This is a genomic window from Maribacter spongiicola (assembly GCF_052119685.1).
GTDB lineage: Bacteria > Bacteroidota > Bacteroidia > Flavobacteriales > Flavobacteriaceae > Maribacter > Maribacter spongiicola_A.
In genome coordinates this window covers 57,672-115,342 of the sequence record NZ_JBGQOO010000011.1, presented here as the reverse complement: position 1 = coordinate 115,342, position 57,671 = coordinate 57,672, and the positions used below count along the sequence as shown (strand labels likewise).

Genomic DNA, 57,671 nt, shown 5'->3' with positions numbered 1-57,671 from the left:
ATTTTTATCACGCTTGAAATCTTATTTTCTCTTTTTGTTTTATTAGCCTACGTTCCAGCGAACTACAGGCAGAGTCTACAGCCTCTTCAAATGATTTACATTGTTTTTTTACGACAAATTTATCTTTGGGAATCGTAATTTTAATCTCCACTATTTTATTCTCTTTAGAACTTGTATTCTCCACTTTCATATAAACATCAGAGCTAATTACCTTAGAATAAAAGGTTTCCACCTTATCCAGTCTGTTTTGCAGAAAATTAATCAACTTACTGTCTGCATTAAAATTTACCGATTGCGTATTTACTTTCATAGTCAGAAAATTTATGGCCTACTAAAAATCAGCCTGATTATACAAAATTTATTTACCACCTCTCGGATGTGCCTTTGCATGAACTTTCTTTAACTCAGCTATACTATTATGCGTGTACACCTGGGTAGAAGCCAAACTAGAATGACCTAATAACTCTTTCACAGCATTCAAATCTGCACCCTTATTCAAAAGATGCGTTGCAAAGGTGTGCCTTAGAATATGCGGACTCATCTTTACCTTCGAGGAAACCTCTCTAAAATACTTTTTTATTAATCTATAAACAAGTGTTTCATACATTTTATTGCCCGATTTCGTCAAGAACATTATTCTTTCGTCAACTAACTCATTTAACTCATCTCGCCTAACAAGATACCCTTTAAATTTATCTTTTGTTTCTGCTAGCATCGGTAATATTCGCTCTTTATTACGTTTACCTAAAACCTTAATGGTCATTATTTCAAAATCAACATCGGCTACTTTCAATGCTATAATCTCTGCCCTGCGCATACCTGTTACATACAATACATGTATTAACAACTCATCTCTAACACCCTCAAAGTCATCGGCATATTCTATTTGCGTTAATACATTTTCCATTTCGGACTCTGAAAAAGGAATTTCAACTTTCTTAGCCGTTTTTAATGCTTTATGCTTGTTTAGGGGATTAATATCTGTTTGTCCTATTTTTTGGAGAAATTTATAATATGCCTTTAATGATGCAATTTTTCTATTGATAGATCGATTATTGATTTTTCTTTCAGATAATTCTACAATCCAAAAACGAACGATATTATACGCTATGGTGTCTATGTTCTCTATTTCATAATTAGACCTACAAAACACGCTAAATTCAGAAATATCCTTTTCATAAGCATTGGTTGTATGCGCTGAATATTTTTTTTCTAAGGCGAGATATGATATAAATTCTGCTAAATACATAATTTAAAGGTATTAAAGTTTTAAGTCTGTTGAAATTTGAGCAAAAAAAATCCCGCAAATTGCGGGATTTTCTATTTTCTAGTACAAAGCCTAAATTTCTTCTTGATCTCTTAGACCTTGAATATATTCTGCTTTTTGTATTTGTGCTCTACGAACAACTGATGGCTTATTGAACTGTTGACGCTTACGTAACTGTCTCATTGTACCTGTCTTATCGAACTTACGTTTGAAACGCTTTAAAGCTCTATCGATGTTTTCTCCTTCTTTTACTGGTATTATTAACATGGGCTAAACCTCCTCTCTTTTGTGATTAAGGCTGCAAATATAACAACTATATTGAAACAGACAACCTTTAAACTGATTTTTAAAATTTTAATTTAGACAACTATACTGTAGCGGGCTTATATTCTTTCTTATCGATAATTATTTTAGAAATAATCTCTCTTAATATTTCTGATGTTCCACCACCTATAGGTCCTAATCTACTATCTCTAAAATTACGTGCCATTGGGTAATCTTCAATATAACCATAACCACCTAAAAACTGCAAACATTCGTAAGCGACCTCATCAGCCACTTTGGTAGATTTTAATTTAGATATTGTCGCTTCTTTGACTACATATTGCCCCTTATCAAGTCTATAGGCAACAGAATAATTATATTCTTTACACATATCTATATCGGCATGTAGATCTACTACCCTATGTCGTAAAGCTTGAAATTGGTTAATAGATTTACCGAAAGCTTCTCTTTCTGACATGTAATTTAAAGCATAGTCTAAAGCATGTTCTGAACGCGCATGAGCGTTAACACCCATTATTAATCTCTCTAAAGCAAAATGCTCCATTATATATGAAAAGCCCATATTTTCAACACCCATAAGGTTCTCTACAGGTATTTTGACATTATCGAAGGCTAATTCTGCAGTATCTGAAGCTCGCCAACCTAATTTATTCAATTTGTTAGCCGTTACCCCTACACTGTGGCGATCTACAGCAAAAATACTGATGCCCTTATGCCCTAATTCAGGATTTGTTTTTGCCGCTACGATCATATAATCGGCATACACCCCATTGGTAATAAAAGTTTTAGATCCGTTCAATATATAATGATCACCTTGCCTTATTGCAGTTGTTCTCATTGCAGCTACATCACTACCCCCAAAAGGTTCAGATATACAAAGACACCCGATTTTGTCACCATCTACACTAGGGCGTAAATATTTTTCCTTTAAAAAAGAATCTGCTTCTTTATTTAAGTGAGTCATCGCCAAATATGCGTGAGCCCACATTGCAGCAGCAAATCCGCTAGAATTTACTTTTTGTAATTCTTCTAAAAAGATAATTGTATAAAAAAGATCAAGCCCAAGACCACCATCTTCTTCAGGAGTTGCCAGACCAAAATAGCCCATATCACCAAATTTCTTCCAAATGAACCTTTCTATGGTTCCAGTTTCTTCCCATTTATCGATATGAGGAACAACTTCTTTCTGTAAAAAATCTTTTAGGCTGGCCCTAAATAATTGATGTTCTTCGGTGAAGTACATACTTTGCATAGCGTTTTTTTTATAACGACAAATATAAAATAATTCTATCAATTCGTTCTGAAGGAAATTCTTCTATTTTTAATAATTCGTTCAAAGATTTAATACTTCCGTTGAGATTACGATAATTTACTATGCCCTGAGCTACCGGTTTTTGAAGATATATCAATTTAGCCAGTTCTTCCACTGTTGCCGTATTTACATTTATTTTGGTAATATTTGGCTTGCTTATTACCTTAAATTCCTTCAATGCTTTATTTACAACTTCTTTCTCTAGACCATAAACATCAAATAACTGATTGTCAATTAAAAAGCCGCCTAAGCGGTCTCTAAATTTTATAATTCTTGCCGACAATTTGACCCCTATACCATTAATTCGCTGTAACTCTTCTGCAGTAGCTGTATTTAAATCTTTATAAACGACTTTTTTATCGAGAGGTTTACTTGTGTACGTATTCTTATATTCAGGTCTCTTACGGTTCGTATTTTGAGTCCATTCTGGAAATTTAAAGTACTTAGAAATACCGCTCAATAAAGAATCTGAGACTTTTGTCACATTTTGAAATTCTTCTGCTGAATTTACAAACGCATCTTTTTTTCTAAAATCATGTAACCGATCAATTTCATCAACCGACATACCTAGTGTATACCCTTTAAAATCGTTAATGTAATTCGGATTGAAGGGATATACCTTTACCGAATCTTTCTTAGAAGCTATTGTTTTTAATGAATCAATTTTAGACTGTATAGCTTTTTCTAAAACCAAAGGATATGATTGATGAACAGAATTGGACTGATATAAATAATACCCCAATTGAATAATAATCAAGAAAAATAACAAAAAGAAAATCCCACTTCGTTCTTGTTTGTTGAACTTGAAGTGGGATTTAAATAAATTCATGCTAAAAACTTAATCTTCTATAGCATCATACTTTAGCTTAATGGCATCTAAGTATCTGTTCAATTGCTTTTTCACTACAGGGAATAAAAAGAATAGACCTACCATATTTGGGAATACCATTGCGAATATCATTGCATCAGAGAAATCCCAAATAGATTTCATACTTGCCGCAGCACCGATAACGATGAATGTACAGAACAATAATTTATAAACAATATCAGCCGTTCTACCACGCCCGAATAAATATTTCCAAGATTGTAATCCGTAATAAGACCATGATATCATTGTTGACACAGCAAATAATACCACTGCGATAGTTAAAAATACATTTGAATAAGGAATATATTCAGCAAATGCTACAGCAGTAATACCTGCACCTTCATAAGCAACACCGTCAATTAAAACTGAACCGGTACCATCGCCACCATAAGTAAAAGCACCACCAAAGTTAAAGATGATAATAACGATTGCAGTCATTGAACATATAACTACCGTATCTATAAATGGTTCTAACAATGCCACTAAACCTTCTGAAGCGGAATATTTAGTTCTAACAGCTGAATGCGCAATGGATGCGGAACCTGCACCTGCTTCATTTGAAAATGCAGCTCTTTTAAATCCTACCAATAACACACCTATAAGACTACCTACACCTATTGCAGTTGGCTTAAATGCCTCATCTACGATTAAAGCTATGGCATCATCTACTAATGCATAATTACTTATTATGATGTACAAGCAAGCAACAACATACATAACAGCCATAAATGGAACCACTTTTTCTGTTACTTGAGCAATACGTTTAATACCGCCAATTATAATTACACCGACTAGAATTGCCAAAACAAGACCAACTATTGCACCTGCCGCGGTACTCTGCCAATTAAAAAGCTCTTTTATAACTATGGTAGCTTGATTAGACTGTGCAGCGTTACCACCACCAAAAGAACCTCCGATACAGAAAATTGCAAAAATTACAGCAGCAACTTTACCTAAATTCTTGAAACCTCGTTCTTTTAATCCTTTACTTATGTAATACATAGGCCCACCATAAACAGTACCATCTTCGCCTACATCTCTATACTGAACACCAAGTGTACATTCAACAAATTTTGTTGACATACCTAAAAGTCCACAAATAATCATCCAAAACGTTGCACCAGGACCACCTAGCGCTATTGCCAATGCAACACCCGCTATGTTACCATTACCTACTGTACCAGAAACTGCAGTTGCCAAGGCTTGAAAATGACTTACCTCACCATCAGTACTCTCATCTCTAATCGTGTCAATTATATCACCATCGACAGCAAGATCATTTTCTAAACTTACAAGATGATCCTCAATATCTACATTGGTTAAATCTTGACCTTGAGCAATACCATCCTCTCCATATAATTCTTTTGCACCATGCTTTTCAATATCCTCGTATTTTCCACGTACTGTATTTATTGCCTTACCGAAAAATCGAATATTCGGAAAGCCAAAATATAACGTAAAAAACAGCGCACTACCCACCAATAAAACTAATACGAAAGGAATATCTGGATCATGCCAGATATTAAAAAATATCACCGCCGAGAAGAAATCTGAAATTGGCTTAAAGGCTTGATCAATTTGTTGATCCAATCCTTGTTCTTGAGAAAAAATTAAAATAGGAATTAAAAAAGTAAACAGAGTTAGAAGTTTAGACTTCATAAGTTAAAATTTATTTTGAATTAGTCAGTTAGTCTAGCAATATCCTAAAAATAATGGATGCAATCAAATATAAACGGTAGAAAGATTATTATTCTATATTGAACATTTCATTCAATTTCTTTATTTGCTCTGGTCTACCTAAAACAATGACCTTACTTTTAGGCTGAAGTTTCATGTCTGCTTCCGGATTTATTATATAATCACCATCTGGAGAAATGTATCCTATTATTGTACATCCTGTTTTTCTACGTAAATCTAAATCCCTCAACGAATTACAATCTATCTGATTAGCAAAATCTTCAATGGCCACTTCTTCTAAATTAGTCGTATGTTCACCCTCCATAGAAAGCTTATCCATAAAAGTTATAAGATCTGGCATAACTACCAATGAAGCCATATGATCGCCACCAATTTTATCTGGCATAATTACCTTATCGGCACCAGCCAAGAATAGTTTCTTTTGTGAATTGACCAAAGATGCACGACTGATAATAAAAAGACCCTTTTTTAATTGTCGCGCCGAAAGCACCACAAATAAGTTGGCAGCATCATCTGGCAATGTAGCTATTAAATATTGTGCCCGCTCAATACCAGCTTCTAACAAAACATCGTCATCATTGGCATCGCCTTCAATAAAAAGAATATCTTCTTCATATCTTTCTATCACCTCTTTATCTTTCTCAATAACGACAAAAGGTCGCTTATAAGCTTTTAGCCGCTCTGCCGCTTGCATACCGTTTCGACCAAAGCCGCAAACGATTACATGCTGATTTAAATTTGCGATGGCATTCTTCATTTTCTTCTTTTTTAGCAGTTCTACTGAATTTCTGGAGAGTAGGTATTCGGTAACTATCGATATAGCGAAACCAACAATAAATACACTTGTAATAATAAGAATTATGGTAAATATCTTACCTTCTGGCCCCATTGGCCTTACTTCTGAGAAGCCTACAGTGGTGACCGTTATTATAGTCATATATAGTGCATCGACCCAGGAGTAGTCGGCAACAAATCTGTATCCTAGTACACCAAAAGCCAAAACCATTAGCATTAAGGTTAATGCCAAATAAATTTTAGACCGAAATAATTGCATCATATTTTATAAGTCAAAAACAGAATTTCGTTTTGTATAAATCAAATCTTTAATTCTTAACCAAAAGGCTAAAAATAAATACAAAGCAAACCCAAAACCAACAGTTACAAATGTGAGATAAATGAAAGAGGTTCTAACTACCCTTGCCCTTATACCCAAACGCTCGGCAATTCTGCCACACACCTCAAATCCTCTTTTCTGAAAATAATGTAGTGTTGTATAGAATATGTTCATGGGTGATAAAATTAGACTTTTAAATTCATTAAAGATGCCCCTACAGCACAATCTAAACATTTGTCTTTTTTACAGTAATTATTATATAACTGCAAATAGGTTTGAGAATCTTTGGCATTATCTATAGGCGCCCCTAGTTTTTCAAAGTTAGCTATTATACTGTTTTCTTCCTTTTTTACTACAGACATCATTTTAAATAATGTTTCATAATCAACATTGCCCTTATAACGTTGATATGAAAATTTCAAAGGAAGGATTGTATTAATCAGTAGTAAGTTCAAAAACGAATCGGTCAATCTCTTTTTGCTCTTTTTTGAAATCTTCCCAAAATTAAAATGTGTATCCCAATAAACTGCCGTTTCTACATTTAATATTTCAGAAAAGTTGGGTGTTTCATTTTCGATTAACTCATGAAACAAATTATTATTTTGGGCATATATAGCGCTTAATTGCGCTAGACGTATCGTTGGAAAATTTGGAGGTCTAAGTCTGAAAAATTCTGGAGATTTAAAAACGGAAAACAAAGTAAACTTGTGCTTTAAAAAAGAATACTCTCTTATAAGGTCTTTATAATACCCATCTTCGTCATAAACATTGTTTAATAAATTTGCCTGCCCAAATAGCAAACTTGCCAGTTCTAAAGGCTTTTGGTGTAGTTTTCTAATTATAGAAAAGTCAATAGATTTTCCAATTTCAACGAAGACCTCACCATTGATTTTAGAACCAAAAGTCTTTAATAACATTAAAAACAAAACCTGTTCCCAATTATTATTAGTCTGTTCTAGCAACTGGCTTACAAAAATAGATTTCTGCTCTAAACGCTCAATAAATAAGCGATCTAACCAATTATTTTTAGTAAATGGATCTACACCATTAAATTCTCTTTCACAATTTATGAACTTGTAATTTTTACTATCAAAAAGTTGTTGATAGGTTTCTAGCATGTTCAAGGGTATGTAATTTTGAAGTGACAGCGTTGAAATTTCACTACCATCTTTTCTAAAGACAGATACATCATCTTCCCAAACAACATGTAATATTACATTGTCATAATTAGAATCTTCTTGGTGATTATGAGCATACCAATCTGAAGATTTTATATGAATCTCTACATTACCTGCCCATAATTGACCATTGAGCTCTACTTGTGCATTAAAGAAATCTGGACCACTTAAATGATTATGGGCACCTGTAGCTAAAACACGTACCGACTCACCCATTGTAGAAATGAGTCCGTTAATGGGATACTTTTTAAACTTCCATATAAAATGAAGCAAATCTTCCTTCATTTTATAAAAATAAAAAACCCACCGTTAAGCGGGTCTATTTTCTGAAAGAAATAAAATTATTCGGTTTCTCCTTCCCAGTTCATAAATCCACCTTGAAGGTTAAAAGCTTTGTCAAAACCTAAACTATTCATTATTGCGCAAGCTTGTCCGCTTCTATTGCCAGACCTGCAGTACACATAATAATTTTTTGTTTTGTCCAATTTTTCAAGCTCGGCAACGAACTCTTGTCCTTTGTAAATATCAATATTTATAGAATTCGGAATTATACCTTCTTCTATTTCTTCTTCTGTTCTTACATCGAGAATTACTGCATTAGTATCTTTCTCTAATTGCGCCTCCCAATCTTGTTGTGATAAATCTGCCATAGTATAAATTATATACCGTAAAAATAATCGATTTTTCTTTATCTAAATCTCATACATAGTTTTAACAAAAATTTAATCTTCCAACTATGTAAAAAATAAATAATAAAATTACATTTGTATATACAATTATTGTATCGACATGAATGTAGAAGAAGTTATACAAACAAACCAGACGATGCCGTTAGAAAAACGGACACTTATTCATATGGCTTTGGTTGCAAACAAAATTGAAGAGGAGATAGCTACGGTGCTGAAACCTTTTGATGTCTCTATTCAACAATTTAATGTTTTAAGAATTTTAAGAGGGCAAAACGGCAAACCTGCTAATCTTTCTACTATTAATGAGCGAATGGTTACCAAAATGAGTAATACGACGCGTTTGGTCGATAAATTAATTTTAAAAGATTTTGTCAATAGAACTATATGTTTAAAAAACAGAAGAAAGGTTGAAATAGTTATCACCGAAGGTGGCTTGAATGCGCTGAATAAAATTGATGGAATACTTTTTGAAGCAGAGAAAAGAATACTTGAAAACTTTGCCGAAACCGAATTGCATAAACTCAATGAATTATTAAATAAATTTTAATTAAAAGTAATGGATAAAGTTTTAGATAAATTAAACTGGCGTTATGCCACAAAAAAATTCGACAGCTCTAAAAAAGTGAGCAAAGAGAATTTAGAGACATTATTAGACGCTGCTAACTTAACAGCTTCTTCATATGGTTTACAACCTTATGAAATTTATGTTATTGAAGATGCCGATACAAAATTAAAATTAAGAGCTGCTTCATATGACCAATCTCAAATTACAGATTCATCATATGTTATAGTTTTAGCCAATAAACCTACTTTCGATGATACCTTGATCGATGATTACATTGCCAACATCATGAAAATCAGAGAAATCTCTAAAGAAAATATTGAGGGTTTTTCGCAAACTATGAAGTCTAGTCTTTTAGGTCTGCCTGATGCTCACAAAAACACTTGGACATCTAACCAAGCTTACATCGTTTTAGGAAATTTAATGACTATTGCCGCTGAAATGGAAATTGACACCTGCCCTATGGAGGGTTTTGACAAAGCAAAGTACAATGAAATTTTGGGTCTTACCGACAAAGGTTTAAATGCTGCCGTAGTTTTAGCTGTGGGTTATAGATCTGCTGAAGATGATACCCAAAATTACCCTAAGGTTAGATATTCTAAAGAACAAATTATTACACATATATAAATTAAACACAATCATTTAAAATTAGAAACATGAAAAAATCATTATTAAGTTTAGCATTCGTAGCTGTTTTCGGATTTAGCGCTACAGCCTCTACACCAATTGATGGAGAGAAAAAAGAAATTAAGGTTAGCGAGAGCACTGTTACTTGGAAAGGTTACAAGGTTACCGGATCTCATGATGGTAGCATTAATCTTAAATCTGGGCATCTTGAAATGAACGGTAAAAAATTAACCGGTGGTGAATTTGTAATTGATATGACCTCAATTACTTGTACTGACTTAGAAGCAGGACAAGGAAAAGAAAAATTAGAAGGTCATTTGCAATCGGCTGATTTCTTTGGCGTAGAAAGTAACCCAACTTCTAAATTAGTGTTTACATCTGTTAAAGCAATGAATGACAAATCTTACACTGTAACTGGAGATTTAACTATAAAAGGTATTACCAAACCTGTAACTTTAGTAGTATCTATGTTTGAAAATAAAGCTACCGCTACTATGAAAGTTGATAGAACTAAATTTGATATTAAATATGGTTCAGGAAGCTTTTTTGATGATTTAGGAGACAAAGCTATCTATGATGATTTTGATTTAGTAGTAGACTTAGCATTATAAGCTTTTCTAAAAAAATCGAATTACAACAATTTAAAATCCCTTTGATAAATTTCAAAGGGATTTTTATTTTTGACTAGGTAAAGTTTGATAGTTTAAAATTCCTCTTTATATTTGATGCTCAATGAAAAATTTAATAGCAAATACTTGGTGGTGGAACAACTTACGAAAAACATCGTGAGCAAAGCATCATTGTAGTAAAACTATATAAAGGCTTGTCATCACGACAAGCCTTCTTTATTTTATAAATGTACCTATGACCTATCAATTTAAGACATATCATATAATAATTCTTGCCGACACCATGACGCCGGTAAGTGTTTATTTGAAAATAAGAGACCGGTTCCCTAATAGTATTTTATTAGAGAGTAGTGACTATCACGCCAATAATAATAGCTTTTCATACATCTGCTGCAACCCTATTGCATCTATTAAAGTAGAAAATGAAATTATTACAAAGCAGTTTCCTGATGGCACCATTGAAGAGACTCAAATTACTACAGATACTAACGTTGTTGCTGTTATTGATACGTTCAGTAAAACATTCAAGGCAGATACTAACGACTTTAAATTTATAAATAATGGCCTGTTCGGTTATATGGCTTATGATGCCGTTCGTTATTTCGAAGATGTAGCTATATCTATTAAAGATGACTCAGTTCATATTCCAGAAATTTACTATGCCGTATATCAAAATATTATTGCCATAAACCATTATAAGAACGAAGCTTATCTTTTTGCGCATTGTTATAACACTGAGAATAATATTCCTGAATTGGAACAACTGCTAAGTATTAGAAATTTTGCCACGTATAATTTTAAAATAGAAGGGGAAAGAGAATCTAATTTAGAAGATGAAGAATATAGAAAACAGGTTGATTTAGCTAAAAAGCATTGTCAACGTGGCGATGTTTTTCAATTGGTGTTAAGCCGTCGTTTTTCTCAAGGTTTCAAAGGGGATGAATTTAATGTGTATAGAGCTTTACGCTCAATTAATCCCTCTCCATATTTATTCTATTTCGATTACGGAGATTTTAAAATATTCGGTAGTTCGCCCGAAGCACAATTGATTGTTAGCGAAGGTAAAGCTGAAATTCACCCTATAGCAGGTACTTTTAAAAGAACTGGTAATGATGAACAAGATGCGCAACTTGCTAAAGAATTAAAGACCGACGATAAAGAAAATAGTGAGCACGTAATGCTAGTAGATCTTGCGCGTAACGACCTTAGTAGAAATGGTAGTGTGGTACAGGTCGAAAATTATAGAGAAGTACAGTTTTTCTCTCACGTTATTCATTTGGTTTCAAAGGTTACCGGAATGAAGAAAAACGATATTCCTACTATGAAGGTAGTAGCTGACACTTTTCCTGCTGGTACATTAAGTGGCGCGCCGAAACACATGGCCATGCAACTTATTGAGAAATATGAAAAAACAAGTCGTGGGTATTATGGTGGTGCTATCGGTTTTATGGATTTCTCAGGAAACTTCAACCATGCCATTATGATCAGAACTTTTTTAAGTAAAAATCATAAACTGCATTATCAGGCTGGCGCCGGCTTGGTCGCTGCATCAAACCCAGAAAACGAACTACAAGAAACATATAATAAACTAGGCGCTTTGACCAAGGCATTAGAAATAGCTGAAGACATTTAAGATGAAGAAAATATTAGTTATAGACAATTACGATAGTTTCACTTATAACCTAGTACATTATTTGGAGGAGTTAGGTTGCGAGGTTATTGTAAAACGTAATGACCAACTTACCCTAGAAGAGGTTGATGCTTTTGATAAAATTGTGCTTTCTCCTGGTCCTGGTATTCCTGATGAAGCCGGATTATTAAAACAAATCATCGAAAAATACGCACCTACCAAAAGTATATTCGGTGTTTGTTTGGGGCAACAAGCTATCGCTGAAGTTTTTGGTGGTTCGCTAATAAACTTAGATGAAGTGTATCACGGAATTGCAACTAAAATAAAAATAACTAAAGATGATGTTATTTTTGAAGGCATACCTAAAGAGATCGAAGTTGGCAGATACCATTCTTGGGTGGTGAATCCTGATTTGCCAGAAGTTTTAGAAGCTACTTCTTTAGATGAAAACGGACAAATTATGTCGCTTCGTCATAAAACTTATGATGTTCGCGCGGTACAATTTCACCCAGAATCCGTGCTTACTCCACAAGGAAAAAAGATGCTAGAGAATTGGTTAAATGCTAAGGCATAGTAATAAGTATCAAGTACAAAGTGATAATAACTTCTTTGCACTAAATACGAACTGCGTAATACTTTTAAAAAAATGAAAGAGACACTAAATAAACTTATAAATCACGAAATACTTTCCAAAGAAGATGCGAAACGCATTTTGGTAAATATTGCGAAAGGTGATTACAATACCAGTCAGATTGCGGCATTTTTAACCGTATACATGATGCGTAGCATAACTATTGAAGAGTTAGAGGGATTTAGAGATGCATTGTTAGATTTATGTTTGGCGGTAGATTTATCGGCTTATAACCCTATTGATCTTTGCGGTACTGGTGGTGATGGTAAAGACACGTTTAATATTTCCACTTTAGCATCTTTCGTTACCGCTGGTGCGGGAGTAAAAGTTACCAAACATGGTAATTACGGAGTTTCTTCGACATGTGGAAGTAGCAATGTCATGGAATTTCTAGGGATAAAATTTAGCAACGACTCTGGCTTTCTTGAAAAATGTATTGATGAAGCTGGTATTTGTGTTTTACACGCTCCCCTATTTCACCCTGCCATGAAAAATGTGGCTCCTATCCGTAAAGATTTAGGGGTGAAAACGTTTTTCAACATGCTTGGTCCCATGGTAAACCCTGCGTTTCCCAAAAACCAAATAGTAGGTGTTTTCAATTTAGAGCTTGCTCGTATGTACGGATATCTATATCAGAAAACTGACAAGAATTTTACCGTTTTACATGCTTTAGATGGTTATGATGAAATTTCTTTAACCGGAAATACTAAAACCATTTCTAACCATACAGAAAGCATGCTAAAACCATCTGATTTTGGAGTGAAGCAAATTAAGCAAAGTGATATTGTTGGTGGAGATTCTATTGATACCTCTTCCCAGATATTTTTAAATGTTTTACAAGGTAGAGGTACTGAAGCACAGAATAATGTGGTTTGTGCGAATGCTGGTATCGCTATAGCTACAGTTAATAACCTAACACCCTTAGAAGGCTTTGAAAAAGCAAAAGAATCATTATTAGGCGGACACGGATTAACTGCATTAAAGAAAATACAAGAGTTGAGTAGAAATTAAAAAAAAGCTTTATCCCTCGAATTGAAGAGGTTATAAAAGAAGATATATTTTATGAACATTCTAGATAAAATAGTAGCCGATAAACGCAAAGAGGTAGAATTGAAAAAATCGATTATTTCGATGTCTCAATATGAAGCTTCTGTGCTTTTTGAAAGAAAAACAAATTCATTGGCTCAAGCACTAAAAAATAGTGACACAGGTATTATTGCTGAATTTAAACGTCGATCTCCGTCCAAAGATAGTATTAATCAAAATGCAAATGTGGGACAAGTTGCTAAAGGTTATGAGAATGCCGGAGTTTGCGGTATGAGCGTGCTTACAGATATTAAATATTTTGGAGGCTCCATTGAAGATTTAATTTTAGCACGTGCATCGGTTAAACTTCCGTTGCTACGTAAAGAATTTATTATCAGTGAATATCAAATTATTGAAGCCAAGGCAAATGGTGCCGATGTTATTTTACTCATCGCTGCCATACTTACTAGGCAAGAAATTAAAACATATTCTGAATTGGCTAAAAGCTTAGGCTTAGATGTATTATTAGAGGTACATAACGAAGAAGAACTTCATAAATCTATTATGCCAAGTTTAGATATGCTAGGTGTAAACAATAGAAACTTAAAGACTTTTGAGGTTAGTTTAGAGACTAGTAAAGTACTTTCTAAACTGATACCCGACGATTTTGTAAAGGTATCTGAAAGCGGAATAAGCTCTATTGATGCCATCAAAAAATTAAGACCATTTGGATACCAAGGATTCTTAATAGGGGAGAATTTCATGAAGACAGATAACCCTGGAAAAAGTGCGATTGAATTCATTAAAAATTTAAAGAACTAATGAAGCTTAAAATTTGTGGAATGAAACTGAATACAACTGAAGTTGCACAATTGCGACCAGACTATTTAGGCTTTATATTTTGGGAACATTCTTCAAGATTTTTTGAAGGTGAAATGCCAAATCTTCCACATACAATTAGTAAAGTCGGAGTTTTTGTTGATGCTGAACTAGACTATATTATCGAAACAACAATAAAACATCGATTACAGGGGCTGCAATTGCACGGTCATGAAACCCCGGAGTACTGTTCTAAAATTGCATCTGAATTAAAAATTCAAAATCATAAAGTCGACATCATAAAAGTCTTCTCAATCAAAGAGGAATTTAACTTTGATATATTGAAACCATATGAAAATGTGTGCGACTATTTTCTTTTTGACACTAAAGGAAAATTACCCGGTGGCAATGGTTATACATTCGATTGGTCTGTCTTAAAAAATTACCCATCTAATAAACCATATTTTTTAAGTGGCGGTATTGGATTAAATAATATTGACAAAATCAACGAATTCAAAAAAACACCTGAGTCTAAATACTGCTTTGCCATTGATGTTAACAGTAGTTTTGAAATAGTACCAGGATTGAAAAAAATTGAAGAATTGAGCGAATTTAAAAAAGTAATTAATATACAGTAATACGTTTATCATATTTTATTTTACCTAAAAAAGAATTCATACGCAGATTATTAAGATTTAAAAGAGATGCAAAAAGAAGATAGAATCAATTCCCACATAGGCGGCTTCAATGCTGACGAAAAAGGATACTACGGTGAATTTGGTGGTGCCTTTATACCTGAAATGTTGTACCCAAATGTAGATGAGCTACGACAAAATTATTTAAAACTGATGTATGAAGATTCTTTTCAAAAAGAATTCAATCAGCTTTTAAAAGACTACGTTGGTAGACCCTCACCACTATATTTTGCAAAACGTCTTTCTGAAAAGCACGGTTGTAAAATATATTTAAAAAGAGAAGATCTTAATCATACAGGTGCCCACAAAATCAATAATACTATCGGTCAAATTCTTATGGCTCAAAAATTGGGTAAAACTAGAATTATTGCCGAAACGGGTGCCGGTCAACATGGTGTTGCCACTGCTACTGTATGTGCTTTAATGGGCTTGGAATGTATCGTTTACATGGGTGAAATCGATATTGCTCGTCAAGCCCCTAATGTTGCCCGTATGAAAATGCTTGGCGCTGAAGTTCGACCTGCAAAATCTGGTAGTAGAACATTAAAGGATGCCACGAACGAAGCTATTAGAGATTGGATCAACAACCCGGTAGATACTCATTATATTATTGGTTCTGCTATTGGTCCGCATCCCTACCCAGATATGGTTACGCGTTTTCAATCTGTAATATCTGAAGAGATAAAATGGCAATTGAAAGAGCAAGAAGGGCGTGAAAATCCTGATTATGTTGTGGCTTGTATAGGTGGTGGCAGTAATGCCGCTGGTACTTATTATCACTTCTTAGATGAACCTGAAGTTGGCATTATTGCCGTTGAAGCTGCTGGTAAAGGAATAAATTCTGGCGAAAGTGCAGCTACATCTGCTCTTGGTAAAGTAGGTATAATTCATGGTTGTAAAACTATGTTAATGCAAACTCTAGATGGTCAAATTACCGAACCCTACTCTATTTCTGCCGGATTAGATTACCCTGGCGTAGGCCCTATGCACTCCCATTTATTTAAATCTGGTCGTGCCGAATTTTATTCAGCTACCGATGATGAAGCTATGGCCGCAGGATTAGAATTATCGCAATTAGAAGGTATTATACCTGCTATTGAAACGGGACACGCATTTGCAATTTTTGAACATAAAAATTTCAAGAAAGATGACGTCGTTGTTATTGGTCTTTCTGGTCGTGGTGATAAAGATTTGAACACATATATTGATTATTTTAAGCTAGCATAACCTATTATGAGCAATAGAATTACAACAAAGTTACAAGAAGACAAAAAGCTTCTTTCTATATATTTTACAGCTGGTTACCCTGCATTGAACGATACTGTTCAAATCATTCAAGATTTGGAAAAGAACGGCGTAGATATGATTGAAATAGGATTACCATTTAGTGACCCTCTTGCAGACGGGCCAACAATTCAAGAGAGCTCTACCGCTGCTTTAAAAAATGGAATGACTACCGAACTACTTTTTAACCAATTAAAAGATATTCGTAAAACGGTTTCTATTCCTTTAATTATCATGGGGTATTTTAACCCGATGTTACAATACGGTGTTGAGGCATTCTGTAAAAAATGTCAAGAAATAGGTATTGACGGATTGATTATGCCAGATTTACCTTTAGATGTGTACCAAGAGGATTATGAGGCTACTTTTAAAAAATACGGACTCATAAATGTTTTTCTAATTACACCACAAACGAGCGATATTCGTATTCGCCAAATTGACGATGCTTCTAACGGATTCATCTATATGGTGAGTTCAGCTAGTGTTACAGGTTCAAAATCGGGCTTTGGTCAAGAACAAGAAAGCTATTTTGAGCGTATTGCGGCAATGAATTTAAAAATCCCACAAATAGTAGGTTTCGGTATTAAAGACGAAGAAACATTTCAACAAGCTACGAAAACTGCTAAAGGCGCCATAATAGGCTCTGCTTTTATAAAGCATTTAACCAGTAAAGGTGTTAATTCTATTTCAGAATTCGTAAAGTCGATTCGTTAAAGAATATCCCTTAGTAACCTGGGTTTTGTATTGCATTTGGATTCAAGTTTATTTCAGATTGTGGTATCGGCCATACATACTCGTGTGGTTGAAAATCTTTTTGGAAGTCATTGTAATTGTTAAAATCATCGATGACTTCCTGAAGCTTTTCTCTTCTAATTAAGTCATCTCTTCTGTGACCTTCAAAACAAAGCTCTAATTTTCGCTCTAAAAATATAGCCTCCAAAAATTCCTCTTGATTTAGGTTTGATGCTATATTATTTGCATTATTACCATATGCTCTTTCTCGAACTTGGTTAATTGCATCATATGCTATAGATGTTGGTCCGTTTATTTCATTCTCAGCTTCTGCCAACAATAAAAGGATATCGGCATATCTTAAAACAGGATAATCAAATGATGCTGAGCTAAAATCTGCATTTGGTAATTCTCCATTATACCATTTTAAAGGTCTCCAATTATCTGGATTCTCCTCATTAACGACATTACTACCAGATACAGAAAATGTTGCTATTGCATTTTTAAACCGCTTATCTTCAATTGCGATTGGAAAACTTACGGGGTTATTAAAGGTCATTGATATATTACTAAATGAATTAGCAAAACGAGGTACAAGCACCAAAGCATCTCGTTCTGTAACACCTACAGGACCCCAATAATCATTAAAAGAACTACTTGTATTTTCCTCTCCGTCGTACGCAATTCTAAATAATATTTCGCTGTTTGAAACTTCATTTTCCTCATTGAAAATTGCATTATAATCTGCAATTAATTCATATTGACCTTGAATAATTTTTAACTGTTCTAAAGCATTCGCATATTTACTGGTTTCGTTTAAAGGAAAACCAGCCATGGTCATATATACTTTTGCCAATAATGCCCTTGCAATTAATTGATTAGCCCGGTCATTAGATTCAGAAACCGGTAAGTTTTGAATAGCAAAAAGTAAATCTTCTTCAATTTGTGTATAAGTTGTATTTGGATTTTGCGGGTAATTTGGAGGACCACTCAAATCAATTTCAGCAGTAACACTTAGCAGAGGATTTCCATATATTTTTATCAGATTGAAATATAACAAGCCTCTTAAGAATTTAAACTGAGCTTCGTATTCCACTCTATTAATATTATCTGCCACTATTTTAGAGGAATCAATTAAGTAATCTATACCCAAATTTATATTCCTTATTTGAATGTAATGTTCTGCCCATACGTCATTAATAATATTGGTTTGCGAATTCAAATAATAAGCATCTAATTCTACTAAAGTCCCGTCGACCATCCGGTTAGCTTTTAAAATATCCGTTCCGGTATCTCCCCAATATGCTAAGTAGGCATCGGCATCAAAAATTTCTTGTAAATTTTTATATGATAGATTTAACCAAGACGCAACATCTAAATCTTGCTCGGTCAACTCTGGAATTTCAGGAATTTCGAAAATTATTTTTTTTGTTTCATCCTTAGCTAAAATAATCTCTTGAAAATATATAAAATCTGGCACTTCACTTAAAATAACTTTAACCGTGTAATCACCTGGTGGTATATCATTGAACACAACAACCCCAGTTTCATTTACAATCTTCGTCTTAGTTTCGGGGTCAGTAGTAACGCTTGCTCCAATAGCAGCATTATCACCCAACAAGACAGTTACTTCGATAGTGCCCGAGTCTAAATCTTCGACCTCGACTGGATCATTATCTGAACATGAACTTAACACAAAAAAGATCAAAATATATTGAATAATTTTTTTCATCCTGTTAACGTAATTTTTATCAAAGTAATGCAATTTTTGGTTTCAAAATTTAAAATTCCTACATATTTAAACCTATATTTTGGCTTAAATTGATGATGTATTTATTGCAACACCATTTTATTAGAAATTGAGAATTTCATTAACACATGTAACCCTCAAATGAGCGTATCAAATCCCTTCCTTTTGCTTACATTTAAAGAATATATTCACGAGAACGAACATGAAAAAATTATTTACGCTTCTACTATTTTTATCTCTTTACTCTGGCTACTCGCAAGACTCTGTTCTTATAAAATCTAAAGTTGCCAATGCTATTGCCGAATTAAGAGAATTTGTTGCCATACCAAATGATGCCTTAAACGCAGACGATATAGATACTAACCTTTTCTGGCTTAGAAAAAAATTTACCGAACGTGGCTTCAATAGTACTATTCTAGAGACAGAAGGTTTACCACTTTTCTTTGCAGCTCTACCGATGGATGATAATAAACCTACCATCTTATTTTACATGCATTTAGATGGTCAATCTGTTGATGCTACCAAATGGGATCAGCCAGATCCTTACACAGTGGTACTGAAATCTAAAACCGATGATGGTTGGAAAAAAGAATCTTTTTCAGATTTAGATGATGATATTAATTATGACTGGCGACTTTTCGGAAGGTCTACTTCTGATGATAAAGGACCCATTGTTATGTTTTTAAATGCCATTGATGCACTTAAAAAAGAGGGTATTGAAATACCTTATAATGTAAAAGTCATTTTAGATAGTGAAGAAGAAAAAAGTAGCGCTCCCTTACCTCAAGCGGTGCGCACATATAAAGATTTACTTAAAGCTGACTTCTTAGTTATCAATGATGGGCCAGTGCATGTTTCTGGCAAACCGACCGTTGTTTATGGTTGTAGAGGTATCACTACGTTGTCAATTACGACTCACGGACCAATAAAACCTCAGCACAGTGGACATTATGGAAATTACGCTCCAAACCCTGGTTTTCAATTAGCGCAACTATTAGCAACTATGAAAGATGCTGATGGTCGAGTTTTAATCAAAGGGTATTATGATGGAATTACCTTGGATGAGGCTACATTAGAAATATTAAAAAGTGTACCTGATAATATCGAAGAGATCAATAAAAACTTAGCAATTTCTACTCCTGAAAAAGTAGGAAGCTTTTACCAAGAAGCTTTGCAATACCCTTCGTTAAATATTCGTGGTTTAGGATCTGGATGGATCGGTGATCAAGCTAGAACAATTTTACCCGCTACTGCTACAGCAGAATTAGACTTAAGGCTAGTACCTGAATCTGATGGTAACAGACTTAAAAAATTGGTAAAGGAACATATTAAAAATCAAGGCTTTCATGTGATGAGTACCGAGCCTACTATGGAAGACCGTCTTAAATATGATAAGATTGTTACCATTAAAGAAGGTACGGTTACAGATGCATTTCGTACAGATTTGAATAATCCGTTTGGGAATAGCATTGTAAAAACCATGGAAACTAAATTCGGAGAAAAGCCTGTTCAAATAAGAATAATGGGTGGTACGGTTCCTATTTCTCCGTTTATCAATGAATTGAAGATTCCTGCATTTATTGTACCTATGGTCAACCCAGATAATAATCAACACAGCCCAAACGAGAATTTAAAAATAGGTCAGATTGCTTATGGTATCGAAACATTTTATGCTCTTTTGAGTACTAAAATGTAATATTCTGCCACAATAAAAATTATTTACAGTCTTTTATATAAATGTCGATTCTTCTGCCTTAAATCAGCAGAATTATCGGCATAATAATTGAATTAAGACTATTATGATATTTAAAACGCATCCTTGGTTATTTTTACTTTCCATATTAATATTAACTACAAGTTTTAAAGTAGACGATTCCATAGCAATTGCTACTAATACATATTCAGTAGAGCGATTGCCTACAATGATTGAATCACTGCAACATGGCGAATATTACACCATACAAATTACTTCTATTGGTTGTTTTCATGGCAAACGCCAAACGGTTACCGTTTTAAATAAAGAGGGTATCTTAACCGCTAATTTTAATAATGAAATAAAAATTCTTTCTCCATCCGATGTTAATGAACTTATACTCTTTGAAATTCAATTGAGAGAAATACCTTTAGGAGGTTGCACGACCGTAGACACCTATACTCTTAGCAATACCTACGAAAATTTTACAATTAGCGATGGCACTTGTAATTGGCAGGGGTATAAATCACTACTTGCCATTTTTTAAATACACAAAACATAAAAGCGACCATCTTACTAATGGTCAAATTAGTTTACATTCCATAAATATCACGAAAGTATCACAAGAGTTATCACAATAAGTTGATATTCTTGTGATTACCTTGTTATATGAATTTTATTCATTTGTCTGTAACCAAAAAAACAGAACATATGAAAAATTTCAACTTTTTATCAATTTTAATGCTTTTGCTAGTTATGGCAAGTTGTTCAGATGACGATAATGCCGTTACTGGTGTAATCGTACCAGCCTCGGGTGAAATTGCTGGAGGACCATTTACTTTTTGTGTAGATGGCGTACCTGATATGGTAAGCGGCATAACCCTAAACAGCGAAAGTGCTTCAGGTAGTAGCAGCACATGGGTAATTACTGATGACCAGAATACTATTCTTGGCCTACCACCAAATTTAGAAGCCGTACAAGGTGTTGACTTCGATGCTGCTGGTGCAGGTACTTGTTTTATATGGTACCTAAGATATGAAGAAGGGCTAACCGGACTCGAAGTAGGCTTGAATTCAAGTAATTTTATAGGCTCGTTTGATTTATCGAACTCCATCGAGGTGCAAAGAAACGAAACCATGGCAGGTGTTCTTTCGGGTGGTCCTTATGAATTCACCGTAGATGGAAAAGCTGATTTCGTTACCGATATTTCTTTAAATAGTGATGATGCAACAGGTAGCAATAGCACGTTTGTTATTACTGATGATGAATTGAACATTCTTGGATTACCACCTACATTAGATGCTGTCAAAGAAGTTGATTTTGATATGGCCGGTGCAGGTGTTTGTCTTATCTGGTATTTACGATATGAAGATGATTTGATCGGTGCCGAAGCAGGTATGAATGCGGGAGAACTTGAAGGCTGTTTTAGCCTATCAAATTATATTCAAGTTACTCGTTTAGATGCGGCAAACGCAGGAACAATTTCTGGTGGACCTTTTAATTTTTGCGTTGACGGTGAAGTAGATAATGTTTATGGTATTACACAAAACAATACCGAAGCTAAAGGAAGTAATAGTAGCTGGGTTATTACAGATGACCAAGGTAATATTTTAGGTTTACCTCCTACATTAGAGGCTGTTGAAGGGGTGAATTTTGATGGCGCCGGTGCCGGTACTTGCTTAATTTGGTATTTGCGCTATGAGGGTGAATTGAACGGACTAGCTGTTGACATGAATGCAAATGACCTACAGGGTAATTTTAATTTATCTAATTCAATTGAAGTGGTTAGAAGTAAAACAGAAGCCGGGGTTTTAACTGGTGGACCATATAAATTCTTTGTTGATGGTGAAGCTGACCATGTAACCGATATTATGCTAGATGCCTCTGAAGCTTCAGGAACAAATAGCACATGGGTTATTACCGATGAAGAATTAAATATTCTTGGTCTTCCACCAACATTAGATGCAGTTAAAGGAGTGAATTTTGATGCTGCCGGTGTTGGTACTTGTTTAATCTGGTATTTAAGATATGAAGATGGTATAGACGGTGCAGCCATGGGCAATAACGCAGCAGACTTAACCGGATGCTTTGATTTGTCTAACCCTATTGAAGTTCAAAGATTACAAGGTGTAAATGCAGGTACTTTAGTTGGAGGTCCTTTCAGCTTTTGTGTTGATGGTGAAGTTGATAATGTATATGGTATTACACTAGATAATTCCAACGCATCAGGTACTCAAAACACTTGGGTTATCACCGATGACCAAGGAAAAATTCTAGGTCTACCTCCTACTCTCGAAGCTGTAGAAGGTGTCAATTTTGACGGAGCAGGAGCAGGCACTTGCCTAATTTGGTACGCTCGTTACGAAGGTGAAATTATAGGACTTGAAGTAGATATGAATGCAAATAACGTTACAGGAAATTTTGCACTATCGAACCCATTGACAGTGGTAAGAACAAAACCTGAAGCAGGTACAATTACGGGAGGTCCGTTTGAATTTATCGTCGATGAAACTGCTGATTTTGTAACTGGTATTTCTCTAATTAATGAAAATGCTTCTGGAGCAAATAGTTCTTGGATAATTACAGATGAATCTGGTAAAATACTTGGATTACCACCAACGCTAGCAGATTTAAAATCGGTTGATTTCAATGCCGCAGGTGAAGGCACTTGTTTTATCTACTACATTAGATATGAAGATGGATTAACAGGTATGGAACCCGGTTGGACATTTGATGAATTCAATGGCTGCTTTGATATTTCTAACAATATAAAAGTGGTTCGCAAGGTTCATTAAACCAAAACGAATTCAATATTAAAGGCTCTGTAAATTTACTTACAGAGCCTTTTTAAATTTTATAAAATATATTATGCCGAATTTCTACTAGCATTAATATTACCATATAAAGATCGTGTTACAATTTTCTCATATAACTCTTTATACTCCGTTCCCTCACCTATTTTTTGAAGTGCGTATTGCTGTATAACCAATAACGGTAAAACAATATTCTCTCTAATTTTTATAGACTCCCTAGATATAGCCTCTTTTTGCATTAAAATATCCATGCCTGATAATTTTAATAGCATACTTTTAGAAAGCTGATATTCTGCATGTAATATCTCCCAAAAGGCACCGTATTCTTCATTTTCTTTCATATAACTTGTCAATTCAAAATAGCATTTGGTAAGACTCATCATACTATTCATCATTAAAGCTTGAAAAAACGGGACTTCTTCATAAATTCTTTTGGCTTCATCAAATCTGCCATCATCCTCTAAGTTTTTTAGAGCAGTACCTATACCATAATAACCGGGTACGTTTTGTTTTAACTGGCTCCAAGAACCCACAAAAGATATTGCACGTAAATCTGACAACTCTAGCTTTGCTTTGTTTCCTCTTTTACCTGGTCTACTGCCAATATTCGCTTTTGTATAGTACTTAAGCGTACTCATATTTTCTAAATATGGCATAAACTTATCGTGATGTTTTAGGTCGTCATACTTATTAAAACTCATTTCAGACATTTCTTCTATAAGGGCTCTATCTGCATCTGAGATTACAATTTCTTTTTCAAGTATGGTATTTGACAAACCAGCCGTTAACAACTGCTCACTATTATAAATGAACTGTTCTTTTGTACCGTAGGTACTAGTTATGGTCTGCCCTTGAATTGTAAGTTGAATTTCATTATTTGCAACCTTATTGGTCTGTGCTGCATAAAAACGATGTGTTTTACCACCACCTCTTGCTGGTGGACCTCCCCTACCATCAAAGAATATAGCTGCTATATCATGTTCATCACAAACCTCTGAAAGTTCTTCTTTAGTTTTTAATATAGACCAGTTCGCTTTTAAGTAGCCACCATCTTTGGTTCCATCAGAAAAACCAAGCATAATAGTCTGCTTATCATTTCTATTTTTAACGTGCGCTTTATACTCTGGTAAATTGAATAAAAACTGCATGGTCGCCTGCGCGTTATCCATTCCTTTCATAGTTTCAAATAACGGTACTATATCAAAAGTAATCTCCTTATTTTCCCAACCACACCATCTAAAAAGTGCATAAACAAAAAGTATAGAGAATATATCTTCAGAGTTACTTATAATATATCTATTGCAACCTTCTTCCCCATTCTTATCTTGTATGGTCTGTAATTGAAGTATATTCTTGATGGTATCTTTTACAATATCCTCTTCATAATCATCTGCCACCAATTGTAAATTCTCATGTAATAGAATATCAATTAATTTTTCTTCAGATAATTCGCTTAAGTCCTGGTTAATTAGTCCGTTTTTCTTCAAAACATCAGTCATTACCTTAGTATGCATACTATGATCTTGACGTATATCTATGGTTGCGAAATGAACTTTAAAGATTTTTACTTTATCGATAAATTTCTCCAAATCTCTCAAATAAAGACTTTGATACTTTTCAATCAGTATTAATCTAATTTGTTGTAACGGTAATATTAAATCATCGTAACCTATATCTTTCGAACTATCGAACATAGCTGTATAAAGATTGGACCTCAGCTTTTGCAAGGGAGCTTGTACATCTTTAAATGTAAGTTTATGTACTAGCCCTTTTAAATCATTATAGTAGCACTTCATTAAAGTTAAACGAAGCTCGTTCATTACATCTTTTGTAATATCTGCCGTTACGAAAGGGTTACCATCACGATCACCACCAGGCCAGAAACCTAGTTTTACTATATCATGATTTTCAAAACTCTTTGATCCTACACTACCTTTTATATAAGCATACATGTCGCCAATGGCATCGTAATACACATGACGTAGAGTATAGATAATATTCTTCGCCTCATCTAACGGTGTAGGCTTGGTAGCATTTATTAATGAGGTTAGGCCCAACTGTTGTAGCCCCACATCGATCTCGTCTATTTTATCTTCAAGAATCAATGTTCTTAAATTGGTAATAATATCTAGTACCGCAGGGGTATAAAATTGTGTTGGGTGAGCGGTTAATACAATTCGTGCACTAAAGGTGCTCAACTTATCCCAAATGGTATCCCAGGAATTGTTCTTTTCAACAAATTGAAAATAATCTTTCAATGACAATGAACTTGAATGTTTATGCAGTTTCGGAAATGCGGCATCTTCGACACTATCATATAGTACTACTTGGCGTTCTACATACTGTATGATGCGGAACATGAAATCTATTTGTTCTTTTTCAGATTCTATTTCTACGAAATTTTCAAAAAAATTTTCTAAAATTTCTTTCGGATTATGACCCTCGCTCAACCCCTTCTCAGATTGATTCAGCAATAATGGAATCAACATACCTACATTCTCTATATTCTTATAGGGTAGATTTAGAAATAGACTGTTATAGACATTAAATTTATTTTGGACAGATTTCTTAAACTCTGCCAACCTTTCTTGTTGTTGCATATATTAAAACTTAGGGCCATACCGTCATGGCAATCTTGTTAAAATTCGATTATAAATATCGCTATTCCAAGAGAAATTGAAGAATGATTTTTGTGAAATATCATATTCATAGAAGTATACCACAAAATAGTACGTATTGACAACAAATATTCCAAAATACGTGATATGCTATCTATCTTTACAATGTAAATAAGTAATAAAATTTTTCATTTTCATATAGTGTTCTCGTAAAAGAGTCTTGTTTTAAAAACAAGACTCTTTTTAGTTTATACCATTTTGAAAATTTATTTTCTGTTAGAAATACTTTTTGTATTGAAGCGCTCTAAAATCGACCGTATTAAAAGTCGGATTTTTTAGCTTCATCATCTTATAACTTTTAAGACTACCCACCGCCCTATTTGCAGCCCCAGATGGTGCAATTAAAGAAACCGTTCTTATTACCTTTTTAGTAATAGGATGTGAAAATTCGTGAATTCTAGGTACTTCATTAGAAATTCTCATGAAAAATACCGAATGCTCTTTTAAATGTTTTCTAAAAAAATATTCGGGTCCATTTTTGCTATTGCCTCCTGTGAACAAAAGAGTATGTACATTGGTATACTTTTCTAAATAACTCAAAATATCTCTTAATTCGATATTTTGCATACCAATATCAGAGGCATCTATTTTTTCGCGTTCGGCCGATGCTACAATATCGCATACCCCAATCTTTCTATTTCTTAAAAAGTCTTTTCGTTGCTCTATCGCTTCAGTACTACTTTCGAACTTTAGGTTTAAATTGAAAATACTATCTAAAATTGTCCATAATTGCCCATCTCTACTACCATAACAGAAGTCAACATCACCTTCCTTCAACTCACCTGTCGTAAAACGTGGTGGCGGTAATGTACCTACAATTAATTTTTGGGTAGTATTGTTAATAAAAGGTTCGTAAGGGTGAGTATGCTTAAATACGTATTGCATTAGTGTTTTATTCTCTTGAGCATATAATACGCTCTTATGATTTCTAAATTACTAACTTTAAAAGAAACCTAAATAAACGAGTTATGGGCAAGGGAGATAAAAAATCGAAAAAGGGAAAAATATCTAATAATTCTTACGGGGCAAGACGACCTTGTAAAATTAAAAAGAGACCTACAATAGAAGATAAAATTAAAATCAATAGAAAGAAATAATCTTATTCGTCGATTTTAAAGGTCAAACCTACTTGGTTCTCGGCATCTAAAGTAATCTCATAAGTGTAAAAGCCAATCGGTAGGGAATCTGCTGATACCTCGGTCGGAAAATAATTTATACTGGTAGAATCTGTTAAAATAGAAATAGATGCAGTTGGGTACGCGGTTTCAAACTCCATATATTCAGAGAACTTACCAGCTTCAATATTCTCGTAAACGGTATCTCTTTCAGCAATACGTACTTCTGTAAAAAATAATTCGGTGCTATTTTGAATACGAATATTAACTAAGCTAACATTATCATCTATATCGGTACAAGAGAATAGTAAAACAACACAAATAACAGAAAGTAAAAAAACCCTTTTCATAGACGTATTTTATATATCTAAAGAACGAAAAAGTGTAGATTATATTTTATCTAATAAATACGGGTTCATTTTGTTTTAGGGTGTGTTCTTGACTAAATTCATAATCGTCTAAATTAAACCCTTTAATATCTGTAAGTGTTTTGGCATCTGAATCTAAAATATACCTCACCATGGCACCTCTTGCCTTCTTTGCAAAAAAGCTAATAATCTTCAGTTTATCGTTTTTCCAATCTTTAAAAATAGGAGTGATAATTTCTGCCTTAATATTTTTAGGTTGTAATACGCTATAATATTCATTGCTTGCCAAATTAACAAGCAACTCGCCATCTACCATTTCATTATTTAAATGATCTGTAAGTCTACTGCCCCAGTATTGGTAAAGATTTTTACTTCTGCCTACTTGCAATGAAGTCCCCATTTCTAAGCGATAAGGCTGCATAAGATCTAAAGGCTTTAGCACTCCATATTGCCCTGACAAAATTCTAAGACTTTGCTGTAGTTTACCTATTTTTTCTTCGGATAAGGTATAAGCATCTAAGCCCGTATACACATCGCCGCTAAAGGCATAGATTGCAGGTCTAGCATTAGTTGGCGTAAACGGTATCGTAAAATCTTGATTACGCTGCCAGTTCAATTGCGCCAAATTATCAGATATAGACATCAATTCTGAAAGTACTTTAGGCTTCTTTTTTCTTAAAATCTTATTTAGCTTTTCAGCATCTTTTATAAATTCTGGCGAAGTAAATTTTGCCGTAGGCAGCTCACTTTCATAATTCAATGACTTAGCCGGAGAAATAACAATTTTCATAGTGAAATTTTAATAGCCCAAAAATATACAGGATATATAGATAGACCAACAAAAGATAAAAAAGAGTTTAAATAGCGGTATCGAAGAATCTTATTCTGTGCTGTTCTTACCATAACTACGCCATTTTTCAATAGCATTTGTCATGTCTTCGGGCACTTCTGAATCGAAACTCATATGCTTACCGGTCACCGGATGTACGAACCCCAAAGTCTTTGCATGTAAGGCTTGTCTTGGCAATAATTTAAAGGTATTATCTACAAATTGCTTGTATTTAGTAAATGTAGTTCCCTTTAATATTTTTTCGCCACCGTAACGCTCATCATTAAATAAAGTGTGGCCTATATATTTCATATGCACACGAATTTGATGCGTTCTACCCGTTTCTAACTTACAAGATACGAGTGTTACATAACCCAACCTTTCTAACACCTTAAAATGTGTAACGGCTTCTTTGCCATCTTCCCCTTCAGGAAAAACATGCATCTGTAACCGGTTCTTAGGATGTCTACCCACATTACCAACTACCGTACCTTCATCTTCTTCTATATTACCCCAAACAAGAGCAATATATTCTCGCTCAGAAGTTTTGTCGAAGAACTGTTTTGCCAAATGGGTCATAGCCGCTTCGGTCTTTGCAACTACCAATAGACCAGAAGTATCTTTATCTATTCGATGTACCAAACCTGGTCTTTCGTTACTGTTAGCCGGTAAATTATCTGTATGAAAAATTAAGGCATTTATTAACGTTCCCGAATAATTGCCATGGCCTGGGTGTACCACCATGCCTGCAGGTTTATTTACCACCATTAACACATCATCTTCGTAGACAATGTTTAAAGGAATATCTTCTGGCACCAGTAAAAACTCATGTGGCGGATGCTCAAATAACACCTTTACCACATCACCGGCCTTCACCTTGTAATTAGACTTTACAATCTCGTCGTTAACCCAAACATGGCCGCCTTTTGCTGCTTGCTGTATTTTATTTCTTGTAGCATTTTCAATGAAATTCATTAAAAATTTATCTACTCGTAATGGCTCTTGCCCTTTTGATGCTACTACCCTATGGTGCTCAAAAAGTTCTCCATCTTCATTCTCAGGCTGCTCAATATGCTCCTCCATCTAATCTTCTGATTCCGATTTAATTATTGCTCTATCTGTAATAGTACCATTACCACAGATCAATTCTATTTTAGAAGTTTTTGGTAGTTTATCGCCAGGCTTTATATACTTGCCCTTAAATTTTATTTGGTATACCATATCTTTACCTAACTCATCTACATAAGTTACCCGTTGTACATCTAAGCCAACCGCCTTCAACATTGAAGAGGCATTACGCTTGGTTACTTGAATAATTTGAGGAACGGTTACTTTTTTATATCCTGACGGATTAACGGTAAAATATATCTTTCTATTTTCTTTCACTTTTGATCCTGCTACCGGGTTTTGCTCAATGATAGAAAATCTTGGGTAATCTGGATTGTAATTTGCAGAATCTAACACCTCATATCTTAAACCGGCTTCTTCTATAGATTTTCTCATATCCATCACCGATTTTTTAGAAAAATCTGGCACTTCCACAAACTCACCATGGTTGGTCGTGCTATTCAAGTATCGTAAAACAATAAAAATTGTAATAATCAATACCAACACAGCAAGACCTAGCTGAATTAAAAATGTCTTACTTTTTAAAAAATTGAAAAAATTTCTCATACTTATTATTTGACCCGACAAATATAGTAAATGCCCCCATACCTTTTTGCAGCTTTGGTTTATACTTACCACTCGCTCAAAAAATTAATTCAATTTGAAGGAATGCCGTTCGTTTTCTTTTTTATTTTATTTCAATGCTCCATCTTTGCTTTTCGATTCTTAATAGACCAAAAAATGAAAAAAAATATTGCAATTATAATGGGCGGTTATTCTAGTGAATATAAAATATCGCTTAAAAGTGGAAATGTGGTCTATAATTACCTTAATAAAGATAAATTCAATCTATACAGAATTCATATTTTTAAAAACAAATGGGTCTATGTTGACGATGCAGATAACGAAACGCCTATTGATCGTAATGATTTCTCTATTCCTTTAAAAGGCAACTCTATAACATTTGATTGTGTTTTTAATGCAATTCATGGTTCGCCTGGCGAAGACGGACTCATGCAAGCGTATTTCGAATTATTGGGAATTAAACACACTTCTTGCGATTTTTACCAAGCAGCACTTACGTTCAACAAAAGAGATTTACTTAGTGTATTAAAACCATACGGAATTAAAGCGGCACCTTCTTATTACCTAAACTTAGGTGATAAAATAAATGAAAGTGAAATCATTGATAAGGTAAAGCTGCCTTGTTTTGTAAAAGCTAATAAGTCTGGTAGCAGTTTTGGTATTACTAAAGTTTATAAAGCCGAAGATTTAAAAGGTGCAATCGAAACCGCTTATAAAGAAGATGACGAAATAATTATTGAAGGTTTTCTTAATGGTACCGAAGTATCTGTGGGCGTTCTAAAACTACATGGCAAAACAACAGTTTTCCCTATTACAGAAATAGTTTCTGAAAATGACTTCTTTGACTACCAAGCAAAGTATGAAGGTAAATCACAAGAGATCACTCCAGCAAGAATAAACTCTGAACAATTAGAAAAAGTGACTCAAGCTTCTATAAAAATATATGATGTTTTAAAAATGACAGGTTTCTCTAGAAGTGAATTTATATTCATTGGCAACGAACCCTATTTATTAGAAATGAACACCACACCGGGTTTAACTACAGAAAGTATATTACCTCAACAAGCTAAAGAAGCTGGTATTGAGCTAGGTATGTTATTTGAATACGCAATTACCGAGGCATTATCTTAAATTAACTATATTTAAAACGTAAAACCCACCTATGAGACGCGCAATTTTTCCTGGTTCTTTTGATCCTTTAACATTAGGCCATCATGATATTATTATGCGGGGCATCACCTTGTTCGACGAAATAATCATAGCAATAGGTAAAAATGCCGACAAAAAATATATGTTCAGTCTTGAGAAACGTATACGCTTTATAGAAGAATCATTTAAAGATGTACCCTCTATTTCGGTAAAGTCTTATGAAGGGCTTACAGTAGATTTTTGTAAGAAAGAAGATGCTAATTTTATTTTAAGGGGATTACGTAATCCTGGCGATTTTGAATTTGAGAAGGCAATTGCACATACAAACCGTAAATTATCTGAGATAGAAACTGTGTTTCTATTGACCTCATCGGGCAAATCATACATAAGCTCGTCTATTGTTAGAGACGTAATACGTAACGGTGGGGACTATACAGGTTTAGTACCCGATTCTGTAAGAAAATAGGTGTAGTTCATCGGTTACACAACAATAATTAGCCTTTCAACAACAACTTTTCACAAAAACACAACAATTAAGCTTTCGAAATTAGAATATTCCTATAAATTAGTAGGAAAATTCTTTCTAGATATGTTTAAGTCACAAAATAGTTCATCTTTTTCTTTAGACTGGATCAATCAGATTCCGTCCTCTATTGCCATCATTGATACAGATTTTCAATTGATCAGCGCTTCACCTAGATGGCAGGCAAATTTTCAACTAGATTTAAATGACCTCGAGGGTAAATACTTTCTTGATCTGTTTCCCAATTTATCTCAAGATTTAAAAGCTAGATTACAATATAGCTTGGACGGACTAAGAGATATCAAGTTTAAATATAATGCCAAAGATTGCCAGTATTCTTCAAAAGATTCTATTTGGCATCTAAACCCTTGGAAAGATGGTTATGGCAATATAATAGGTGTTGTAATAAAGGTTGAACCTATCTCTAAAACACAAGAGCTTGAAATTGAACTTAGCAAGACCAAACTTATTTTAAATCAAAAGAGTGATGTAGCTAAAATAGGTAGTTGGGAATTTGATGTACAAAAAGAAGAATTACACTGGACCCCAGTAGTAAACAAAATTTACGGTCTATCTGCAGAATTTGAACCCAGTTTAGACAAAGCTATAGATTTCTACGTTGAAGAATCTAGAGAAATTATTAAAAAGGTTGTTTTCGAGGCCATAAATTCAGGTAAACCTTGGAATGAAAAGGCTCAATTAAAAAGAGAAGATGGCACCATTATTTGGGTCAACACTATTGGTAGACCTAAATTTAAAGAAGGTAAATGCATAAGAATAATCGGCACAATTCAACACATTCAAGATGAAGTTGAACAAAATATCGAAGCATCTAACAGTATTAAAATTGAGTACCCTCTTTTTGAAAAAGTACCTATTGGCTTAGCCATTATAGATTTAGAAACAGGTAATTTTTTAAATCTTAACCAGCACATGCTAAAACTTTGTGGTTTTGAAAAAGAGTATTTCCTAAACAAAAATTATAAACATTTTGTAAATGATCATTTTAGCAATAAAAGTGAAAATTTAACACAGCAACTTTTAGAAAAAGGTTCATTTACACCAATAAAATTTACCTTTTCGAACAATAAAAAGCACATTTTAAACCTAAAAGTTACAGGTACTTTAGTAGAAGATAGTACTAATGTAAAAAGTGTTTTATGCACTTTTGAAAATATTACTTCGCAAATTAAATTAGAGAAAAATTTAAAAAATACCATTGCATCGGCACGAGAGAAAAATGAGCAACTATTAAATTTCGCGCACATGGTATCTCATAATCTTAAAACCCATGCTACTAATTTTTCTTTACTATTAAATTTTCTGAACGATGAAACTGGTAAAATTCAGCGTAACAAATACATGAATATGCTCTTTAGTGCCTCTGATAATCTTTCTGAAACCATAAAGGGGCTCAGAGAAATCGTTGCCGTAAAATCTAGTATCAATGAAGAGAAAAAATTACTTTCTTTAAACGAAAGCCTATTTGTGGTTGAACAGAACGTTGCCGGCATACTTAAAAAAACCCATGGAAAAATTATTAATGAAATTCCAGAAAGTACTCAGGTAAAAGCATTACCGGCTTACCTTAATAGCATACTAACCAACTGTATTACAAACGCTATTAAATACCGATGTGAAGATAAAAAACCTATCATCATATTAAGTATTGAGGAAGATGAAAATTATACCATTTTAAATGTAGAGGATAATGGTCTTGGTATTGATTTAGAAAAATATGGTGACCAATTGTTCGGTCTATATAAAACCTTTCATAGAAATAAAGATTCTAGAGGTATTGGTCTTTATATCACAAAAAATCAAATGGATGCCTTAAAAGGAAAAATTACAGTTGAAAGCGAGCCGAACCAAGGCACGACTTTTAAATTTCATTTCAACAAAAACTAAAAATTGATTGATTAAACAGTTTATTGAATCTTTTACAACGTTATAGGCAATATTCACAACAAATATGTAGTAAAACACAGTAATCCCACTACATTCGTAAGAAATTACAACGGTATGATAAAAGTTCCCCAAGTATCTAATACCTCGTACCTAATTAGACAATTGCCAACACCAACGGCTTTCGTAGACACTAATTATAATATTGTTCAGACATCTGACAAGTGGACGAGTATTTTTAATGAAAATGAGGAGTGTAATAACTCTAGAAGCTTATTCTCGGTTTTTCCGAATTTAAGTGAAAAATGGAAAATGGTTTTAGAGAATTGTTTCAAAGGAAATCCTCAGCCTATGGGTATTCATAAAACCATAGACACCAATAATAATGAACTTTGGTTTGAATGGATAAATGCACCTTGGTATGACACCAATGAGAATATTGTAGGGGCAATTATTCAATTAAATAATATTACAGATGCCGTTAATAATGAACTAGAGCTAAACAAGAAGGATTTATTACTACAACAACAAGCAGAAATTACAAAAATTGGAAGGTGGGAATATAATATGGAAGACAACCAGTTGTTCTGGTGTTCTACCACTAAATCAATTCATGAGGTATCACCTGATTTTGTACCTAGTATTGAAACTGCACTTTTTTATTATAAAGAAGGACATAGCAGAAATGCTGTATCTATGGCACTTTTTGAAGCACAGGAAAATGGTAAATCTTGGAGTAATTTAAAACTTCAAATAATAACCGCTAACGGAAAAGAAAAATGGGTTATGGCTGGAGGAAAAGCCATATATAACAAAGGTAAAATGGTAGGTCTAATAGGTACTTTTCAAGATATAAACGAACAGGTACAAGCTGACATTAAAACAATTGACAACGAAAAACTATTAAGAACATTAATCGATAATTTACCGGTTAATGTGTACATAAAAGATACCGAATCTAGAAAAATTTTAATCAATAGAGCTGAATGTGAATATTTAGGGGTTAACGACCCAAGAGAAATTTTAGGTAAAACCGATTTTGAACTTTACCCATATGAAGCTGCAGAAAAGTCTAGAGAGGAAGATTTAAAAGTAATGAACACTCTTAGACCTGTAATTGGGAAAGAAACTGTTAAAACCACAATAGATGGCAAGCAAACTTCTTTTCTGAGCTCTAAAATACCTCTATTAAATAGTAAAGGTATAGCATATGGTCTTGTAGGTATTAGTTTAGATATTTCTAATTTAAAAGAAAAAGAAAAAGAGCTTCGAAACATTATAAATATTGCATCGGTACAGAATAAAAAACTTTTAAACTTTGCACATATTGTTTCGCATAATTTACGCTCTCACTCGGCTAATTTTTCAATGCTTTTAAGCTTTTTGGATACCGAAAAAGATGAGGAAGAAAAGAATAATATTATTTCGATGCTTACAACAGCTTCTAACAATTTACTAGAAACTTTAGATAATTTAAATGAAGTAGTATCTATAAATACCAATACCAATATTGAAATCAAAGAAATTAATTTGAATGATAAAGTAGAAGATATCTGTAAAAATTTATCGTCTTTTATTTTAAATAATAAGGCTACAATTGAAAACAATATTCCCATAGATTTTCATATTAAATCGGTACCATCTTATTTAGATAGTATTTTATCAAACTTTTTAACAAATGCCGTAAAATACAGACATTCAGAAAGAAAATCATTGGTAAAATTAAGTGTAGAAAAAAAAGACAACTATTCCATTTTAACCATTTCAGATAACGGTTTAGGTATAGATTTAGATAAGTATGGAAAAAAACTATTTGGCATGTACAACACATTTCATGACCATAAAGATGCTCGAGGTATTGGTTTATACCTTACAAAAAATCAAATTGACGCCATGAACGGAAAAGTTGAAGTAACTAGCAAGCTTGGAAAAGGAACAGAATTTAAAATTTTCTTTAATGACAAAAATTAGTGACATTACTATAATCGATGACGATGCTATTACGGTATTCGGTTTACGTAAATTAATATCTTCTAGTGTTGAATGTAATTCAATAGAATCTTATGCCAATGGTAAAATTGCAATAGATACTTTAACCGACTTTTTTAATAATGGAATTCAAATACCACGAATTATATTTTTAGATATTAATATGCCTATTATGGACGGTTGGGAATTTTTAGAGGCTTTTATTGAATTACCGATTACCGAAAAAATTAGAATTAACATTGTTACTTCTTCTATTGACCCCAGAGATAAAAAGCAATGGGAATATTATAAAAGCAAAAGTCATCACATGATAACTTTCAATCAAAAACCTATTGATAGAACTAAAATAACAGAAATAACACAAATTGCGTAAGCAACAAAGTAATTGCTATTTTTACAATCAATTTTTAGTACTGATCACCTCTTTAATTGTTTGTACATGAAAACCAGATCACTCTTCTTATTAGCTCTTTTAATTATCTCGTGCGAAAGTAAGGTTGAAAATACAAAAACTGATTTCCCCACACCTTTCGAAATTTCGAACAAGACAGAAACTGCGACTTATGACCAGATCATCGATTTTTATCTGAAACTGTCCCAAGAGTTCTCTACTATAAACATACAGACTATTGGCACAACTGATAGCGGCAAACCATTACATGTGGTTACCTACAGTGCTAAAGGTGACTTTGATTTTAAAAAATTAGGAGAGAACAATACCATGATGTTGATTAATAATGGTATTCACCCTGGTGAAAGTGATGGTATTGACGCTACCATGTTGCTCTTTCGTGATTTAGCGAGCAATGAAATCGAAACACCGAAAGAAACCATAATTGCTACTATTCCTATTTACAACGTGGGTGGTGCATTAAATAGAAATAGTACTTCTAGAGCCAACCAAAACGGACCGCTGGAATACGGATTTAGAGGTAATGCCAAAAATTATGATCTCAACAGAGATTTTATCAAATCAGACACAAAAAACGCTGAGACTTTCGCAAAAATATTTCACCTCATCAATCCCGATGTATTTATTGATAATCATGTAAGCAATGGCGCCGATTACCAATATACCTTAACACACCTATTTACGCAACATAATAAGCTTGGCGGAAAACTGGGTGATTATGTCCACAATAGTCTAATGCCTCAATTAAAAGATTCACTTTTAAATTCTGGATGGGATATTACACCTTACGTGAATGTCTTTAATAGTCCTCCAGAAAAAGGATTTCAACAATTTATGGATAGCCCAAGATATTCGACCGGTTATACAACATTGTGGAATACTGTAGGTATGATGGTAGAAACACATATGCTTAAACCATATGACAAGCGGGTTGAAGGCACTTATGAACTCATGCGTAAAATGATTACCATAACTGAAAAAGACGGTGCAGAGATTAGAGCTATGCGCGACTTAACATTTACTTCAACGTACCCAAATAGTTATTACCCAACTGCCTACAAAATTGATTCTACCCATGCTTCTAACTATATATTTAAAGGATATAAGGCAGATACGATTATAAGTGAAGTAACAGGTTATAAAAGATTAAAATTCGACCGAAACACACCTATTGAAACCGAGGTAACCTATAAAGATTTTTATGTGCCATCAGATTCTGTAAAAATCCCCAAAGCATATATTATTGGTAATCAATGGAGAAATATAATGGATAAACTAGATTTAAATAACATCCACTATACAACCTTACAAAAAGATTCTACCATTAACATTGAATCTTATAAAATAAATGAATATGAAACCTACAAAGCACCTTACGAAGGGCATTACCCGCATTATAACACTACGGTGAATGTAGAGCGAACCACAAAAGAATTTCATGTAGGTGATATCATTATACCAATAAACCAACCTGGTTTTAGATATCTTTTGGAAACTTTAGAACCGACAGCAGTAGATTCATTTTTTAACTGGAATTTTTTTGACACCATTCTTCAACAAAAAGAAGGGTTCTCCCCTTACGTTTTTGAAGATACAGCTCTAGAAATGCTCGAGAACGACACAATTCTAAAAATGGAATTTGAAGAACAAAAAAGAACAAACCCTGAATTTAGCAAAAACTGGTATCAACAGTTAGACTGGCTTTTTATGCAAAGTAAACTTTACGAAGAAGCACATTTACAGTATCCTGTATACAGAATTGTAGAGTAGCCCTAATCTTCTTGAAAAAGAATTTTAATGTTTACGTATGAGTTTTCTAAGGCTTTTTTAATTTTTGCAGGTCCTTTCCACCTAACCTTAAAAATACCTTCCTTTTTTTCTGGTTTTAGCTTCCCATCGAAGTCGGTGCTCATTGCATACCAATGTACCTGCTTAAGCTTATTGATTCCGTTGTGCTTAAAAACATGGTAAGTAGTTTGTAGAAAATGATTTATCTTCAAACCTTTAACACCTGTTTCTTCCTCAACTTCACGAATGGCGCATTCTTCAATTGACTCCCCTTTATCTAACTTGCCTTTTGGCAAGTCCCATTTATCGTTTCTATAGATAAATAGCACGTCACCATCTTTATTTGATACCACGCCGCCACCTGCAATAACCAAAGGCATTTCTTTGGTAAACTTCTTTAAAATTTCATCGTGCTTTGGGTGATAAATGAACGCTTCTTTTAACTTCCCTTTCTTTAACGAACTTATTGCCAGTTGTATAGATTCTTGATTTAACAAAAAATACTCCCCATTTGTTGTATCAGAGAGTTTATTTGTCAAAATCAAAGGCAATTCATTAACAAAAACTTTATACATTTGCGTCATGGTTTTAGACAAAAACACTGCAAAAAAGACAGCAGAGCTTCTCTTGCAAATTAATGCAATAAAATTGAAACCGGAAAATCCTTTTACATGGGCTTCTGGTTGGAAATCGCCAATATACTGCGATAATAGAATTTTACTTTCGTACCCCATCATCAGAAACTACATTCGAGATGAAATGGCAAAGCAAGTAGAACAACTTTATGGCAAGCCAGATTGCATCGTTGGTGTGGCTACTGGGGCAATAGGTATCGGCGCACTCGTTGCGGATAAACTTAATCTACCATTTGTATATGTTAGACCAGAACCTAAATCGCATGGGCGTCAAAATCAAATTGAAGGTCATTTAGAAGCGCACCAAACGGTTGTTGTTATCGAAGATTTGATCAGTACCGGTAAAAGCAGTCTAAATGCTGTAGATGCTTTAAGAGCAATTGACGCAAATGTAAAAGGTATGCTTGCCGTTTTCACCTATGGTTTTGAAACTGCCGCCAATAACTTTAAAGAAAAAAATACAGAGTTGCATACGTTAAGTAGTTATGAGTATTTAATTGAACAAGCTTCAGATACCGGCTACGTTAAAGACGAACAATTAGTAACATTAATGGAATGGAGGAAAGATCCTTCAAAATGGACAAATAAATAATTATGTTTATAGAAACACCAAAGTCACAAGTATCAAAAAGTACAGAAGATACTTTCAACTTTTTAAACGATCTTTCTAATTTTAGACAGTTAATGCCTGAAAATATTGACAAATTTGAAGTTTTAAATGAGAATAGATTTCTTTTTGCCTTAAAAGGAATGCCAGAAATTGTTTTAGAAAAAAAGGAACAAACACCGCATAGTCAAATTATTCTAGGTGCCGCAAGCGAAAAATTACCTTTTACCTTAACGGCAGATATTTTAGAAATTGATAGCGATACTAGTGAAGTTGTTTTAAGTTTTACAGGTGAGTTCAATGCTATGATGGCTATGATGATTAAAAAACCTATCACGAATTTTATAAATACACTTTCTACAAATTTGGCAAAAGTTTAATACTGAAGTTGTATTTCTTTCAATCCAAACTCTTTAATATGACCATTTGCTAATCGAACCATCAACAGACCATTGATGGTTACACCCATAATTACACCCGAAACTATGGTATTATCAGGTAGTGTAAATGTGCATTTTTCTTTATTTTTAAATAAAACAGCGTGATATTGTTTAAACAGCTCTATTTCTAAGGTAGTAATTGGTCGATTTAGTTGTTGATGTAACTTTTTTATTAAAGCGTAAAAGACGGAATCCAAATTAAATTCTTTACCAACAATTTTTTTTAAAGAAGATGCATGCGGAGCATTTTTAAAGCTAGTTTGGTTAATATTTAGTCCAAAACCAATTATACTTCTTTTAATTTGTGAACCAGAAATAATATTTTCAATTAATATACCCCCAATTTTATGATTGCCTGACAGAATGTCGTTAGGCCATTTTATATATAAATCAGGTATTTCTAACTCATTCAACGCCTCTATAATTGCCAAAGAGACCTGCATACTAACCAAAAACAACTTACCTACAGGTAGGTCTATATCTTTTTTTAATAAACTGATTGCTACATTCTTATAAGGCTCTGATTCCCATTTAGCATTCATTTGCCCTCTGCCAGATGTCTGATTTTGAGTGGTAATTATTGTAAAATCTACTACTTCTTTTTGTTGTATTAATTCTTTCAAATAAGTATTAGTAGACTCCGTGGCATCAAGTTTGATTATTTGCATTTACTGTTCTAATTGTGAATCTTTAATGTATTGTTAAAAACTAGTCCTAAAAGAACAAAAAAATAATAACTTTGTAAAAATTAAAATTTTTGAATGCAGGAAAGTAAAACTAGCCAAGACGAGTTAATTGCATTAATAATTCAGGGAATTGACGAAGTAAAAGGTCATAACATAAACCTACTAGACTTAAGAGAAATTGAAAATACCGTTTGCGATTATTTTATAGTTTGTAATGGTACGTCTAATACGCATGTAAATGCGATTGTAGGTTCAATCCAAAAAACAGTAAGTAAAGCTATTCAAGATAAACCTTGGCACGTAGAAGGCGAGGACAATGCCGAATGGGTACTAATGGACTATGTAAATGTTGTAGTTCATGTATTTCAAAAGCAAGTTCGAGAATACTACGACATTGAAGGTTTATGGGGAGATGCAAAATTCACAACAATAGAAAGTAGCGTAAATTAATAAAAAATTAAAATGGCAAAAGAAAATAAGACAAATCCGAATAAACCAAAATTTAGTTCTTGGTGGATTTACGGATTAGTAGCAGTATTACTTATCGGATTTCAATTATTCAATAGTGATGATTTAGCTAGCACCAACAAAACGACTACTTCAGAATTACAGCAATACCTTAGAAATGGTGATGTTAAAAAGATTTTGATCATCACAAACACCAATCAAGCAAAGGTTTTTCTTAAAGATGAAGCCATTGCCAAAGAGGTGCATAAAGATGTAAACGAAAAATCGTTTCTTCCATCTTCAGGTAATCTACCTCAGTACACTTTAGATTATGGTGATCTTCAAATATTTCAAAATGAAATAACCGACATCAAAAAAGAAAATAATCTAGATACCGTTGTTGAATTTGGAAAGGAATCTACAGCCATTTTAGATTTCTTACTTTCCTTATTACCATTTGTATTGATTATTGGTATTTGGATATATTTAATGCGTAGAATGTCTGGCGGCGGCGGCGGCGGCGCAGGAGGTCAAATCTTCAACATTGGTAAGTCTAAAGCTAAATTATTTGATGAAAAAACCGATACTAGAACATCATTTAAAGATGTAGCAGGTTTAGAAGGTGCAAAAGAGGAAGTTGAAGAAATTGTAGATTTCTTAAGAAACCCAGATAAATATACCTCATTAGGTGGTAAAATACCTAAAGGCGCATTATTAGTAGGTCCTCCTGGTACAGGTAAAACACTTTTAGCAAAAGCCGTTGCAGGTGAAGCTAAAGTGCCATTCTTTTCTCTTTCAGGTTCAGATTTCGTTGAAATGTTCGTAGGTGTTGGTGCTTCTAGAGTACGTGACCTATTTAAACAAGCTAAAGACAAATCGCCAGCTATCATCTTCATTGATGAAATTGATGCTATTGGTAGAGCAAGAGGTAAAAATAATTTCACAGGTTCTAACGATGAACGTGAAAATACATTGAACCAATTATTAACTGAAATGGATGGTTTCGGCACCAACACTAATGTTATCGTTTTGGCTGCAACCAACCGTGCAGATGTACTTGATAAAGCTTTAATGCGTGCAGGTAGATTTGATAGACAGATTTATGTTGACCTACCAGACATACGTGAGCGTAAAGAAATTTTCGAAGTACACCTTAGACCAATTAAAACATCCGAGGCATTAGATCTTGAGTTTTTAGCAAGACAAACACCTGGTTTCTCTGGTGCAGATATTGCTAATGTTTGTAACGAAGCTGCCTTAATCGCTGCCAGAAAAGAGAAGAAAGCTGTTTCTAAACAAGATTTCTTAGATGCTGTTGATAGAATAGTTGGCGGTCTTGAAAAGAAAAATAAGATAATTACACCTGGTGAGAAAGAAACTATAGCTTATCATGAAGCGGGTCATGCAACTACAAGTTGGATGTTAGAACATGCTGCGCCTTTAGTTAAGGTTACTATAGTACCACGAGGACAGTCATTAGGTGCCGCATGGTATTTACCAGAAGAGCGTTTAATTGTTAGACCAGAACAAATGTTGGACGAAATGTGTGCAACAATGGGCGGTAGAGCTGCCGAGAAAGTGATATTTAATAAAATATCTACTGGTGCTTTAAGTGATTTAGAAAAAGTTACTAAACAAGCTAGAGCAATGGTAACTATCTACGGTCTTAACGATGAAATTGGTAACATTACCTATTATGATTCTGCTGGACAAGATTCTTATGGTTTTTCAAAGCCTTATAGTGAAGACACCGCTAGAAAAATAGATGCTGAAATTTCTAAAATTATAGAAGAACAATACCAAAGAGCAATTAAAGTGCTTACTGACAATAAGGACAAATTAACGACTTTGGCAGAAAGATTATTAGAGAAAGAGGTTATCTTTAAGGAAGATTTAGAAAAAATATTTGGAGTAAGAAATTTTGAGAAAGATATTTTAGCTCTAGAAAATAAAAAAAATCTTGAAAAGTTAAAAGAATCAGATTCTAAAACAGAAGAAGAGGAAATTACAGAGAATAAATAAAATTGCAGTACTTTAGATTAGCAATTATTTCAACAACATAAATGGGGTTTTTAGATATTTTATTTGGTGGTGGCAAAAAGAAGGTTTCGAAAGAAACTGCGGAGACGCGAGGCGATCATATGCCAGATCTAAATATTCCAGTTGATGAAAAGTTTACCATTCATTTTAAACAGAATGGTGGTAAATTTATTTATTGCGATTCTGATATTGAAGTATCTAGGGCAATACAAAATATTGTCACTGAAAATAATTGGGAGAGTGAGCCTTTCTTTGTTCTCAATGAAAGGCTAGCCCAAAAATTTTCGAAAGAACCCATCACTTTTACAAATAAAGTACGTGAAAGTGAAGTGTTTTTCACAACTTGCGAGCATTTAATAGCGCAAAATGGCAGTATTCTGGTCTGCTCAAATCAACTACACGAGAAAAAAGTAAATGAACTACCAAGTAATGTTGTAGTTTTTGCTACTACTAGCCAGCTGGTAGAATCTATCGGTGAAGGTTTAAAGACCATCAAAAAAAGATACGGCCAAAAAATACCGGCCAATATAACAACCTTAAAACACTTTAAAGCTACCGCAGAAAACTCAGATGACTTTCTAACGTATGGTAGTAGTACTAAAAATCTTTATCTTTTACTTCTGGAAGATTTATAGTATGAAAGAAATTTTAAGAAGATCGCTTACTGGGGCTGTCTACATTATCTTATTATTATCAGCAGTCTTTTTAAGCTCTGATGCATTCGATTTTTTATTTATGACCTTTGGTCTAGCCTGTCTTTATGAATATAAGAAGCTAGTTCGCTTAAAAGGGTACCATATTTTCGCTGCCTATTTAGCACTCTGGTGGGCATTTATTTATTTGGTGAAAGATCAGCAAGTAATAAATATTTTAATGCTGATTACCATTGTGGTCGACATTTATCTTCTATATAATCTTTTTAGTAAAAAGCCATTGCAGTTCAATACACCCCTAAAATTATTAGTGGGGTTGTTTTATATTGGCGGCGGATGTATTTTTTTAACCATGATACCTTACAAGAATGATGCTTTTGCAAAATTATTGATCATGGGTATTTTTATTCTTATTTGGGTTAATGATTCTTTTGCTTACCTGGTAGGCAAAAGTATTGGTAGAACTAAATTATTTCCTTCAGTTTCTCCCAAGAAAACTGTTGAAGGTACTTTAGGAGGTTTTATATTTGCATTAGCTGCAGCATACTTAATGGCTACTTTTGAATCACTGATTAGTCCAATTCAATGGATGATACTTGCAACTGTTATTGTAGTAGCAGGTAGTTTAGGTGATTTAATTGAATCTAAATTCAAAAGAACAGCAGGTGTTAAAGATAGTGGTGCTATCTTGCCAGGGCATGGCGGTATGCTAGATAGATTAGACAGTTTGGTATTTGCAGCACCGTTTGCTTATTTAACTTTAAATATATTCAGTTATGTTTCATAGGGAGGGACAAAAAATAATATTATTTTCTTTTGTAATTATTGGCGCCAGTATTCTATTGGCCCATTTCTTTATTGATATCGCCTGGTTACGAATGGTAATTCAAATATTTGGCTTAATCATCTTAATTACTATTTTACAATTCTTTAGAAACCCTAAGAGAATAGCAATAAAAGATTTCAATGAAATTTTAGCCCCTGTGGATGGTAAAGTAGTGGTTATTGAAGAAGTTTTTGAGAAAGAGTTCTTTAAGGATCAAAGAAGACAGGTATCTATTTTTATGTCTCCGGTAAACGTTCATGTTACCAGATACCCTGCAAGTGGCAGTATTACCTTTTCTAAATATCACCCAGGTAAATTTCTAGTTGCTTGGCACCCAAAGTCAAGTGAAGAAAACGAAAGGACCACCGTGGTTATTAAAACGCCTAAATTCGGCGAAATTTTATACCGACAGATAGCTGGCGCTTTAGCTAGGCGCATTGTTAATTACGCAGAAAAAGGGGAAAGTGTACAACAGGGTGATGATGCAGGTTTTATTAAATTTGGTTCTAGAGTAGACTTGTTCTTACCTTTAGATTGCCAAATTAATGTAAAACTGAACCAAAAGGTGATAGGTGCCGAAACATGCATAGCTACTTTTGTTGACCCAAATGAAAAAGACGAAATTACATATTGAATTTGAGGCTACCGTTGCTTTGGTAAATAATTTTACCGAACCGTTACCTGCTGATATTCTATTAAAACTATACGCTTACTATAAAATAGCAAACTCCAATTTTGATAACCCTGGCAGTAAAACTCCCTTAATAAATGCATTTAAGGCCAATGCTTTGTTTCAAGCTAATAATATGAGTAAAAAGAAAGCAATGCAAGCTTATATAGCCTTAGTTGAGAAAGAGTTAAAATAAGGTCAATATCATGGCTTATTCCCGCAATATAAACCCTTGACCATGAATATTATCTATACTCAAGCTATCATCCATTTCCAAAAACTTCCGTAATCGTGTAATAAATACGTTCAAGCTTTTCTTGTTAAAGTAGTCGTTTGCACCCCATAATTTTATCAAAATATCCTTATGACTGCACAATTTATTCTTTCTCACCACCAAATAATGTAACAGCTCACTTTCTTTGGTGGTCAGGTGAAATGTTTCATTTTCGAACATCAATTCTTGATTGATTACATTAAACATATACCTACCAATTTTAAAAATGGTGGCTTTTTCCCCAGCTATTGTTCTTACGGCCATTCTTGACAATAAATTTTCTATTCTAATGACCAGTTCTTCTTCATCAATAGGTTTTTTCAAATAATCTACAGCACCTATATAAAAACCTTTTAACACATCTACTTTAAGGGAACGTGCGGTCAAAAACAAAAAAGGTAATTCTGGAAAACGCTCTTTAATTTGTTCGGCAAGGGTAAAGCCATCCATACCTGGCATTGTAATATCCAATATTGCCAAATCATATTTTACGGTATCCAAATTTTTAAGTGCACTTTCCCCATTGGCAAACCAACTTATTTCGAAATTTTTCATCCTAAGGTATTCCGATAATAAATACCCCAGATCTGTACTATCCTCTACTAAGATTATATTATGTTTATTCATTGCACAGGGGTATTAAAAGAGATATTTGGGTTCCTTTGCCAACCTCACTTTTTACTTCAACTTTTCCTTTATGTTTTTCCACAATATTCTTTACATAACTTAATCCAAGTCCGTAACCTTTTACCATAGTGCGCTCATTATCCGTAACTCTATAGTACTTTAAAAATATCTTTTTCTGATCATTTAAGGATATTCCTTGACCGTTATCCGCTATCTCAATGACCAACCAATTATCCTTTTTAAAAGTGTTGAGTTGAATAACCGGGCTGTCCGCATATTTCTTTGCATTGTCCAAGATATTGTTAATCGTATTTTCTAAATGAAAAACTTCAGTTCTCAATATAAATTCTCCCTCTTGTATATGGTAGGTAAAGGTTGCCTTGTCTATGGTCACCAATGTGGCAAATTCTTTGCACAAATTGAGCAGATAAGGTCTAAAATCAACTTTTTCAAACTTTAAAACCTTCTTTTCAGACTCTAAACTACCTAGCTCCAAAACCTTGTCAATATGTACAGATAGCCTTTTTACCTGCTGCCTGATTATTCCTAAAATTGGTTTTTGATTTGGCAAGGAGGTTTCATCCAAAATTTTAGTAGCCAAACCAATTGAGAATACAGGTGTCTTTAATTCATGGGTCAAATTATTAATAAATTCATTGGTTGTGGTAATTACACGCCGTTGCCAATAAAATGTTCGCAACACCCAGACTACTGCAATACAAATACCCAAAATGAACAGGATACTCGGTAAGGTAAAACCATTTAACTTGGATAAAAAATACCCGTTCAAGTTTCTAAAATGTAATTCTAGCACTAGTCTTTTTCCAAGAAGTTGAGATAAATAACCGGTAAGCTCAATAGGATAAGACTCCACATTGTCCTTTACTTTAAATTGTTTGGGTGATTGAAGATAAAATGCAGAATCCTTTGTGTGAAGGGTATAGCTAAAATCTGAATCAATCCCATTGTTAACCAATTTTTCCGTGATATAATCATTTAAGAAAAAACTTGAGGCATCCTGTATACTATCTATGCTCATCGTAAAATATGCTGTATCCTTTTTTAGGGCACTGCCCAATAAAAAGGTAAGCTGGTTTTTGGATTGTAATCCTAAAGAAACCTCACTACTGACCTTTCCTAGATTAGTGTTGAACTGGAGTTTTGCCAGGTTAAGACCAATCTTCAAATACTGGTATTGTATGATGGCCAATCCAAACAAGGAAATAAATAAAAGGGCTATATACAGGTTTCTCTTCTTAAACATATTCCTTAAAGAAACTCAATTAGTTCTTAATATTAAACAAACTTAAACTTTCATTAAGTGCATTAACTTTTCATTAATCTTTTTTGCACATCGGTTAACCTCAAATTTAGGTCATAGTATTAAATTGGCCGTGAGTTAATTAAACTTAAGTCACTTAAGTTCTTTCAAATCAAATAATGGTCATCTTCTTAATTTCTGGAGTTGACCATTTTCTATCAACCGACCAAAACAACAATATTATGAATTACAAACTACTACCTTTATTGGCTATTTTTCTAGTAACAGGATTAAATGTTAAGGCACAAGGTTGTGTTGCCATTCGCCACTTTTCCTCATGTGTAGGTAACAGCCTTGAAAACAACATTATAAGCAAAGGGGACTTTCAATTGGGCATAAATTACAGATACTTTAAATCCTTTAGGCATTTTAGGGGTACGGAGGAAGAACCGGACCGTGTAACTAATAATACAGAGGTGGTCAATTACTCCCATAGCACGGATTTCTTTTTAACTTATGGTATAAACCAAAAGTTATACACCAGTATTACGATACCTACCGTCTTTAATTCAAGATCATCTTTATATGAGCATGGACGTAATGAAAGAAATACGACATTTTCAAGGGGACTTGGTGACATTCGTTTAGGTGTAGGCCTTTGGTTATTAGATTTTGAAAAACATCCTGAAGGAAATATTGCGGTTGGTCTAGGCTTGAAACTACCGACCGGAAATTATAATGCTTCCGATATCTTTTATAATGTAGGTTCAAATGGTGATCCACAGTCCAGACCTGTTGACCAATCCATACAGCCTGGCGATGGCGGTCTAGGTTTTACCTTGGATGCCCAATTTTACCAAAAATTATCCGATGGTATTTTTGGTTATGCCAGCGGTTTCTATCTTGTTAATCCTAGGGAAACCAATGGTATAAGAACCTTTAGGGAAACTTTAAATCCTATTCTTGAAAATGAGGCTATAATGGCAGTACCTGATCAATATTCCATAAGGACGGGATTAAGTTTTACCCTATCCCCTACGCTTTCAAGTTCCTTGGGCGTACGTTATGACTGCGTACCGGTGAAAGATTTAATTGGCGGTAATGATGGTTTTAGAAGACCCGGAAATGTATTATCCATTGACCCCGGACTAACATTGAACCAAGGTAATTATTCCTTTAACCTAAATGTTCCTTTTGCTGTACGAAGGGAACGGCCACAAAGCATTACTGATCTACAAACAGAACAATCTACCGGTTCTCCAAGACATGGGGATGCCGCTTTTGCCGACTATGTGATAAATTTTGCGGTTACATATAGAGTGTACAATAATAAAGTGAAAATCGACCAAGAATTACTTGATGAATTCAAGAAATAACCCTTTGAAGTAACGTTATGCCTTTCAAACAAAATGTACAGTTCAATAACAGGGTTCTACCATCAACAATTGGTATGGTCTATATTTTTTTTGGTCTTCTAAAATTTTTTTCCAATACCAGCCCAGCAGAAGACCTTGTAAAGGAAACTTTAGCTAAACTAACATTTAACTTGATACCTGATCAAATCGGTTTATTGATCTTGGCGAGTTTTGAAACTTTCATAGGAATAGCACTCTTAGTAAACCTTAGAAATAAATATATAATCTATTCTGCCATTGTACATATAGTGATGACATTTACCCCGGTATTTATTTTACCGGAACTTCTTTTTGGTAAAAATGATTTTACAATCACTTTATTAAGCCAATACATCTTTAAAAACATAATTATTTTAGGAGCACTTTTATCGTTGATAAAAGAGTATAAAGTGGTGGAGCGAAAGGTTTGTAACGAACCAATTATTTGAACCCATTAAAAAATGAATCTTTAAACAATTTCATTCATACAAGTTAGTAATATCCGCATCACAAATTGAACAGAACAGTTCATCCAATTTCTTAATTATATCCTCAAAAAAACGTTCTCCTTTTTCTTTAGTGGCAAATTCCGGATTACCTATACCTGTGTCACTACTTACCTCCGACCATTTCCTTTCTGCCCAAGCCCAACCTTCATTAAATGCTTTGATCTTGAATGTCTTGGCACTGCCACTACCCCATTTCTCTTTTGGCTGTACTAAATCTGGTCTTAGATAAAGCATAAGACTTGTTTCCATCTCATCTGCATGATCGCCTTCTTCTTTAAAATACTTCGATTTATCTAGCATTGGCGGAAAAAAACAAAAGCTAATAAACATATCTGGAAATAATAGACCTAACTCTCTTACTATTGGTTTAAAATTATTACCGCCATGACCATTAAAAAGCAGCAGCTTTTCAATGCCCTGCCTATTCAAAACAGTGACTAAATCTTTTAAAATTGCCAATTGAGTTGACGGATTAAGGTTCATATCTAAATAAATATCACTCTGACCTGTGTTTACACCATAGGGTATTGTGGGAAGCACAATAACCTTTTTACCCTTATCCCATGAGATTTTAGCAGCAGATTCAACCATGCTTTGTGCTTGATAATTATCTGTACCGTATGGTAAATGATAATTATGCGCTTCTGTAGCGCCCCATGGCAAAACTGCCAAATCTATTTGCTCATCTTTTAAATGTTCCCAGTTCGTTTCGGCAAGTACATAAGGTCTAATCATAGTAATAAAGATACTATTAAAGCATAAAAAAACCCTTGAAATCGATCAAGGGCTTTTATATATTTTAAAAAATGATTTACTTGTAATAGATATTACAATACTTTTTTACCTGAAATAATATTGTAAAGAATAACAACAACTGCTATTACCAATAAAATATGTACTAAACTACCGGTTGCAAGTCCTGGAACAATACCTAACATCCCTAATAACCATATAATTATACAAATAACTGCTACTAACCATAATAGACTTCTCATAATGTGTTTTTTTAGATTGTTTATATGACAAAACTAAAAGAACTACACTTGTATCCTTAACTCAAATAAAATGAATACTAACTCTAAATTTTAATTTTTTTTCAGACAAACAAGTAAAACTACTTACCAAACAATACTTTATATCAGCTTTTCTTTAAAAAATTCAATAGTACGTGACCATGCCAACTCTGCTGCAGGCTCATCGTATCTAGGTGTAGATGTATTATGAAAACCATGGTTTACCTCTGGGTAGAAATAGGCTACATTCTCTTTACCAAGTTCATTCAACGCCTTTTCATAAGCTGGCCATCCAGCGTTTACACGCTCATCTAAACCTGCATACTGCAACATTAAAGGTGCATTTATATTTTCTATGCCTTCTGTTGGCTGACCTCCGTAAAAAGGTACAGCTGCTGCCAAATCTGGTACTTTTACTGCCATCATGTTAGAAATCCATCCTCCGAAACAAAATCCTACTACTCCTATTTTACCGTTACAATTTTCATGGTTTTTTAAATATTCAAATGCCGCTATAAAATCTTCTAACATTTCATCTCTATCACGAGTTTTTTGCATCTCTCTACCTTCATCATCATTACCCGGATAACCACCTAACGGACTTAGGGCATCTGGTGCAATAGTTACAAAGCCTGCTAAAGCCGCTCTTCTAGCTGTATCTTCAATGTACGGATTCAAACCTCTATTTTCATGAACCACAACAATGCCTGGTAATTTACCTTCTGTAGATTTTGGCTTAGAAAGTAATGCCTTTATTTCGCCGCCACCTTTAGAAGAGTCATAAGTAATAAAACCCGAATCTAAATCTGGATTGTCTTTAGCCACTAAAAAAGTATTTTCATAATCGGGCATTAAAAAACTCATTAAAGAAGGCACTGTAAGGCCGCCAACTGCATAGACCGAAAGTTTCTGAACAAAGTCTCGGCGTTCTAATTTATTATGGGCGTAGTCGTCATACAGGTCAAATACCTCTTGTTTAATATCTTCTTTTTTAAGTGGTTTCATTTTCTTAGCTTTTTGTTCTTACTAAAACTACAAAAATCAATTGGTTGTATATCTGTTTTTAACAATAGAAAAGCCCTCATTTCTAATACTATAGAAATGAGGGCTTCACAATTATATTACTATATCTTATTCTAAACTAGCTAAACTTTTTTCTAAAGTTTCAATTTTAGCCTCAGCATCTGCCAGTTTTTGACGCTCTATAGTAATTACCTTTTCGGGTGCATTGCTTACAAATCGCTCATTAGAAAGTTTCTTTTGAACAGATATTAAGAAGCCTTTGGTATACTTTAACTCTTCTTTTATTTTAACAATTTCAGCTTCTACATCAATAGCACCGTCCATTGGCACAAAGTATTCGTTACTTTTTACACGAAAAGTTAGTGCGCCTTCTAGCTGCTCATTTAAATAACTGATCTCTGAGACATTGGTAAGTTTAGAAATAACAACATCCCAACGATTACTTGCTTCTTCAGAGTTTAGAACCGATAATTCCAACGACTCTTTCATCGGAATATTCTTGTTTTTTCTGATGGTTCTTACGCCTGCTATTACCTCAGCGGCAAAATCAAATTGCGCTATAAGCTCTTCATCAATTTTACCTACTGTTGGCCATTTTGATATTACCAATGCCTCAGTCTTGTCTCTTTTTGCAATATGCTGCCAAACTTCTTCTGTCAAAAATGGCATAAATGGGTGCAACAGTTTCAAGTTCTGTTCAAATAATTGAATCACCTTGTCATAAGTTGCTCTATCTATTGGCTGTTGATAGGCAGGTTTAATTATCTCTAATAACGAAGAGCTATAATCATCCCAAACCAATTTATAGATGGACATTAAAGCATCGGAAATACGGAATTTTTCGAAATGATCTTCTATCTCTAATAATGTCTTATTTAGCTTAGACTCGTACCACTCTAAACCAAGCTTTGAAGCTTCTGGTTGTGGAATATCGGCTATCTCCCATCCTTGAACTAGTCTAAATCCGTTCCAGATTTTATTGGCAAAGTTTTTTCCTTGCTGACAAAGATCCTCATCGAACATTAAATCGTTACCTGCAGCAGCAGACATGAGCATACCTACACGAACCCCATCGGCACCATAATCTTCGATTAACTTTAAAGCATCAGGCGAATTACCTAAGGACTTAGACATTTTTCTACGTTGCTTATCTCTAACCAATCCGGTGAAATAAACATTTTCAAAAGGCTTTTCTCCTCTAAACTCATACCCGGCAACTATCATTCTAGCTACCCAGAAAAATAAAATATCTGGCCCAGTTACTAAATCGTTCGTTGGGTAGTAATAGTTTATCTCTTCATTATCCGGCTCCATAATACCGCCAAATACACTCATTGGCCACAACCAAGATGAAAACCATGTATCTAAAACATCGGCATCTTGTCTCAAGTCATTTTCTTGTAAATCTGACTTCCCTGATTTTTCTTTTGCAAGCTTTAAAGCATCTGCTACGTTTGCCGCTACTACAAAATCTTCTTGACCGTCACCGAAATAGAAAGCTGGTATTTGCTGTCCCCACCATAGTTGTCTTGAAATATTCCAATCACGAACATTCTCCATCCAATGACGGTATGTGTTTTCAAATTTCTTTGGATGCAATTTAATGTCGCCAGTCTCCATCACCGCTTCTAAAGCCGGTTTTGCTAAATCTTCCATTTTCAGGAACCACTGATCGGACAATTTCGGTTCAATAACAGCCTTGGTTCTTTCTGAAGTACCTACTTTGTTAATATGAGTCTCTGTCTTAACCAGAACACCTAATTCTTCTAATTCTTTAGAGATTTCTTTTCTAACAACAAAACGATCTTTACCCTCATAATGCAATCCAAAACTATTTAAGCTCGCATCGTCATTGAAAATATCGATAGTTTCTAAATTATGCTTTTCGCCAAGAGCTTTATCATTGATATCGTGTGCAGGCGTCACTTTTAAACAACCTGTACCGAATTCAATATCTACATATTCATCTTCTATTATTGGTATTACTCTATTACAAATAGGAACAATTACCTTTTTACCTTTTAGATGCGTAAATCGTTCGTCATTCGGATTAATACATATAGCAGTATCACCCAAAATCGTTTCTGGTCTTGTGGTCGCAATGGTTACTTTTTCATTTGAACCCTCAATAGCATAAGATAGATAATATAACAAGCCTTGCTTTTCTTCATAAATCACCTCTTCATCTGACAGGGTTGTTTGAGCTTCTGGATCCCAATTCACCATTCTATACCCACGGTAGATCAAGCCTTTGTTAAATAGATCCACAAAAACCTTGATAACGCTATCATAGCGTTCTTGATCCATAGTGAACGCGGTACGGTCCCAATCGCAAGAACATCCCAATTTTTTCAGCTGCTCGAGAATGATTCCACCGTATTCATTTGTCCAATCCCAAGCATGCTTTAAAAATTCATCTCTCGTAAGATCGTTTTTATTGATGCCTTGCTCTTTTAATTTAGCTACAACTTTCGCTTCTGTAGCAATGGAGGCATGATCTGTACCCGGCACCCAGCATGCATTTTTGCCTAAAAGACGGGCTCGTCTGATCAATACATCTTGTATGGTATTGTTCAGCATGTGCCCCATATGTAATATGCCCGTCACGTTTGGTGGTGGTATTACAATACTATAAGGTTCTCTGTCATCTGGTACAGAATGAAAGTAACCGTTTTTCATCCAGTAATCATACCAATGCGATTCTGTGGACTGCGGATTATATTTTGAAGGAATTTCCATTTTTTGGAACAGTTTTTGAATAATAATAAAATGGGTTGTTAAAAATAAAGCCGAATTGACATTCTAACGGTCATTTCAGCTGAATTTTGCCCAAAGATAAATACGAAACAAAAATAAGTAACGTTAGAGTATAACAAAAGGATTTTGAGGTTGATCTGAAAAGATTTAATTTTGACTTCCACCCAAAATTAAAAATGATGAAAAAAATAGTACTTGTATTATTTATTGGCTTGCTAGGATTTAGCTTAACTGCTCAAGATACCGCTGCCAAAATAGAGTTTAAATCTGAGACTGTAGATTACGGCGAAATCGCTAAAGGATCTGACGGAGTAAGAGTTTTTGAATTTACGAACACTGGTACTGCACCACTTATTATTAGTAAAGTAAGTTCTAGTTGTGGTTGTACAATTCCGAAAAAACCAGAAGACCCAATTTTACCAGGTAAAACAGGTGAGATTCAGGTAAAATATGATACCAATAGAGTTGGTCCGATTCGTAAAGCGATTACGGTAATATCTAATGCTGACACTCCGACTAAGGTTTTAAAAATCAAAGGAGAAGTTCAAGCTACTACAGGTACCAAATAAAAATAAATAAAAAACGAAAAGCCCAACTGAGAAGTTGGGCTTTTTTTTATGCGCTATTGTTCATCAAACAAAGGTTTTAGAACAAAACTAAAGAGCAGATCATTATCATAACGCTCAACCAATACCTTTATCTTCTTATCTTTTTTAAAATTAAGCATATGCATTATCTCTTGTAGTTTATACCTGTGGATGCGTTTGCCATTAACTGCCAAAATTACATCTCCTTCTCGCAAGCCTGCCGAATGTGCCGGACTCCCCTGTCGTATACCCGATACAATAATTTCTGGCACTAAACTTACCTTAGTCGCACCTTGCAGTATTATCTGCACATCGCCATACGCTTTGGCATCACTATTAACCACGCCATTAGAATCGGTAATTCTTTCTGACACGTATCGCATACCTGCATGTTGCAAATCGATTCCGCTTATATTATACTGAAATAGCTTACCAAAATTAGAATTTTTGGTCATTATCAATTTCTCATTCTTATAATCAAATACAATATTAAAACGCTTAATAACCTCACCACCCAAGCTTCCGTTTCTACCACCGAAATCTGTAATCGTTGTAAAAGTATCCATATCAGGGAAAGCCGCCTTGGCATCACTCAAAATAAAATCTGCAATCTTTAAATGGCTGATTTTTGTTCTCTTACCATAAATATCTCCAGCGAGTCCTTTTCCTAAAAAATCTTGATAATGTTTTTCTGGCAATTGAATTCTTTCATCTTCAAAAAGCCAAACAGCATCACTACTACCAGTATCCAATAGCATTTTAACAGGTATTTCTTCTTTTTTATTTATCATTACAAAAGCATCTACATAAGCTTTTTTTCTAATAACCGACATATCTACTACTCTAGTGTTCTTTGACTCTTTATACTTGTAAAGCTCTGGGTCGTAAAACTTAATAGTTTGTTTTACGTAATTGATATCGACTACAAAATCTCTGAACAGATCATAACCTATGATACCATGTACAGGTACGCCTAGGCTCGGCGAGAAATTAATACCGGCATCCATAACTACATACATATTTTGAGAAGTATTTTTAATAGTACCAAGCTGCACAAAATTTCTAGTTGATTTTAAGGCATTAATAGGGTCACCATCACCCAAACCATTTATAGTTATCTCCGTTACATTGTTTAATTGAATAGAATCTTGATCGGCTAAATTGAACAATATGGGTGTACCAACGCCAGAATCAAGTACAAATGATAGCTCGGTACCGTTGACCTCTACAGGTATGACCATCAAATTATTAATTAGCTCGAATTTGACTTTTTGAAATTTCTTTCCGGCAGGTAATTGAAAGGTTTGAGCTATTCCTGAAAAAGAAAAACTCCAAATAAAAAGGATAAAAATTAAATAATATTTTCGTAACATAATCTATATGAATTAGTTATCCTTTCTTAAGGTACATAATTATTTGATATAAACTCGAATTTTAACACAGAGCAAAAAATCAAATAAAAACCTAATTACTTTGTATGAACCATTATCATTTATCACTTTTGTGTAAAATAAAATTCATATGCCATCTGTTTCAAATAAGGGGCTTACCATGCCCCAATCTCCGATACGAAAGCTAGTACCGTTTGCTGAAAATGCAAAAAAAAGAGGGGTTACCGTTATTCATTTAAATATTGGACAACCAGATATAAAAACCCCGCAACAGGCTTTAGATGCTGTAAAGAATAACAACCTTAGTGTTTTAGAATACAGCCGTACCGAAGGTTCTGAAGAATTTAGAACTAAAATCGCCAAGTATTATGAAAAATATGATATACATGTAAGTGCTACAGACCTTATTGTAACTACAGGTGGATCTGAAGCATTATCTTTTGCAATGAACACTATTGCTGATACTAACGATGAAATTATTATTCCTGAACCTTTTTATGCCAATTATAACGGATTTGCAACTGCCTGTGGTGTAACTGTTGTACCCGTAGTTTCAAAATTGGAAGATAATTTTGCGCTACCACCTATCGAAGATTTTGAAAAGCTAATTACCCCTAGAACTAAGGCTATATTAATATGTAACCCTGGTAACCCTACTGGTTATTTATATAGTAAAGAAGAAATTCAAAAACTAGCAACTCTAGTTAAAAAACATAATATCTTTTTAGTTGCCGACGAAGTATATAGAGAATTTACCTATGATGACAAAACCCATGCTTCAATACTAAAAGAAGAAGGATTAGAGGAACATGCCATTGTTATTGATTCAGTTTCTAAAAGATACAGCATGTGCGGTGCTCGTATAGGGTACCTAGTTTCTAAGAATAAAGAATTTATTGCAACGTCAATGAAATTTGCACAAGCAAGACTTTCGCCACCAACATATGCTCAAATTGCAAGCGAGGCGGCTTTAGACACTCCTGATAGTTATTTTGCAGAGGTAAAAACCGAATATGTAGCCCGAAGAAATATATTAATTGCAGAATTAGAACAAATTGAAGGTGTAAAGATTGCAAGACCTCAAGGTGCGTTTTATTGTATTGCCGAATTACCTATTAAAGATGCTGACCATTTTGCACAATGGCTGTTAGAAGACTTTAATTTAAATAACGAAACTGTTATGGTTGCACCTGCCGCAGGTTTTTATGCTACCGAAGGTTTAGGTAAAAATCAAATTAGAATTGCATACGTTCTTGATCAAGATAGCTTAAAAAGAGCAGTTCGCATACTAAAAGAAGCACTTAAGAGTTACAAAGGTTAATGATTGTACAAGAACATTTTTCTTTAAAGAATTACAATACATTCAGTATTGATGCTACCGCAAGATATTTTGCAGAAGTAACCTCTATTGAAGAATTAAAGTATATTCTTAGCAAAAAAAACTATCCTCGAAAAATAATAATTGGCGGCGGCAGTAATATGCTGCTTTCTGATCGAATCGATGCGTTGTTTATTCATGTTGATTTAAAAGGAAAGAGAATTTTATCTGAATCTGACGAAACGGTTCAAGTACAGGTAATGGCAGGTGAGAATTGGCACGAGCTAGTCATGTGGACTTTAGATAATGATTTCGGGGGATTGGAAAACATGTCATTAATACCTGGCAACACCGGTACCGCACCTATTCAAAACATTGGTGCATATGGGGTTGAACTAAAAGATTGTTTTGTAAGTTGTGATGCCGTTAGAATTGTTGACCAAGAATTAGTTACCTTAACAAAAGAAGAATGCAAGTTCGGATACCGAGATTCATTCTTTAAAAACGAAGGAAAAGACAAATTCGTAATTACCTCGGTGACCTTTTCTTTTACCAAAAAAAATCATCAGATTAATTCTGGTTACGGTGCCATTGAAGAACAATTAGAAAAAGAGTCGATTTCAAAACCGACCATTAAAGATATTTCTAATGCGGTAATTGCTATACGACAAAGCAAATTGCCCGATCCAAAAGTTTTAGGCAACAGTGGTAGTTTTTTCAAAAACCCGATAGTTTCAAAAGAAATTTTTGAAGCTTTTATTT

The 57,671-nt window shown here is 34.0% G+C and carries 59 protein-coding genes (1 of these 59 only partly in view); 33 read left to right on the top strand and 26 right to left on the bottom strand.

The window, feature by feature from the left end; all coding sequences use genetic code 11:
- Positions 1 to 7 precede the first annotated feature (7 nt).
- The 10 genes from hpf to ACEN2N_RS15080 all read right to left on the bottom strand — a co-directional run bounded on the left by hpf (position 8) and on the right by ACEN2N_RS15080 (position 8,372).
- Positions 8 to 310, bottom strand: coding sequence for a ribosome hibernation-promoting factor, HPF/YfiA family (gene hpf / locus ACEN2N_RS15125; protein WP_441825109.1), 303 nt, complete (start codon positions 308 to 310; stop codon positions 8 to 10).
- 48 nt (positions 311 to 358) lie between these two features.
- A complete protein-coding gene (locus ACEN2N_RS15120; protein ID WP_441825108.1) occupies positions 359 to 1,249 on the bottom strand; it encodes a tyrosine-type recombinase/integrase in 891 nt (296 codons plus the stop codon).
- Between the two features lie 90 nt (positions 1,250 to 1,339).
- On the bottom strand, positions 1,340 to 1,534 hold the full coding sequence (gene rpsU / locus ACEN2N_RS15115; RefSeq protein WP_027067859.1) for a 30S ribosomal protein S21: 195 nt from the start codon (positions 1,532 to 1,534) through the stop codon (positions 1,340 to 1,342).
- A 100-nt stretch (positions 1,535 to 1,634) separates the two neighbouring features.
- Complete coding sequence (locus ACEN2N_RS15110; RefSeq protein WP_441825107.1) at positions 1,635 to 2,804, bottom strand: acyl-CoA dehydrogenase family protein; 1,170 nt, start codon at positions 2,802 to 2,804, stop codon at positions 1,635 to 1,637.
- Between the two features lie 10 nt (positions 2,805 to 2,814).
- Positions 2,815 to 3,693, bottom strand: coding sequence for a ComEA family DNA-binding protein (locus tag ACEN2N_RS15105; protein ID WP_441825106.1), 879 nt, complete (start codon positions 3,691 to 3,693; stop codon positions 2,815 to 2,817).
- A gap of 9 nt (positions 3,694 to 3,702) precedes the next feature.
- Positions 3,703 to 5,391, bottom strand: a complete 1,689-nt coding sequence (locus ACEN2N_RS15100; protein ID WP_441825105.1) for an alanine/glycine:cation symporter family protein — start codon at positions 5,389 to 5,391, stop codon at positions 3,703 to 3,705.
- A gap of 88 nt (positions 5,392 to 5,479) precedes the next feature.
- On the bottom strand, positions 5,480 to 6,487 hold the full coding sequence (locus ACEN2N_RS15095; protein ID WP_441825104.1) for a potassium channel family protein: 1,008 nt from the start codon (positions 6,485 to 6,487) through the stop codon (positions 5,480 to 5,482).
- A 3-nt stretch (positions 6,488 to 6,490) separates the two neighbouring features.
- Positions 6,491 to 6,718, bottom strand: a complete 228-nt coding sequence (locus ACEN2N_RS15090) for a PspC domain-containing protein (RefSeq protein ID WP_424001824.1) — start codon at positions 6,716 to 6,718, stop codon at positions 6,491 to 6,493.
- An 11-nt stretch (positions 6,719 to 6,729) separates the two neighbouring features.
- Positions 6,730 to 8,007 carry a DUF2851 family protein gene (locus ACEN2N_RS15085; protein ID WP_441825103.1) on the bottom strand — a complete coding sequence of 426 codons (1,278 nt, stop codon included), beginning with the start codon at positions 8,005 to 8,007 and terminating at the stop codon, positions 6,730 to 6,732.
- A gap of 56 nt (positions 8,008 to 8,063) precedes the next feature.
- Positions 8,064 to 8,372, bottom strand: coding sequence for a rhodanese-like domain-containing protein (locus ACEN2N_RS15080; RefSeq protein WP_441825102.1), 309 nt, complete (start codon positions 8,370 to 8,372; stop codon positions 8,064 to 8,066).
- 139 nt (positions 8,373 to 8,511) lie between these two features.
- Between ACEN2N_RS15080 and ACEN2N_RS15075 the strand changes: the two genes are divergently transcribed.
- The 10 genes from ACEN2N_RS15075 to trpA all read left to right on the top strand — a co-directional run bounded on the left by ACEN2N_RS15075 (position 8,512) and on the right by trpA (position 17,028).
- Complete coding sequence (locus tag ACEN2N_RS15075; RefSeq protein WP_441825101.1) at positions 8,512 to 8,958, top strand: MarR family winged helix-turn-helix transcriptional regulator; 447 nt, start codon at positions 8,512 to 8,514, stop codon at positions 8,956 to 8,958.
- Between the two features lie 9 nt (positions 8,959 to 8,967).
- A complete protein-coding gene (locus ACEN2N_RS15070) occupies positions 8,968 to 9,600 on the top strand; it encodes an NAD(P)H-dependent oxidoreductase (RefSeq protein ID WP_441825100.1) in 633 nt (210 codons plus the stop codon).
- Between the two features lie 29 nt (positions 9,601 to 9,629).
- A complete protein-coding gene (locus ACEN2N_RS15065) occupies positions 9,630 to 10,211 on the top strand; it encodes a YceI family protein (RefSeq protein ID WP_441825099.1) in 582 nt (193 codons plus the stop codon).
- 253 nt (positions 10,212 to 10,464) lie between these two features.
- On the top strand, positions 10,465 to 11,862 hold the full coding sequence (locus tag ACEN2N_RS15060; protein ID WP_441825098.1) for an anthranilate synthase component I family protein: 1,398 nt from the start codon (positions 10,465 to 10,467) through the stop codon (positions 11,860 to 11,862).
- A 1-nt stretch (position 11,863) separates the two neighbouring features.
- Positions 11,864 to 12,433, top strand: a complete 570-nt coding sequence (locus ACEN2N_RS15055) for an anthranilate synthase component II (RefSeq protein ID WP_441825097.1) — start codon at positions 11,864 to 11,866, stop codon at positions 12,431 to 12,433.
- Between the two features lie 72 nt (positions 12,434 to 12,505).
- Positions 12,506 to 13,501 (top strand): anthranilate phosphoribosyltransferase, encoded by a 996-nt coding sequence (gene trpD / locus ACEN2N_RS15050; protein WP_441825096.1) that lies wholly within the window; start codon positions 12,506 to 12,508, stop codon positions 13,499 to 13,501.
- Positions 13,502 to 13,552: 51 nt separating this feature from the next.
- A complete protein-coding gene (gene trpC / locus ACEN2N_RS15045) occupies positions 13,553 to 14,338 on the top strand; it encodes an indole-3-glycerol phosphate synthase TrpC (RefSeq protein WP_441825095.1) in 786 nt (261 codons plus the stop codon).
- Entirely contained in the window at positions 14,338 to 14,973 is a 636-nt protein-coding gene (locus tag ACEN2N_RS15040; RefSeq protein WP_441825094.1) for a phosphoribosylanthranilate isomerase, read from the top strand. The genes trpC and ACEN2N_RS15040 overlap by 1 nt, the downstream gene beginning before the upstream one ends.
- 66 nt (positions 14,974 to 15,039) lie before the next feature.
- Positions 15,040 to 16,257: a tryptophan synthase subunit beta gene (trpB, locus tag ACEN2N_RS15035; RefSeq protein ID WP_441825093.1), complete on the top strand. Its 1,218-nt coding sequence runs from the start codon at positions 15,040 to 15,042 to the stop codon at positions 16,255 to 16,257.
- Between the two features lie 6 nt (positions 16,258 to 16,263).
- Positions 16,264 to 17,028, top strand: coding sequence for a tryptophan synthase subunit alpha (gene trpA / locus ACEN2N_RS15030; RefSeq protein ID WP_441825092.1), 765 nt, complete (start codon positions 16,264 to 16,266; stop codon positions 17,026 to 17,028).
- 10 nt (positions 17,029 to 17,038) lie between these two features.
- Here trpA and ACEN2N_RS15025 read toward each other — a convergent pair whose 3' ends face one another.
- Positions 17,039 to 18,778, bottom strand: coding sequence for a RagB/SusD family nutrient uptake outer membrane protein (locus ACEN2N_RS15025; protein WP_441825091.1), 1,740 nt, complete (start codon positions 18,776 to 18,778; stop codon positions 17,039 to 17,041).
- A gap of 220 nt (positions 18,779 to 18,998) precedes the next feature.
- Between ACEN2N_RS15025 and ACEN2N_RS15020 the strand changes: the two genes are divergently transcribed.
- The 3 genes from ACEN2N_RS15020 to ACEN2N_RS15010 all read left to right on the top strand — a co-directional run bounded on the left by ACEN2N_RS15020 (position 18,999) and on the right by ACEN2N_RS15010 (position 23,285).
- Complete coding sequence (locus tag ACEN2N_RS15020; RefSeq protein ID WP_441825090.1) at positions 18,999 to 20,492, top strand: M20/M25/M40 family metallo-hydrolase; 1,494 nt, start codon at positions 18,999 to 19,001, stop codon at positions 20,490 to 20,492.
- Between the two features lie 103 nt (positions 20,493 to 20,595).
- The gene (locus tag ACEN2N_RS15015) at positions 20,596 to 21,036 is read left to right on the top strand and encodes a hypothetical protein (protein WP_441825089.1); all 441 of its coding nucleotides are present in this window, start codon (positions 20,596 to 20,598) and stop codon (positions 21,034 to 21,036) included.
- A 164-nt stretch (positions 21,037 to 21,200) separates the two neighbouring features.
- The gene (locus ACEN2N_RS15010) at positions 21,201 to 23,285 is read left to right on the top strand and encodes a hypothetical protein (RefSeq protein ID WP_441825088.1); all 2,085 of its coding nucleotides are present in this window, start codon (positions 21,201 to 21,203) and stop codon (positions 23,283 to 23,285) included.
- Between the two features lie 71 nt (positions 23,286 to 23,356).
- On the opposite strand, the gene ACEN2N_RS15005 is transcribed toward ACEN2N_RS15010, so the two are convergent.
- Positions 23,357 to 25,903: a phosphoenolpyruvate carboxylase gene (locus ACEN2N_RS15005; protein ID WP_441825087.1), complete on the bottom strand. Its 2,547-nt coding sequence runs from the start codon at positions 25,901 to 25,903 to the stop codon at positions 23,357 to 23,359.
- A gap of 294 nt (positions 25,904 to 26,197) precedes the next feature.
- Positions 26,198 to 26,866 carry a uracil-DNA glycosylase family protein gene (locus ACEN2N_RS15000; protein WP_441825086.1) on the bottom strand — a complete coding sequence of 223 codons (669 nt, stop codon included), beginning with the start codon at positions 26,864 to 26,866 and terminating at the stop codon, positions 26,198 to 26,200.
- A gap of 83 nt (positions 26,867 to 26,949) precedes the next feature.
- Between ACEN2N_RS15000 and ACEN2N_RS14995 the strand changes: the two genes are divergently transcribed.
- Complete coding sequence (locus ACEN2N_RS14995; RefSeq protein WP_441825085.1) at positions 26,950 to 27,078, top strand: 30S ribosomal protein THX; 129 nt, start codon at positions 26,950 to 26,952, stop codon at positions 27,076 to 27,078.
- A gap of 2 nt (positions 27,079 to 27,080) precedes the next feature.
- Here the strand turns inward: ACEN2N_RS14995 and ACEN2N_RS14990 are convergent, their stop codons facing one another.
- From ACEN2N_RS14990 to ACEN2N_RS14975, 4 genes are all read right to left on the bottom strand, one after another.
- Entirely contained in the window at positions 27,081 to 27,446 is a 366-nt protein-coding gene (locus tag ACEN2N_RS14990) for a hypothetical protein (protein WP_441825084.1), read from the bottom strand.
- 46 nt (positions 27,447 to 27,492) lie between these two features.
- Positions 27,493 to 28,254 (bottom strand): peroxide stress protein YaaA, encoded by a 762-nt coding sequence (yaaA, locus tag ACEN2N_RS14985; RefSeq protein WP_441825083.1) that lies wholly within the window; start codon positions 28,252 to 28,254, stop codon positions 27,493 to 27,495.
- A gap of 90 nt (positions 28,255 to 28,344) precedes the next feature.
- The gene (locus ACEN2N_RS14980) at positions 28,345 to 29,376 is read right to left on the bottom strand and encodes an RluA family pseudouridine synthase (RefSeq protein ID WP_441825082.1); all 1,032 of its coding nucleotides are present in this window, start codon (positions 29,374 to 29,376) and stop codon (positions 28,345 to 28,347) included.
- Complete coding sequence (locus tag ACEN2N_RS14975) at positions 29,377 to 29,967, bottom strand: PASTA domain-containing protein (protein ID WP_441825081.1); 591 nt, start codon at positions 29,965 to 29,967, stop codon at positions 29,377 to 29,379. It abuts the gene before it with no gap.
- A gap of 174 nt (positions 29,968 to 30,141) precedes the next feature.
- On the opposite strand from ACEN2N_RS14975, the gene ACEN2N_RS14970 reads away from it, so the two are divergent.
- The 6 genes from ACEN2N_RS14970 to ACEN2N_RS14945 all read left to right on the top strand — a co-directional run bounded on the left by ACEN2N_RS14970 (position 30,142) and on the right by ACEN2N_RS14945 (position 37,733).
- Complete coding sequence (locus ACEN2N_RS14970; RefSeq protein WP_441825080.1) at positions 30,142 to 31,116, top strand: D-alanine--D-alanine ligase; 975 nt, start codon at positions 30,142 to 30,144, stop codon at positions 31,114 to 31,116.
- Positions 31,117 to 31,147: 31 nt separating this feature from the next.
- Positions 31,148 to 31,600: a pantetheine-phosphate adenylyltransferase gene (gene coaD / locus ACEN2N_RS14965; RefSeq protein ID WP_441825079.1), complete on the top strand. Its 453-nt coding sequence runs from the start codon at positions 31,148 to 31,150 to the stop codon at positions 31,598 to 31,600.
- 123 nt (positions 31,601 to 31,723) lie between these two features.
- Positions 31,724 to 33,565: a PAS domain S-box protein gene (locus ACEN2N_RS14960; RefSeq protein ID WP_441825078.1), complete on the top strand. Its 1,842-nt coding sequence runs from the start codon at positions 31,724 to 31,726 to the stop codon at positions 33,563 to 33,565.
- A gap of 114 nt (positions 33,566 to 33,679) precedes the next feature.
- Complete coding sequence (locus ACEN2N_RS14955; RefSeq protein WP_441825077.1) at positions 33,680 to 35,533, top strand: PAS domain S-box protein; 1,854 nt, start codon at positions 33,680 to 33,682, stop codon at positions 35,531 to 35,533.
- Positions 35,520 to 35,924, top strand: a complete 405-nt coding sequence (locus ACEN2N_RS14950; RefSeq protein WP_441825076.1) for a response regulator — start codon at positions 35,520 to 35,522, stop codon at positions 35,922 to 35,924. The genes ACEN2N_RS14955 and ACEN2N_RS14950 overlap by 14 nt, the downstream gene beginning before the upstream one ends.
- A 66-nt stretch (positions 35,925 to 35,990) precedes the next feature.
- Entirely contained in the window at positions 35,991 to 37,733 is a 1,743-nt protein-coding gene (locus ACEN2N_RS14945; protein WP_441825075.1) for a M14 family metallopeptidase, read from the top strand.
- Positions 37,734 to 37,735: 2 nt separating this feature from the next.
- Here the strand turns inward: ACEN2N_RS14945 and ACEN2N_RS14940 are convergent, their stop codons facing one another.
- Complete coding sequence (locus tag ACEN2N_RS14940) at positions 37,736 to 38,326, bottom strand: NUDIX hydrolase (RefSeq protein WP_441825074.1); 591 nt, start codon at positions 38,324 to 38,326, stop codon at positions 37,736 to 37,738.
- A gap of 7 nt (positions 38,327 to 38,333) precedes the next feature.
- On the opposite strand from ACEN2N_RS14940, the gene pyrE reads away from it, so the two are divergent.
- Both pyrE and ACEN2N_RS14930 read left to right on the top strand, forming a co-directional pair.
- Positions 38,334 to 38,978 (top strand): orotate phosphoribosyltransferase, encoded by a 645-nt coding sequence (gene pyrE / locus ACEN2N_RS14935; RefSeq protein ID WP_441825073.1) that lies wholly within the window; start codon positions 38,334 to 38,336, stop codon positions 38,976 to 38,978.
- A 2-nt stretch (positions 38,979 to 38,980) separates the two neighbouring features.
- Positions 38,981 to 39,373 (top strand): SRPBCC family protein, encoded by a 393-nt coding sequence (locus tag ACEN2N_RS14930; RefSeq protein WP_441825072.1) that lies wholly within the window; start codon positions 38,981 to 38,983, stop codon positions 39,371 to 39,373.
- Here the strand turns inward: ACEN2N_RS14930 and ACEN2N_RS14925 are convergent.
- Positions 39,370 to 40,101 carry a biotin--[acetyl-CoA-carboxylase] ligase gene (locus tag ACEN2N_RS14925; protein WP_441825071.1) on the bottom strand — a complete coding sequence of 244 codons (732 nt, stop codon included), beginning with the start codon at positions 40,099 to 40,101 and terminating at the stop codon, positions 39,370 to 39,372. The two genes, ACEN2N_RS14930 and ACEN2N_RS14925, sit on opposite strands and share 4 nt — an antisense overlap.
- A 93-nt stretch (positions 40,102 to 40,194) precedes the next feature.
- Between ACEN2N_RS14925 and rsfS the strand changes: the two genes are divergently transcribed.
- The 6 genes from rsfS to ACEN2N_RS14895 are packed head-to-tail and all read left to right on the top strand — an operon-like array spanning position 40,195 to position 44,951.
- Positions 40,195 to 40,569: a ribosome silencing factor gene (gene rsfS / locus ACEN2N_RS14920; RefSeq protein WP_424001891.1), complete on the top strand. Its 375-nt coding sequence runs from the start codon at positions 40,195 to 40,197 to the stop codon at positions 40,567 to 40,569.
- Between the two features lie 12 nt (positions 40,570 to 40,581).
- Positions 40,582 to 42,588, top strand: a complete 2,007-nt coding sequence (gene ftsH, locus ACEN2N_RS14915) for an ATP-dependent zinc metalloprotease FtsH (protein WP_441825070.1) — start codon at positions 40,582 to 40,584, stop codon at positions 42,586 to 42,588.
- A gap of 41 nt (positions 42,589 to 42,629) precedes the next feature.
- On the top strand, positions 42,630 to 43,241 hold the full coding sequence (locus tag ACEN2N_RS14910; RefSeq protein WP_424001895.1) for an LUD domain-containing protein: 612 nt from the start codon (positions 42,630 to 42,632) through the stop codon (positions 43,239 to 43,241).
- Position 43,242: 1 nt separating this feature from the next.
- Positions 43,243 to 44,046, top strand: a complete 804-nt coding sequence (locus ACEN2N_RS14905; protein WP_441825069.1) for a phosphatidate cytidylyltransferase — start codon at positions 43,243 to 43,245, stop codon at positions 44,044 to 44,046.
- Complete coding sequence (locus tag ACEN2N_RS14900; protein ID WP_441825068.1) at positions 44,036 to 44,719, top strand: phosphatidylserine decarboxylase family protein; 684 nt, start codon at positions 44,036 to 44,038, stop codon at positions 44,717 to 44,719. The genes ACEN2N_RS14905 and ACEN2N_RS14900 overlap by 11 nt, the downstream gene beginning before the upstream one ends.
- On the top strand, positions 44,694 to 44,951 hold the full coding sequence (locus ACEN2N_RS14895; protein WP_441825067.1) for an acyl-CoA-binding protein: 258 nt from the start codon (positions 44,694 to 44,696) through the stop codon (positions 44,949 to 44,951). The genes ACEN2N_RS14900 and ACEN2N_RS14895 overlap by 26 nt, the downstream gene beginning before the upstream one ends.
- Before the next feature lie 15 nt (positions 44,952 to 44,966).
- On the opposite strand, the gene ACEN2N_RS14890 is transcribed toward ACEN2N_RS14895, so the two are convergent.
- Both ACEN2N_RS14890 and ACEN2N_RS14885 read right to left on the bottom strand, forming a co-directional pair.
- Positions 44,967 to 45,656 (bottom strand): response regulator transcription factor, encoded by a 690-nt coding sequence (locus ACEN2N_RS14890; RefSeq protein ID WP_441825066.1) that lies wholly within the window; start codon positions 45,654 to 45,656, stop codon positions 44,967 to 44,969.
- A complete protein-coding gene (locus ACEN2N_RS14885) occupies positions 45,649 to 46,842 on the bottom strand; it encodes a sensor histidine kinase (RefSeq protein ID WP_441825065.1) in 1,194 nt (397 codons plus the stop codon). The genes ACEN2N_RS14890 and ACEN2N_RS14885 overlap by 8 nt, the downstream gene beginning before the upstream one ends.
- 317 nt (positions 46,843 to 47,159) lie before the next feature.
- Between ACEN2N_RS14885 and ACEN2N_RS14880 the strand changes: the two genes are divergently transcribed.
- Positions 47,160 to 48,293: a transporter gene (locus ACEN2N_RS14880; protein WP_441825064.1), complete on the top strand. Its 1,134-nt coding sequence runs from the start codon at positions 47,160 to 47,162 to the stop codon at positions 48,291 to 48,293.
- A 17-nt stretch (positions 48,294 to 48,310) separates the two neighbouring features.
- A complete protein-coding gene (locus tag ACEN2N_RS14875) occupies positions 48,311 to 48,760 on the top strand; it encodes a doxx family protein (protein WP_441825063.1) in 450 nt (149 codons plus the stop codon).
- A gap of 30 nt (positions 48,761 to 48,790) precedes the next feature.
- Here ACEN2N_RS14875 and ACEN2N_RS14870 read toward each other — a convergent pair whose 3' ends face one another.
- The 4 genes from ACEN2N_RS14870 to ACEN2N_RS14855 form a co-directional block, all read right to left on the bottom strand.
- Complete coding sequence (locus tag ACEN2N_RS14870) at positions 48,791 to 49,555, bottom strand: creatininase family protein (protein ID WP_441825062.1); 765 nt, start codon at positions 49,553 to 49,555, stop codon at positions 48,791 to 48,793.
- Between the two features lie 92 nt (positions 49,556 to 49,647).
- Positions 49,648 to 49,815, bottom strand: coding sequence for a lmo0937 family membrane protein (locus ACEN2N_RS14865; protein ID WP_133674558.1), 168 nt, complete (start codon positions 49,813 to 49,815; stop codon positions 49,648 to 49,650).
- A gap of 138 nt (positions 49,816 to 49,953) precedes the next feature.
- Complete coding sequence (locus ACEN2N_RS14860) at positions 49,954 to 50,838, bottom strand: dienelactone hydrolase family protein (protein WP_441825061.1); 885 nt, start codon at positions 50,836 to 50,838, stop codon at positions 49,954 to 49,956.
- A gap of 126 nt (positions 50,839 to 50,964) precedes the next feature.
- On the bottom strand, positions 50,965 to 53,595 hold the full coding sequence (locus tag ACEN2N_RS14855; protein WP_441825060.1) for a valine--tRNA ligase: 2,631 nt from the start codon (positions 53,593 to 53,595) through the stop codon (positions 50,965 to 50,967).
- A gap of 194 nt (positions 53,596 to 53,789) precedes the next feature.
- On the opposite strand from ACEN2N_RS14855, the gene ACEN2N_RS14850 reads away from it, so the two are divergent.
- Entirely contained in the window at positions 53,790 to 54,182 is a 393-nt protein-coding gene (locus ACEN2N_RS14850) for a DUF1573 domain-containing protein (RefSeq protein ID WP_441825059.1), read from the top strand.
- Between the two features lie 53 nt (positions 54,183 to 54,235).
- Here ACEN2N_RS14850 and ACEN2N_RS14845 read toward each other — a convergent pair whose 3' ends face one another.
- The gene (locus ACEN2N_RS14845; protein ID WP_441825058.1) at positions 54,236 to 55,441 is read right to left on the bottom strand and encodes an aspartyl protease family protein; all 1,206 of its coding nucleotides are present in this window, start codon (positions 55,439 to 55,441) and stop codon (positions 54,236 to 54,238) included.
- Positions 55,442 to 55,721: 280 nt separating this feature from the next.
- On the opposite strand from ACEN2N_RS14845, the gene ACEN2N_RS14840 reads away from it, so the two are divergent.
- Both ACEN2N_RS14840 and murB read left to right on the top strand, forming a co-directional pair.
- The gene (locus tag ACEN2N_RS14840) at positions 55,722 to 56,912 is read left to right on the top strand and encodes a pyridoxal phosphate-dependent aminotransferase (protein WP_441825057.1); all 1,191 of its coding nucleotides are present in this window, start codon (positions 55,722 to 55,724) and stop codon (positions 56,910 to 56,912) included.
- Positions 56,912 to 57,671, top strand: the 5' portion of a protein-coding gene (gene murB, locus ACEN2N_RS14835; protein ID WP_441825056.1) for a UDP-N-acetylmuramate dehydrogenase. Its footprint extends 257 nt past the window's final position; the window shows 760 of its 1,017 coding nt (coding positions 1-760); the start codon lies at positions 56,912 to 56,914; its stop codon lies beyond the right edge, outside the window. Before ACEN2N_RS14840 ends, murB begins: the two co-directional genes overlap by 1 nt.

What these genes read in the sequence shown, in the direction of transcription:
- hpf (WP_441825109.1), bottom strand. Translation starts at nt 310, where the DNA reads ATGAAAGTAAATACGCAATCGGTAAATTTTAATGCAGACAGTAAGTTG.
- ACEN2N_RS15120 (WP_441825108.1), bottom strand. Translation starts at nt 1,249, where the DNA reads ATGTATTTAGCAGAATTTATATCATATCTCGCCTTAGAAAAAAAATAT.
- rpsU (WP_027067859.1), bottom strand. Translation starts at nt 1,534, where the DNA reads ATGTTAATAATACCAGTAAAAGAAGGAGAAAACATCGATAGAGCTTTA.
- ACEN2N_RS15110 (WP_441825107.1), bottom strand. Translation starts at nt 2,804, where the DNA reads ATGCAAAGTATGTACTTCACCGAAGAACATCAATTATTTAGGGCCAGC.
- ACEN2N_RS15105 (WP_441825106.1), bottom strand. Translation starts at nt 3,693, where the DNA reads ATGAATTTATTTAAATCCCACTTCAAGTTCAACAAACAAGAACGAAGT.
- ACEN2N_RS15100 (WP_441825105.1), bottom strand. Translation starts at nt 5,391, where the DNA reads ATGAAGTCTAAACTTCTAACTCTGTTTACTTTTTTAATTCCTATTTTA.
- ACEN2N_RS15095 (WP_441825104.1), bottom strand. Translation starts at nt 6,487, where the DNA reads ATGATGCAATTATTTCGGTCTAAAATTTATTTGGCATTAACCTTAATG.
- ACEN2N_RS15090 (WP_424001824.1), bottom strand. Translation starts at nt 6,718, where the DNA reads ATGAACATATTCTATACAACACTACATTATTTTCAGAAAAGAGGATTT.
- ACEN2N_RS15085 (WP_441825103.1), bottom strand. Translation starts at nt 8,007, where the DNA reads ATGAAGGAAGATTTGCTTCATTTTATATGGAAGTTTAAAAAGTATCCC.
- ACEN2N_RS15080 (WP_441825102.1), bottom strand. Translation starts at nt 8,372, where the DNA reads ATGGCAGATTTATCACAACAAGATTGGGAGGCGCAATTAGAGAAAGAT.
- ACEN2N_RS15075 (WP_441825101.1), top strand. Translation starts at nt 8,512, where the DNA reads ATGAATGTAGAAGAAGTTATACAAACAAACCAGACGATGCCGTTAGAA.
- ACEN2N_RS15070 (WP_441825100.1), top strand. Translation starts at nt 8,968, where the DNA reads ATGGATAAAGTTTTAGATAAATTAAACTGGCGTTATGCCACAAAAAAA.
- ACEN2N_RS15065 (WP_441825099.1), top strand. Translation starts at nt 9,630, where the DNA reads ATGAAAAAATCATTATTAAGTTTAGCATTCGTAGCTGTTTTCGGATTT.
- ACEN2N_RS15060 (WP_441825098.1), top strand. Translation starts at nt 10,465, where the DNA reads ATGACCTATCAATTTAAGACATATCATATAATAATTCTTGCCGACACC.
- ACEN2N_RS15055 (WP_441825097.1), top strand. Translation starts at nt 11,864, where the DNA reads ATGAAGAAAATATTAGTTATAGACAATTACGATAGTTTCACTTATAAC.
- trpD (WP_441825096.1), top strand. Translation starts at nt 12,506, where the DNA reads ATGAAAGAGACACTAAATAAACTTATAAATCACGAAATACTTTCCAAA.
- trpC (WP_441825095.1), top strand. Translation starts at nt 13,553, where the DNA reads ATGAACATTCTAGATAAAATAGTAGCCGATAAACGCAAAGAGGTAGAA.
- ACEN2N_RS15040 (WP_441825094.1), top strand. Translation starts at nt 14,338, where the DNA reads ATGAAGCTTAAAATTTGTGGAATGAAACTGAATACAACTGAAGTTGCA.
- trpB (WP_441825093.1), top strand. Translation starts at nt 15,040, where the DNA reads ATGCAAAAAGAAGATAGAATCAATTCCCACATAGGCGGCTTCAATGCT.
- trpA (WP_441825092.1), top strand. Translation starts at nt 16,264, where the DNA reads ATGAGCAATAGAATTACAACAAAGTTACAAGAAGACAAAAAGCTTCTT.
- ACEN2N_RS15025 (WP_441825091.1), bottom strand. Translation starts at nt 18,778, where the DNA reads ATGAAAAAAATTATTCAATATATTTTGATCTTTTTTGTGTTAAGTTCA.
- ACEN2N_RS15020 (WP_441825090.1), top strand. Translation starts at nt 18,999, where the DNA reads ATGAAAAAATTATTTACGCTTCTACTATTTTTATCTCTTTACTCTGGC.
- ACEN2N_RS15015 (WP_441825089.1), top strand. Translation starts at nt 20,596, where the DNA reads ATGATATTTAAAACGCATCCTTGGTTATTTTTACTTTCCATATTAATA.
- ACEN2N_RS15010 (WP_441825088.1), top strand. Translation starts at nt 21,201, where the DNA reads ATGAAAAATTTCAACTTTTTATCAATTTTAATGCTTTTGCTAGTTATG.
- ACEN2N_RS15005 (WP_441825087.1), bottom strand. Translation starts at nt 25,903, where the DNA reads ATGCAACAACAAGAAAGGTTGGCAGAGTTTAAGAAATCTGTCCAAAAT.
- ACEN2N_RS15000 (WP_441825086.1), bottom strand. Translation starts at nt 26,866, where the DNA reads ATGCAATACGTATTTAAGCATACTCACCCTTACGAACCTTTTATTAAC.
- ACEN2N_RS14995 (WP_441825085.1), top strand. Translation starts at nt 26,950, where the DNA reads ATGGGCAAGGGAGATAAAAAATCGAAAAAGGGAAAAATATCTAATAAT.
- ACEN2N_RS14990 (WP_441825084.1), bottom strand. Translation starts at nt 27,446, where the DNA reads ATGAAAAGGGTTTTTTTACTTTCTGTTATTTGTGTTGTTTTACTATTC.
- yaaA (WP_441825083.1), bottom strand. Translation starts at nt 28,254, where the DNA reads ATGAAAATTGTTATTTCTCCGGCTAAGTCATTGAATTATGAAAGTGAG.
- ACEN2N_RS14980 (WP_441825082.1), bottom strand. Translation starts at nt 29,376, where the DNA reads ATGGAGGAGCATATTGAGCAGCCTGAGAATGAAGATGGAGAACTTTTT.
- ACEN2N_RS14975 (WP_441825081.1), bottom strand. Translation starts at nt 29,967, where the DNA reads ATGAGAAATTTTTTCAATTTTTTAAAAAGTAAGACATTTTTAATTCAG.
- ACEN2N_RS14970 (WP_441825080.1), top strand. Translation starts at nt 30,142, where the DNA reads ATGAAAAAAAATATTGCAATTATAATGGGCGGTTATTCTAGTGAATAT.
- coaD (WP_441825079.1), top strand. Translation starts at nt 31,148, where the DNA reads ATGAGACGCGCAATTTTTCCTGGTTCTTTTGATCCTTTAACATTAGGC.
- ACEN2N_RS14960 (WP_441825078.1), top strand. Translation starts at nt 31,724, where the DNA reads ATGTTTAAGTCACAAAATAGTTCATCTTTTTCTTTAGACTGGATCAAT.
- ACEN2N_RS14955 (WP_441825077.1), top strand. Translation starts at nt 33,680, where the DNA reads ATGATAAAAGTTCCCCAAGTATCTAATACCTCGTACCTAATTAGACAA.
- ACEN2N_RS14950 (WP_441825076.1), top strand. Translation starts at nt 35,520, where the DNA reads ATGACAAAAATTAGTGACATTACTATAATCGATGACGATGCTATTACG.
- ACEN2N_RS14945 (WP_441825075.1), top strand. Translation starts at nt 35,991, where the DNA reads ATGAAAACCAGATCACTCTTCTTATTAGCTCTTTTAATTATCTCGTGC.
- ACEN2N_RS14940 (WP_441825074.1), bottom strand. Translation starts at nt 38,326, where the DNA reads ATGTATAAAGTTTTTGTTAATGAATTGCCTTTGATTTTGACAAATAAA.
- pyrE (WP_441825073.1), top strand. Translation starts at nt 38,334, where the DNA reads ATGGTTTTAGACAAAAACACTGCAAAAAAGACAGCAGAGCTTCTCTTG.
- ACEN2N_RS14930 (WP_441825072.1), top strand. Translation starts at nt 38,981, where the DNA reads ATGTTTATAGAAACACCAAAGTCACAAGTATCAAAAAGTACAGAAGAT.
- ACEN2N_RS14925 (WP_441825071.1), bottom strand. Translation starts at nt 40,101, where the DNA reads ATGCAAATAATCAAACTTGATGCCACGGAGTCTACTAATACTTATTTG.
- rsfS (WP_424001891.1), top strand. Translation starts at nt 40,195, where the DNA reads ATGCAGGAAAGTAAAACTAGCCAAGACGAGTTAATTGCATTAATAATT.
- ftsH (WP_441825070.1), top strand. Translation starts at nt 40,582, where the DNA reads ATGGCAAAAGAAAATAAGACAAATCCGAATAAACCAAAATTTAGTTCT.
- ACEN2N_RS14910 (WP_424001895.1), top strand. Translation starts at nt 42,630, where the DNA reads ATGGGGTTTTTAGATATTTTATTTGGTGGTGGCAAAAAGAAGGTTTCG.
- ACEN2N_RS14905 (WP_441825069.1), top strand. Translation starts at nt 43,243, where the DNA reads ATGAAAGAAATTTTAAGAAGATCGCTTACTGGGGCTGTCTACATTATC.
- ACEN2N_RS14900 (WP_441825068.1), top strand. Translation starts at nt 44,036, where the DNA reads ATGTTTCATAGGGAGGGACAAAAAATAATATTATTTTCTTTTGTAATT.
- ACEN2N_RS14895 (WP_441825067.1), top strand. Translation starts at nt 44,694, where the DNA reads ATGAAAAAGACGAAATTACATATTGAATTTGAGGCTACCGTTGCTTTG.
- ACEN2N_RS14890 (WP_441825066.1), bottom strand. Translation starts at nt 45,656, where the DNA reads ATGAATAAACATAATATAATCTTAGTAGAGGATAGTACAGATCTGGGG.
- ACEN2N_RS14880 (WP_441825064.1), top strand. Translation starts at nt 47,160, where the DNA reads ATGAATTACAAACTACTACCTTTATTGGCTATTTTTCTAGTAACAGGA.
- ACEN2N_RS14875 (WP_441825063.1), top strand. Translation starts at nt 48,311, where the DNA reads ATGCCTTTCAAACAAAATGTACAGTTCAATAACAGGGTTCTACCATCA.
- ACEN2N_RS14870 (WP_441825062.1), bottom strand. Translation starts at nt 49,555, where the DNA reads ATGATTAGACCTTATGTACTTGCCGAAACGAACTGGGAACATTTAAAA.
- ACEN2N_RS14865 (WP_133674558.1), bottom strand. Translation starts at nt 49,815, where the DNA reads ATGAGAAGTCTATTATGGTTAGTAGCAGTTATTTGTATAATTATATGG.
- ACEN2N_RS14860 (WP_441825061.1), bottom strand. Translation starts at nt 50,838, where the DNA reads ATGAAACCACTTAAAAAAGAAGATATTAAACAAGAGGTATTTGACCTG.
- ACEN2N_RS14855 (WP_441825060.1), bottom strand. Translation starts at nt 53,595, where the DNA reads ATGGAAATTCCTTCAAAATATAATCCGCAGTCCACAGAATCGCATTGG.
- ACEN2N_RS14850 (WP_441825059.1), top strand. Translation starts at nt 53,790, where the DNA reads ATGATGAAAAAAATAGTACTTGTATTATTTATTGGCTTGCTAGGATTT.
- ACEN2N_RS14845 (WP_441825058.1), bottom strand. Translation starts at nt 55,441, where the DNA reads ATGGTCATACCTGTAGAGGTCAACGGTACCGAGCTATCATTTGTACTT.
- ACEN2N_RS14840 (WP_441825057.1), top strand. Translation starts at nt 55,722, where the DNA reads ATGCCATCTGTTTCAAATAAGGGGCTTACCATGCCCCAATCTCCGATA.